Origin of the sequence: Ignatzschineria larvae DSM 13226 (genome assembly GCF_038500265.1) — a bacterium.
Classification (GTDB): Bacteria; Pseudomonadota; Gammaproteobacteria; order Cardiobacteriales; family Wohlfahrtiimonadaceae; genus Ignatzschineria; species Ignatzschineria larvae.
This window is the reverse complement of the sequence record NZ_CP150637.1, coordinates 1377918-1435588: the sequence shown is the minus strand read 5'-3', so window position 1 is coordinate 1435588 and position 57671 is coordinate 1377918. Positions and strand designations below refer to the sequence as shown.

Genomic DNA, 57671 nt, shown 5'->3' with positions numbered 1-57671 from the left:
AGCGGAGGGTGCTACAAAGCTTTTGATAAAATCATTGATCTCTTTTGAATCCCACGTTAAGCCATAGAGTTCAACATTATCCGGAATATCATTGTAGGCCTCTAACCAATCTTCAAAGATTTTGGTTTTATTATTTAAAAAACCATTAATAAGAATCACTTTCTGAGCAGGAGAATCATCATCTACTTTAGGGGCTTTTTCAAGCTTTAATAGATCGAAATGTTGATCTTTTGCAAAATAATCCCCTAAAAAGAGCTCCCCTAATTTTTTGCCAAAATGGTGGTTTTCGGGTTGCTTTTTGAGTTTCTCTACAATCTCTGTTATTTCAGCAGTAGTTAATGTGTCTTGTGGGTATTTCTTCATTACGCGTCCTTTTTAGGGGAGAATCTAGTGAAAGGTTCCTCTATCAATCAGCCTGTTTGGGATATTCAAGTATTTGAGTATTCAATGCAAATACTAAAGTGATTATTGGGGAAGATGTTTTTGTCGGTAACGATCTACCCAAAGCGCAGTGCCTGCACAGACGGAAGCCGGCATAATAAAGAGATTTAAGATCGGCACCATAGTAGCAAGATAGACTAAGCCACCAAAAGGTATATTCGTAATACGATCTTGCTTGAGGCTCGTTAACATTACCGGAAAAGAGATCTTATGATTATCAAAGGCATAATCACAATATTGTAAGGTTAACATCCAAGCACCAAAGATAAACCAGAGAAATGGCGCTACCACGTTGATCACCGGCACAAAAGAGATAATAAGGATGAGTAAGGCGCGGGGGATATAATATTTGATACGTGTCCATTCCCGCTGAAGTGTTCTTGGAATATCTTTAATCACATCAGACCAAGGCATTGATTCTGCCAGTATACCACGAAGTTCAGCTTCTACTTTTTCTGCTAAAAAGCTATTGAAGGGGGCTGCGATTATATTGGCAAGCGCACTAAAGAAATAACCAAATATTAGAAGAATAGAGGCTAATACCATAGGCCACATGAGATATTTAAGCCACTGCAACCATGAGGGAAGGTGGGTTAAAAGATATTCAATCCAGCCGTCCACTTGTAAGTAGAGCCAAGAAAATGCGCCCCCTAAAATAATAATATTCACTAATATTGGCATAAAGACAAAGCGCTTCATTCCGGGGCGTATCATTAAGCGAAAACCTTCGAGAAAATATTGTAAGCCATTTTGGTTACTGCGTTGAGATGCATTGGCACGCATGGTAAGAGATCCTCATATTTTAATGATGCTCAATCAGATTGAACTACACTAAGCTGAATTACGATTAAAGTTAAATCAGATTAAGCAACTAGATTAAGCAACTAGATTAAGCAATTAAATTACACAATAATATAAACAACATTATTGCCATTATATAGTGCTAAAGAATGGATATTTCAAGTAATCATAAGTTATTGCTTGAAATATTCAGCGCGAACAATATTAACGACCGCGCTATAGTACGCGATTCAAATAATCTATTTAGCCGGGAAATCCCAAATTTCAAAGGTATAATCATATTGATTTCTCTCATCTTTATGATGTGCTTCCTTAAAAATCTCAGTAGCGCCGGTAAAATCAAACGGTGGCATTTGAGTATCACCCTCAATGTCAGCGTGAACATGGGTGAGATAGAGGCGATTCATTAAGGGGAGTGCGCTTTGATAGAGTTTTGCCCCCCCCATAATCATGATCTCTTTTGCATCTAAAATCTCTTCAGCATACTCAATAGCTGTTTCTAATGAGGTAAAGGTATGACAACCGGCAATCTCAGTGACCGTTCTTGAAACTACTAAGTTCTCTCTACCCGGTAGTGGCTTTCCAATCGATTCGTAAGTTTTGCGACCCATAATAATGGGCTTTCCGAGCGTACTCTGTTTAAAAAACTGCAAATCTTTAGGGAGATGCCATGGAAGGCTATTGTTATTGCCAATAGTGCCGTTATCGGCCATAGCAAGGATGAGAGAGATAATAGGTTTTGACATATTTGAATTCAATTTAGATTGTAAAGAGCTGAAGATTATAAATTAATTGTTTACTTTGAGAATAGTTTATCATGAATACATAGCGGAATGTTCTATGTCGCGAGTGAGTTGATTGACTTTAAACTGAATCTATCAGCCTAGGACTCGTGATAATATTAGATGAAAGGTTGAGTGTAAAAAGGATATCAGATTATGGATCATTAAAACTTCTCCCTTAATAAAATAGGGGAGAGTGTTATAATGACCTCCTACTTTTATGAATATGATGGATAAACAATGAGTAATCAAAAAGATTCCAACAAACCGGTACAAAGAAAAAATAATGCGATTTATGCCTTACCGAATCTCATTACTACAGCGTCGATGCTCTGTGGATTTTCTGCGATCTTAATGGCATTAGATGCTTACTATGGTGCTTATGGTGGTGCGGATATGCCACAAAGCTTTACTAAAGCCGCTATTTTAGTCTTTATTGCCATGATCTTTGATGGTTTAGATGGTCGTGTTGCACGTATGACCAATAGTGCGAGCGCTTTTGGAGAGCAGTATGATTCACTCTCAGATCTTATCTCTTTTGGGATTGCACCGGCGCTGATTATCTATCTTTGGGCGCTTAAAGAGAGCCATTTTAATATGATTGGGGGCTTATCTTGGGTGGTGGCTTATATCTATTTAGCTTGTGCTGCGCTTCGATTAGCACGCTTTAATGTCCAAATTGGCAAAGTGGATAAACGTTTCTTTGTCGGTATGCCAAGCCCAACAGCCGCCGCGATTGTGGTGGGGTTCGTTTGGTTTGGTGAGAATATCGGCCTTGATTCACCTTGGAAAGATTATATTGCGCTAGTATTGACGCTCTATAGTGGTTTGATGATGGTAACGAATATTAAATTCTTCAGCTTTAAAGATATTCGTTTCCAAAATCCGGTGCCTTTCTTTTATTGGGTACTGCTTGTGATCCTATTAGGAATTTTAGCGGTGTGTATTGTGCGTTTCCCCGGCCAAGCAATCTTCTTAATTCTATTGGCGTACGGTCTTTCAGGGCCTATCTATGCTGTAATGCGTTTCCGTAAACGCCGAGAATTACAGAGTCGCGTTAAAGATCGAGCAACTAGAAGAGCTCATCGAACAGCAAAATCGGCTACAGCTACTGATAGTGCTGAGATTAAAGAAACCGCGGTGGAGTTGACCGCTACTGATGAGCGTTCAACTCAAGAAGAGATAGCCTCACACTCAGAGACAACTTCACAAGATAAATAAAGTAGCCTGAATCACTCAGACTCGGAAGATCGGTAATTCTGTTGATAAAATAGAATTACCGATTTGTTATTTTATCCCTTTAAATATAATATTGAGGCTCAGTAGTGAGATCAATGAAAGAGATCAATGAAAGGATATGGGAATGGATACAAGGCAGGCCACTTACCTAAAACTCTTAGGCATACAAGCTTGGTGTAAACAGGAGGATTTGCCTCGTATTCGAGAATATCAAAAAGCGCAAGCAGGGCAATCTGTTAGCGCATCTGTCAGTGTCACATCGGTTAGGGAACACTCGGCGATTGCGGATCAGAGTACGCCCATTCCACCGCAAGCTGATCATTCCTCCAATCATGTAATGAATAGTGCTGAAACCGCAACAAGTCAGCGGAAGCAAGGATTTTTTAGTGATCAGCTATCGTCCATTATTGATGGGGAAAAAGGCCAACCTCGCCGGCAAGTGATCAATGAAGTGGAAACTAACGATCAAGGCACCACGACAAGAATATTAGAATCAAACGTACACAATATTCCACAGAATCATCAATCGGCGAAAGCTTTTAAAGCCGAGCCATTCGAGGCCACGTCATTTCAGGGCAAGTCATCTGATACTAAGTCATTCGAAGCTAAACCATTTGAATCTAAGCCATTTAGTAGTAATAAAGCGACTTCAATCTTTACATCTGATTTTCTACAATCGATTCGACAATGTACCGCTTGTGAATTCTCGCAAAGCCGGCAAAAAGCCACGCTTCCAAGACAGAATCAAAATGCAAAAGTAATGGTCATTACCGATATCCCTCTCAAAGAGGAGATGTATCAAGGCGTTGTGCTTGATCGGCAAGATGAATCATTCTTCTTTAAGGCATTGTCGGCGGTGGGATTACCACCGGAATCGCTCTATATTACCCCTTTTATTAAATGTCGTCCGCCGGAGCTGCGAGATGTGACGGCACAAGAGTGGCAAGCCTGCGTACCGATTTTGCAACAGGAAATAATCGGTTTAAATCCTGATTTCCTCTTTATATTAGGGCGGACATCGGTGAAGTTTCTGTTAGGGCAAGAGTTGCCTTTTGATCAGCTTCGAGGAGAGATTCATCAGGTGAATATGGCCGGGCGACAGTTCCCGGCGATCATCTCTCATTCGCCGAAAGTCTATGCGCATAATGCAAGATTAAAAGCAAACTTTTGGAAAGATGTTAAATTGCTACGACGATCTTTATCGGATTGATCAATAGCAGTGGATATCGGAAATAGATAATAATAAGCGACGAGCAGATTAGGGATAAAGGGGCATAGAGTAGTATGGCAAAGATTGAGATTGTGCCGGCAACATTAGCGGATTTAGACGCCATTTTAGAGATTGAGGCGCGCGCATATCCGGTTCCTTGGAATCGAGCGCAGATGGAAGATGTCTTTCATCAAAAGGTGATTCGTCAAAAACTACTCTATGATGGTGTTTTAATCGGTTATACCTTTGTTTCGATCATTTTAGATGAGGGGCATCTACTGCATATTACCGTTGATCCTAAGTATCAAGGTAAAGGGCTTGGGCATGTGTTGCTCGATTCAGTGCTTGCATTGGGGGAAACACATCAATTAGCGACGATTTTTTTGGAAGTAAGAGCAGGGAATACGCCGGCAAGAGCGCTGTATGAAAAGCGAGGCTTCAATCAGATCGGTTTGCGTAAAGGATATTATCCTTGCCTAATTAATGGCCGGGAAGATGCTATTGTGATGGCCTATACCTTAGCAACTGCTTTTGATTTTAAGTAGATTTGACATAGGTTTCAGGAGACTCTGAAATCATCCCCGAAAATCGCTATAATAGACTACTTTTATAATACTGTATCAATGGCACATCAATAACAGATCAACAACGAATCGTAGAGATTGCCAAGCGTCATTTTTGGCGTGAAGGTAGATTTTTAACGGATTGATTCGCTTATCTTACTTCACGATGTGAGTCATATTAGGATTGAAATAATGATAGAACTAGATTTAAAAGGACTCAATTGTCCGATGCCGATTCTAAAAACGAAACAGGCAATGAAGAATATGGTCAAAGGGGATCAATTACGAGTATTGGCGACAGATCCTCATTCAGAAATCGATTTTAAAGCGTATTTGGCGCGTACCGGGGATCATTTACTCGAATGTTTCGAGGCTGATGGTGTCTTTACGTTTCTAATTGAGAAAGCTTAGATAGTACTGTTTATTCCTTTCTATCTCACTATTTTTATCGATGTAAAACTAATAATCTCTTGGCAATACAATAACTGATACTGCTTACAACCTATACTGTTTATTTTATGAAAATTATCCGTAGAACGGCGCATCACTCTTATCAACGTCCCGAGCATTCGACACTGCTACAGCGCGTGCTAGCGAATCGTGCGATTACAGAGGATTCAGAATTAGATCTTTCGCTGAAAGGGCTCTATCCTTATCATTCGCTAAGTAATATTGAACCAGCAACACAATTAGTGGTAGAGGCCATTTTAACGGAGAAAGATATCCTTATTGTGGGGGATTATGATGTCGATGGTGCCACAAGTATCGCCCTTGCAATGCGTATTTTACGGGATTTTGGTGTTTATAATATCCGGTATATCGTTCCGCATCGTATTCTCGATGGTTATGGACTTTCTCGCTCTCTAGTACAAAAGATCCTCATCAATCCCCCCGATCTACTCATTACAGTGGATAATGGAATCTCTAACATTGATGGTGTCGCCTTAGCTCGTGAAAATGGAATTGATGTTGTCGTCACAGATCATCATTTACCGCCAGAAACATTGCCGAATGCCAATGCGATTGTGAATCCGAATTTGCCGGGTGATCAGTTTCCAAGTAAAGCACTAGCCGGCGTTGGCGTTATCTTTTATCTACTGTTAAGTGTACGGGCCAAACTGATTGAGGTGGGGTACTTCAAAGGGCAAGCACAAGGAACCATTCCAAATCTTGGGCGCTATCTTGATATTGTGGCGCTTGGTACTGTTGCCGATTTGGTGCCATTAGATGGCAATAATCGCAGGATGGCGCAACAGGGTTTACTGCGAATGCGGCAAGGAATGATGATTCCCGGCATTGCGGCCTTAATTGAAGTGTCACAGCGTAATCGAGAGAAGCTTTCGACGAGCGACATTGGATTTAGTATTGCCCCCTTACTCAATGCCGCAGGTCGCTTAGATGATATGCAAGTGGGAATAGAGCTGCTATTGACCGATCAATATGAAGAAGCTTTTGCGATTGCACAGCAGCTCTATGCGCTCAATGAAGAGCGGAAAATGATCGAGCGGGGGATGCGCGCGGAAGCGAATGATGCCCTTGAAAAAGTGCAGTTAAAACGGGATGAAGTGCCGCTCGCAATCTGCCTTTATAACGAGTTATGGCATCAAGGGATTACTGGTATTGTCGCTTCTCGAATCAAAGAGCAATATTACCGCCCCACCTTTATCTTTGCTTATGATAATGAAGGGCTGCTCAAAGGCTCTGGTCGCTCGATTCAGGGCATTCATCTTCGGGATGTGATTAGTAATGTTGCACGTGATAATCCCGGTATTATCAATACCTTTGGTGGGCATGCAATGGCAGCCGGGCTCTCGATTTATGAGGAGTATCTGCCACAATTTACCGAAGCTATTAATGTTGAGATGGCGAAATCTTTAGAGGCTTTAGAATCCGCCGATGAGATCTTAAGTCAAAAGATCTATACAGATGGAGCACTTGCGCTAGAAGAGTATCGATTAGATCTGGTGGATGAGATGAAGCTTGCTTATCCTTGGGGGCAACAATTTCCTGAGCCACTATTTGATGATCGTTTTGAAGTGGTGGATTACCGTATTTTAAAAGATCTGCATCTGAAGTTTACCTTACGAAAACCCGGCACTCACACGCTCTTTGAGGCGCTTGCTTTCTTTCAAGCACATCAGATTGTTGATAATGTGACAGAAATTCACTGCGCCTTTAAGTTAGATATTAATGAATGGCGCGGAGAGCGTAAATTGCAGTTGTTAATCGATTATTTTGAAGCTGTATAATTGTTGCTGATTCTTTTTATGAATGTCATATATAGTAAATTGGGTTTAAGAAAACTGATTTTAAACAGCACTTGCAAGATGCCGGATAGAATAGCTTCCTTACTGATTACAGCCGATGCGCCGGCATTGAAATAAGCTTATTTTGAACCGTTGTTACTATAAATCTGAATAACAAATTTAATAGCAAAGCTGAATAGTCATAGAACTCGTTAGACATTTGATGTAAATCTTATCAAATAGATAAATATGGTTAATATTTGCGCATAATCGTACGTTATCTCATTTAAGATCGTGATAATCTGTCTGATATCTGTTTTTAAAGGAGAATGTAGCTCAAGTAATCGATATACAGAAAATGGATAAGAGATTACTTGAGTGAATGTTAGGGCAAATATGATGAATAAAATAACAACTGAAGATAAGGCCTTTTTTGGCCATCCGCGACCATTAAGTTCGCTCTTTTTCACCGAGATGTGGGAGCGCTTCTCATTCTATGGTATTCGACCGCTACTGATTCTCTTTATGGTGGCGACGGTGAATCAAAATGGTTTAGGCATTGATGCGGTTACCGCTTCTGCGATTGTCGGAATTTTTGGTGGTGCAATCTATCTTGCAGCGCTTCCCGGTGGCTGGGTTGCTGATAATTGGTTGGGGCAGGAGCGAAGCGTTTGGTATGGTTCCTTAATTATCGCACTCGGTCATCTCTCTATTGCACTATCCGCTTGGTTATCGGTGCACTTTTTTTATCTTGGTCTGATCTTTATCGTCATCGGCTCAGGACTCTTTAAAACCTGTATTTCCGTCATAGTCGGAATGCTCTATAAAGAGGGAGATCCACGTCGAGATAGTGGTTTCTCAATCTTCTATATGGGAATTAATTTAGGCGCTTTTATTTCGCCGATTATTGGCGGGATTTTGAATGAATCTTATGGCTGGCATGCCGGCTTTGCAGTGGGCGGTATTGGGATGTTAATTGCCTTACTGATCTTCCGCTTAAAGGCGATGCCAGATATGCGTCGCTTTGCGAAGATTGAGGGGATTGAACCCACGTGGCAAACACCGAGCACAATTTCGCCATTGACTAAACGAATTGGATTAGGCTCAATTGCGCTTATTGCAGTGCTCTTTATCTTGATTAGTGTCGGCGTTATTCCCTTCTCACCGGTTGCTGTAGTGAACTATACGACAATTATTATTGCGATTACGGTAGGGGCTTATTTCTTAGGACTCTTTTTCTTTGCGAAACTCAATAAGCAAGAGCGTTTTCAATTGATTATCTGTTTGATTCTCTTTGTGGCAGCCGCATTCTTCTGGTCAGCCTTTGAACAGCAACCCACCTCAATGAATCTCTTTGTAGATAGCTATACAGATCGTACCGTTTGGGGTTTTCAAATTCCAACGGCTTGGTTCCAATCGATTAACTCAATCTTTATTATTATCTTCGCACCGCTTTTTGCTGCACTTTGGATGGCGATGAGTAAACGTAATATTGAACCAAGTAGTATGACGAAGTTTGCATTTGGGCTCTTCTTTGCGGCGGTTGCTTTTATCTGCCTCTATCTTGCAAGTAATATCGTTGTAGGTGAGGGTTCTAGATTAGCATCCCCAATGTGGATGGTTGCTTGTATGCTCTTTTTAACCTTTGGTGAGCTCTGCTTAAGTCCTGTCGGACTCTCGATTATGACGAAAATTGCCCCCAAAATGATTCGTGGGCAGATTATGGGATTATGGTTCGCCTCTGTTTCCCTGGGAAATCTAGTAGCCTCAAAAGTCGGGGGGAATGTGCAAGCAGAAACTATTGGCGATTTACCTAACATCTTTATGACGATCATTATTGCGTTAGCCGTTGTTGGTGTTTTACTGCTCTTCATTAATTTAGTCGTTCGCCGTTATGTGAAAAATGTTTAGAATTGAATAGGCTATTATTATAGATTTTCAAAGATAATACCTTATTAAGCGCTCGATCTTTGGGTCGGGCGTTTTTTATGGTCAATTCCCACAAAGTTCCCTCTTGACCTAAGCTTTAGATAACTGAAGTTTAGAAGCGCATCATAGTCGTGAGAGGGGAAAGCGATGATCAGAGATAAAATTAAAAAATTTGAATTATTAGGGAACAGAGCACCACATTTTTCAGCAATAACTGTGGAATTTAGACGGTTATTAGTGGCGCTAATCTATAGCGTAATATTATCGATTATCGGCATATTGTCGGCATTTTCAGATACTTTAATGCCACTACAACACGGCGTTGCATTGAATGATGCTAAATGGTCGACACTACCGATAGAATCTTACTATGTCAGTGAAAAGCTCGATGGCGTTAGAGGTTATTGGACGGGGAAAGAGATGCTTTCAAGGCAAGGATATCCGATTACTGTACCTGAGTGGTTTACCCAGAATTTAGGAGACAAACCTTTAGATGGGGAAATTTGGCTTGGAAGAGAGACTTTTGAAACGCTGTCAGGATTAATTGCGCGTGAAGATGTGGCAGATCCTTTATGGCAGTCAGTCACTTATCAGATCTTTGATATGCCGGCGGAGAAAGGCACCTTTAAAGAGCGGGTATCAGTGATGAAAGCACATATTGCCTCCCTACAACCTCAAAATCCTCATCTGAAAATGATTCCACAAGAGAAATTCAGTTCAAAGGAAGCGCTTGAGACCCATCTACAGGCCATAGCAAAAACCGGTGGCGAAGGGTTAATGTTGCATCATCAAGATGCTTATTACCAACCGTATAATCGCACGAATGCATTGATTAAACTCAAAGTCATTGATGAAGGTTGTGCGTTGGTTCGGGGTTACTCTCCGGGGAAAGGGAAATATCAGGGAATGGTGGGTTCATTACGGGTAGAAACCATCATTGATGGCGAAAAGCGTTACTTTAAAGTAGGTTCAGGATTAACGGATCTGATGCGAAAAGATCCACCTGAAATAGGGCAGGCAATTATCTATCGCCATAATGATTTTACGAAAAATGGCATTCCCCGTTTCCCTCGTTTTAAAACGGTTCACGTAGAGGAGAATTGCGATGGTTATTGGGCAAAAGAGGGTATTGATGGATTAATGACTGAGAACAGCTAGGATCTATAGCCTGATTTAGCTTTCTATGATATAAATCTGCTTACTAATGAATGGATCAACCTACTGTTCATTAATGCATTGTGAGAGGGTTGTTGCTATAATAATCAGGATTTATTGTAACAATAATCTGATAAAAGGATTTCAATATGAAAAAATTAGCAGTGGTGAGCCTTGCGCTCTTGACATTAGCAGGTTGTACTAACTCAAGCCTCTATTCAGGCGATGTATATACCGGCAATCAAGCAAAAACGGTACAAGCAGTCTCGTATGGTACGGTAGTAGGAGTCCGTCCTGTAACGATCCAAGCAGATGATTCATCGCCATTAGGCACGATTTCGGGTGCTGTATTAGGTGGCGTTGTCGGTAATGCTTTTGGTGGCGGACGTGGACGTAATATTACAACAGCTGTAGGTGCGATTGCCGGTGGTCTTGCTGGTGATAAAATTGGTCAAGAAGCGAGTAAAGTCAATGGTGTACAGTTAGATATCAAAACAGACAGTGGTCAAACCATTGCTGTGGTTCAAAAACAAGATGCCAATGTGATTTTCTCTCCGGGTCAACGTGTTCGTATGACAGGCAGTGGTCGTAATATTAACGTATCACCGCTTTAATGCGCTCGAATCATTGATTCGATCATCATTGATTCTGGCATAGTCGCTCAATCATTTAAATGATTGGATGATCGTTCAAGATCGATTCTATCGATTATAAAAAGAGACCCTTTTAGTTGAACTAAAAGGGTTTTGTTACATTTCAATAATGCTTATTTTATATTGATCTTACTATTTGAAGAAGTTAAGTGTTCCAATTTGGAAGACTTCCACTAATAGATGAGAAACAATTGCGACCAAACCATAAATGATAATGATATAAGGCATTACTTTTCCACCAAAAGCTTGGAATTTTAGAGGCGTATTCGGATTGCGTTTACGATAGCTGATGACCATTGCGGCCGGGACAATCACAGACCAGATTGCCGCAAAAAGGCCGGCAAAACCGATGGCTAAGACAAAACCATTTGGGAAGATCATCCCCAAAATAGTTGGGGGAAGGAATGTGATTAAGGCGGTAATTAAGCGACCTTTCGGCGTATCATCGATTTTGAAAAGATCGGCAATATAGTCAAATAATCCTAATCCTGCACCTAAGAATGAGGTTACAACTGCGAAAAAGGCAAAGAAGCGAAGAGAGAGATCTGCAAATTCAGAGGCATTGACTTGATTCAATAGCCAAGCAACTTCATCACTGCCCACTGTTAAGAAACTAGCACGATCGATGCTTCCCATAATGGCCGTCATCCAACAGAGATAGAATACGAAGGTAATAATCATTCCCCAAAGAATCGCTTTGCGAATTTTGCTACCCTCAATTCCATAATATTTCACAAAGCTTGGAACACTTGCGTGAAAGCAGAATGAAGTAAGGAAGAAAGGAAGGCTTGCAAATGCATAGAGTGCAAATTTACTTTCGCCGGTAGGTTCTAACAGATAAGGGATCTCTATCTGCCCTAATAATCCTGTGACCGCCGCAAAAAGCGTGATAAACATCCCGATCATTAAGATAGTTGAAAGGCGATCCACCGCTTTGGTACTCCACCAAACAATCGCGGTAAAGAGTAGGGCAAAGATAAAGGATGATTGGTAGCGAGGAAGCGGAATATTGAAGTTATTCATTAGGGTATCGCTAATCACTGATCCAGAACCAACTACATAAGCATAAAGCAGAATATAGAGTACAAAGGCGACAGAAAAGCCATTAATTAAGCGCCAAACATTACCGAGATTATCTTTGACTAAGGTATCGAAGCTTGCGCCGGGATTATAGTTGAGATTGACTTCGAGGATCTGTTCGGCAGTCACATACATAAAAAAGACAGTCATAATCATAATGAGCACTGTCCAACCATACCACATACCTGCTGAGGCAATCGGTAAACTGAGCATACCTGCACCGATCATTGTGCCGGCGGCAATCATAGCACCACCAAGGACGGTGGGGGATTTATCTACTTTTATCATAATCTTTCTTCTACTGTTTATTGCGCTACTATTCAATAGCGAGGGTCTTTTTAATTACTGCTACTCTTTAATGAGAGATGTATCGGTCTATGCTGATCTATCGAGATCTATTGTATTTGAATTTGTCTTTCATTATCTAAAAGTCTTTTCTGATCTAAATAGGTCGATCATAGTTGATTTACTATAATAGATTCTCAAGAAAAATAAGATATTCGCATAAGAATCAATCAGTAAACAGAATGTTTTATGGGACTAATATTGCTTGCTTTTCCAATAAAGAAGCAAACTATCGTAAATAGTAGCACGTTCAAAATGGGCTGCAATCAATAAAACAGAAGACAGATCAATGAAAGTTCAACAAAGGATTTAAAAGTTTATACAGTACATTTACTATGATTCTTATCTACCTTCATTTAACTTAGCTTGGAAATCCTATAGGAAATGTTTATATTGAATAATTTACTCGAACCATAAAGAGAGAAATTACTATCGAATTATCTGTGTAAAACCATAAATGATGCACAAATGAACCCCATAAAATGGTTGTAGGATTATAGTAGCGAAGGGCCATATTGAGTTATTTGATGATGACGGGCTATTTTTATCTATGCCTTAAAAATCCTCTATTTTTAAATGGAATTAAATAAGGGGGAAGATGATATTACTTTTAGTTAATATTAAAAAGGAGAGAGTTACATAAGCGCTTTATTAAAAAAGGAAGTTATCAGTAATGAGATAAGATATTCATCAAACACGCTTTACAACTTATGGTTTATCTGCTGGGAGAATTGTTCCCGAGTTTTAACCATTATTTTTTGCTCTTTAAAAATTTGAATATAATTCAATAGGTTATAAAAAAAGGAAAAATCATTGGTATTTTAGGGTAAAATGATCCTTGAACTAGATTTTTCCTTTCTTTTTGGATTTTAATCTATTGTTCACTGCCGCATAGGCAGCTTAGAAAAACAATAATGAGCGATTGCCACCTTTGCAACAGTTCACTGCCGCATAGGCAGCTTAGAAATATTTGTGTTGTTCTAGGTAGATCTTTTAAAAGTTCACTGCCGCATAGGCAGCTTAGAAAAGTACAAGAATTACTACAGATATAGAAACTGAGTTCACTGCCGCATAGGCAGCTTAGAAACCCTTTCTTGTATCTCTTTAATATTGTCAAAAGTTCACTGCCGCATAGGCAGCTTAGAAATTCTCCAAACGCAAGTGGACTGACCAACATAAGTTCACTGCCGCATAGGCAGCTTAGAAACTTACTATGACGTAAACTAGATCATATTTTGAAGAATCAGAACAAAAAGATCTTGATCAAAAGACATGACAATAAATGGTTATGAGGCATCGTAAAACTCACGAATAAAAATGAGCTCTATTTAGATACGGTGTTCTTTACAAGAGATCGGGAAGTTCAAAAAGAACTAGAGAGATAGACTCATTTAAAAACGATAGACGATAAAAAACCTTAGAAGGTAGAGCTCCCACTCATCTACACATGGATCATGTCTTGTGACAAGGCCTACGGCAGGGAGATTCACCGTGTTTCTTCTAAGGTCCATCTTTATAATAACGAATATCTAAGAAGGTGACAATATGATTGATATTCAATTCATCATTGATTCTAAAGAGTTACAAAATCAGTGAGATCAATTAGCTGAGCGATGTACTCAGCGCCAACCACTGATGAGACAGATTGCCGGAATGATGGAAGCTGGTGTACAAGATAACTTTCGTGCCGGCAGTCGGCCAAAGTGGGCTCCGGTTCGCCGAGGTGGTTTGCCTCTTACATTAACTGAACATCTCGCCGGGAGTATCAGTTCAGCGTCTAATAGCGATAGCACCGTAGTTATTCGCAGTTTAGAAAAATCGTAATGACATCTAGGCAGAAGGCTTGCTTTATCTATACAGTTATGAATACCGATATATTCGGTATTAGTGGGGGTTAATGACATCAAGCAACAATGAAATATGTTGTCGACTCTGTTAGATCAAAGGGGATAGATTTAAAGGTATCCCCTTGTATCGTATTATTTTTAGGCAGATAAAGGCTATACATTTGTAGTTTTTGTGATAGACTTGCGAAACGTTTGCGGTGGGATAAAAGTCCTATTCTTCATATTAACTTACAGCACATTTTGAGTTTTCGGTATATTTTTTCTTCTTGCGTAAGTAGACCATTTCACCATTCATCACCGCCTTGGTTAGATTTCTCTTTAGGGATTTCTTGCAAGATTAACGTCACGGGCTATCTATTCACTTTTTCCTAACAAGTTGATTCCTATTAATTTTTTTAGTTGATGGATCCTTGAGCTTATTGAGCTTTTCATCATCTGCCTTAGGCTGAGCTTTTATTGAAGGGATGGATAGATAGAATTTTCTCCTCTTTTTTCGACTTTGTGAGGAAAATAATCATATGACTATTGAAGTATCCCCTGTTGAAGCTGTACCTACTAGAATGCCTACTTTAATCGAGGCATTAATTCCCATTGTTTTTATGATGTTTGCCTTAGTTATTGGCATATTCTTTTGGGGGGTAAGCCCTCATATTCCCCTATTACTGAGTGTTTGTGTGGCGATTTTAGTCGCGATGCGCCTAGGTTTTAAATGGAAAGCGATTGAAACCGGGATGTTAGATGCGGTGCGTTTAGCACTGCAAGCGATCGTCATTCTAATCGTGATCGGCACGATTATTGCTTCGTGGATTGCCGGCGGTATTGTACCAACCTTGATCTATTATGGACTCAATCTTTTAGCACCTGAATACTTCTTAGTGGCCGCTTGTGCGATCTGTTGTATTATTTCCATTGCTTCGGGTAATGCTTGGACCGCGGCGGGAACTATTGGGATTGCTATTATGGGAATCGGCTTCGGCCTTGGAATTCCTGCTGAAATGGTGGCGGGCGCTGTGATTTCTGGTGCATATTTTGGTGATAAAATCTCACCGCTCTCTGAATCAACGAACCTTGCGCCGGGGATTGTCGGCGTAGATCTCTTTGAGCATATTCGTTATATGCTCTATACCACGATTCCGGCATTGGTAATCTCTCTAATTCTTTTTACCATTTTAGGGTTTACGATCTCGGCGGATTTCAGTAACACTGCCGCAACGAACTTTACGTTACAGCAAGATCTTAAAGATATTTTTGTCATCAGTCCTTGGCTATTATTGGTACCGGCATCGATCATTATTGTAATGATCTTCCGTATTCCGGCATTCCCGGGCTTAATGATGGGCTCTATTCTCGGCGTTCTTTGTGCGATTTTTGTACAGGGTGCAGAGCCAAGTATGGTTTTAACAGCACTTTATGATGGTTACTCGATTCAAGTGGCGAATGAAACCTTGAATGAGCTTTTGAATAATGGCGGAATTGTCTCTGTCTTTGCCACTGTATCACTTGTGATTATTGCGATGTGTTTCGGCGGTATTTTAGAGTTTACCGGCATATTCCAAACAATTGTATTTAGTATTGTTAAATTAGCGAAAACAACGAGAAGTCTTATTATCACAACGGTGGTGACTTGTATTACCGGCAATATTGTTGGGTGTGATCAATATATGTCGATTATTATTCCGGGCAGAATGTATGCCGAAGAGTATCGCAAACGGGGTATTAAGGGCAAAGTGCTCTCTCGGACGTTAGAAGATGCCGGCACAATGACCTCGCCACTGATTCCTTGGAATACTTGTGGTGCCTTTATGGCAACAACGTTAGGGGTTGCGACCTTTAGTTATCTTCCTTATACCTTTTTATGTCTATTAAGCCCTGTGATTGCAATTATCTATGCGGTGAGTGGTTTTACCATTGAGTATTATGAAGATGGGGAAGCACCGAAAAAAGTTCGACGTTTTAGAATGGCGAAACGAATCTAAAATAATCTCTATTATTCAGATTAAGCAAATAGAGCACTTCATGCTGAGGTGCTTTTTGTTGTCTAAAAGTTAAAGACTTTGAGTTTTTTATTTGCGGGCGCGAGGTTTGTCTGGATTTGCAAGTATTCTTTCCCGCCGGGAATCAGATTGAATTTGCAATGACTAGAAGATTCATCTCATCGCCGGGAGGGAACGATCGTGCGATTGCCACAATCTTGCGCCGGCAAGTAGGGTGATTCCTTAATGCCAAAAGATAGAGATGATTGCCGAGAGATTAAGAATCGCTCATCTGCGGGCGCGAGGTTTATCTGGATTTACACGCATTCTCTCCCACCGAGAATCAGATTTGACTAGTAATGATTAAGAAGATTAATCTCATCGCCGGGAGGAATGATCGCGCTCTTGCCACAATCTTGCGCCGGCAAGTAGGGCATTTCTGAATGCCGAAAGATATTTTGATTTCAGTAAATTACTTGGATTATTCTGATAGAGATGATTGCCGAGAGATTAAGAATCGCTCATCTGCGGGCGCGTGATTTGTCTGGATTTGCAAGTATTCTTTCCCGCCGGGAATCAGATTGAATTTGCAATGACTAGAAGATTAATCTCATCGCCGGGGGAATGATCGCGCTCTTGCCACAATCTTGCGCCGGCAAGTAGGATACTTCTTAATGCTGAAAGATGTTGTGATAGTAATAATTTATGCTGGTAGATGTGACGGTTATCAATACTAAGGATTATTCACTATTATTTGTTTTTCACAAAAAAGCATCATCTCTGCACAAATTCTATTTAAAATCTTTAATTAGCCTATGCAAAAGTTAAATATAATGTAAAATAGCAATCATTATCATTCGTGTTAACGTTTCATTTGTAAAAGGAAAAGGCTTTTGTTCATGAGAATACATTTTTGGGTTCTCATTCTCATTGTATTATCTGTGATCTCTCTCTTTGTAGGAGTCATCAATATTTCTGTGAATGACCTCTTTCATCTGACAGATGCGCAAAAACAGACGATCTTAATTAGTCGCTTGCCGAGATTGATTGCGATTCTGATTGCCGGCGCTAGCCTCTCGATTAGTGGCCTCATTATGCAAAAGTTGAGTCAAAATCCTTTTGTCTCGCCGACAACGGCAGGAACAATGGAATCTGCACGATTGGGGATTTTAGTAGCTATCCTTTTTGTCCCTGGCGCTTCGCCACTTTTGAAAATGGCTCTGGCTTTTATCTTTGCATTGGGTGGAACCTATATATTTGTTCAAATTCTCAATCGTATTCGCTATAAAGATGCGATATTTATTCCGCTGATTGGCCTGATGTTTGGCGGTATTATCGGTTCTATTTCCACCTTTATTGCTTATAAATATGATCTCATTCAAAATCTAGCTTCTTGGCTCATCGGCGATTTTTCTATGGTAATGGCAGGGCGCTATGAGTTGATCTATATTGCCGTTCCCTTGATGGTGATTGCTTATCTCTACGCACATCAATTCTCTATTGCCGGTATGGGACAAGATTTTGCTAAAAACTTAGGGCTTAAATATCAACAAGTGGTCAATATCGGTCTTGCTATTGTGGCAATGGTGAGTGCTTCGGTGATTTTAACGGTTGGTATGATTCCATTTTTAGGGCTAATTGTGCCGAATATTGTGTCACTCTATCGGGGCGATAATATTCGGGCTACCTTGCCATTTACCGCTATTTTAGGCGCAATTATCGTTTTAATATGTGACATTGCTGGACGCTTAATTATCTATCCTTATGAAATTCCTATTAGTGTTATGATTGGTATTGTCGGGAGTATTGCTTTTATCTGGCTTCTCTTTAAGAAGGTAGGTTCGGCATGATTCAGACACAAAATGGCTTACAACGAGGCCTAAGTCATCGCACCAAATTGATTATTTTAGCGATTCTAGCGATGGCTTCCGTTGCGCTCTATCTCTTTTATCAGTTAGGGAGTAATTGGGATTACGTCTTACCGCGTAGAGGTTATAAAGTGGGCGCAATGGTGATTGCCGGCAGTGCTATTGCATTTTCGACGGTTATTTTCCAGACGGTGACACATAATCGCATTTTAACACCTAGTATTATGGGGCTCGATTCACTCTATCTGTTGGTGCAAACCATTTTAGTCTTTTTCTTAGGTGGCAAGAGCTTTGCGATGATGGGGAGCGTACCGCTCTTTTTCATCTCTGTTGGAGTATTAGTCTTCTTCTCATTAATCCTGTTTAGAGGCGTTTTAGGGAAAGAAGGTCGATCGGTTTACTTCTTGCTATTAGTCGGGATCATTTTTGGCGCACTCTTTCAGAGCCTTTCAACCTTTATGCAGGTATTGATTGATCCGAATGAGTTTCTGATTGTTCAAGATAAGATGTTTGCAAGTTTTAACAATGTGCAGGTGAAATTAATTTGGTGGGCTTTGGGGATTTTAGGCGTTGTATTTTTAGCCTATCTACCGATGATTAAATATCTTGATGTGTTAACACTTGGGCGAGATCAATCGCTCAATTTAGGTGTGCCTTACCAAAAAATAGTGATGGTTTCGCTAATTGTAGTGGCGATCTTCACTGCGGTGTCTACTGCACTCATTGGTCCCATTACCTTTTTGGGATTATTAGTGGCCAATCTAGGGTATGAAGTACTCAAGACCTATCGCCATACGATTTTGTTAATGGGTACGGTATTGATCAGTATTATTGCATTGGCATTTGGACAGTTATTAGTAGAACGTGTCTTTAGTTTTTCAACGACATTGAGTGTGATTATCAACTTTATTGGGGGAATCTACTTTATGTATCTATTGTTAAGAGGGAGTCGTTAAATGATTACAGTCGAACATATTTCTAAATCTTTTGGTCATAAAAAGGTCGTAGATGATGTCTCTTTAACAATTCCTGCGAATAAGATTACTTCTCTCATTGGTCCTAATGGTGCAGGCAAAAGTACATTACTTGGCATTATGAGCAGAATTTTAACTCCAGACAGTGGTCAGGTGGTGATTGATGATGTACCGATTACCGCCTGGAAAGAGGAAGATCTTGCGAAAAAGATCTCGATTCTAAAACAGGCAAATCATCTTAATTTGCGGATTACGGTACGGGAACTCGTCACTTTTGGGCGTTTCCCTTATTGCAAAGGTCGTCCCACAGCAGAAGATCAGCGCTATATTGATGAAGCCATCGAATATATGGGGCTTGTGGATCTACAACATAAATATATTGCCGAGCTTAGTGGCGGTCAGCGTCAATGTGCTTTCATTGCAATGGTGGTAGCCCAAAATACAGAGATTATTTTCCTAGATGAGCCCCTTAATAACCTTGATATGAAGCACTCAGTAGAGATTATGCAAGTACTTCGTAAGCTCGTTGATGAAAAGGGCAAAACAGTCGTGATCGTGATTCATGATATTAACTTCGCCTCTTGCTATTCCGATCATATTATCTCGCTCAAACAAGGTGCATTAGTGCATGAAGGGGATACCGCTTCGATGATCGATAGTAAAATTTTACGGGATATTTATGATATGGAGATTCCTATTCAGATGGTGGATAACCGCCGAATCTGTGTCTATTTTTCTTAAATAGCGCTTGTGAAAATAATTTTGTTAAAACAAGAGCAGAGAAGTGACTTTTAAAGCAACAATAGATCAACAATAATTCAAAATTATAAAGTCACACTATTGATTCCCAATAGAGATTCAAAATAGAGATTTAAGATATTCAAATTAAAAACTTTAGTACCAATTTTAGTTCATTTTAATGATTAATAACAAGGAGTAACACCCATGAAAAAATTGAATAAGGCGATTATCGCATCCACTTTAGCGCTACTATTAGTGGCTTGCGGTGATGATAAAGCACCACAAACAGAGAGTAATGCAACTGCTTCAACTACAGCGGCAGCGACAACAGCACCTGCGAAAACTGTAACCATCAAACACGCTTCAGGCGAAACTGTGGTTCCTCTTAATCCAGAGCGCGTTGTGGTCTTTGATTTTGGGACTTTAGATACGCTAGAAGCGCTCGATATTGATGTTATTGGTCTTCCTAGAGCGAATATGCCGGCGTATCTCTCAAGCTACGATAATGGTAAATATCTCGATTTTGGTACTTTAAAAGAGCCAAATTTTGAAGCCATTCATGGGGCAAAGCCTGATTTTATTGTGATTTCGCATCGTCAAGCGCCGCTTTATGAGCAGTTTTCTGAGATTGCACCTACAATTAATTTAGCGATTGATAATAAGCATTATCTTGATTCTGTAACTGGTAATATGAAAACGTTAGGTCAAATTTTCGGTAAAGAAGGGGAAGCAGAGAAAGAGATTAAGGCTATTGAGCAGAAAGTTGCAGATGTTCGTGCGCAAACTGCGAATATGGATGAAAACGCTCTTATTTTACTAGTAAATGATGGCAAAATTAGTGCTTATGGTCCTGGTTCCCGTTTTGGGTTAATCCATGATGTGTTAGGTATGAAACCTGCAGATCCCTCTATCAAGGCGGAATCAACTCATGGACAAACTGTTTCATTTGAATATGTGATGGACTTAAATCCGGATTATATCTTTGTCGTAGATCGTAGTGCTGTTGTAGGCAATAGCGATAGTTCGGCGAAACAAGTGGTGGAAAATGATCTTGTGAAAAACACCAATGCTTATAAAAATGGCAAAATTATCTACCTTGATCCAAACGTATGGTATCTCTCAGGTGGCGGATTTAAATCCACAGAAACAATGATTGATGATGTACAAAATGCCATCAAAAAATAAGTTATCGATTAGTAATCGTTAGCAATAATCGTTAGTAATCGAAACGATAGAAAATGCCTTTAATAACCTTTAAGATGCCTTGCGCGTATCAGAGGATTTAAAGGCATTTTGCATTTCATCTTTCAAATAAAAGTTCATTCTCGGCGGGAGGGAATGCTTGCAAGTCCAGATAAAGCAAGCGCCCGCAGATAAGTGATTCTTAATCTCTCGGTATTGAGAAATGCCACAATTGCCGGCGCGGGATTTAGGGAAGAACGGGATTATTCACTCAGGCGATAGGATAAACTGCCTTGGTGATTTCAAATAAAAGTTCATTCTCGGCGGGAGGGAATGCTTGCAAGTCCAGATAAAGTGAACGCCCGCAGATAAGCGATTTTAATCTCTCGATATTGAAAAAGTGCCACAATTGCCGGCGCGGGATTTAGGGAAGAACGGGATCATTCGCTCCGGCGATGGGAGAAATTGTCTGAGTCATTTCATATCTTTAAAAAGGCAATAATGCTAATACATCATACGCCGGAACTTCATAGGGATGGGCTTCTTTCATAGCTTTAATAGCTTCTTCAATCAGTGGCTTAGCAACGACTAATTCCACCCGCCATTCAGGGACAATTTTTAGTGTATCAATAGTACCAGAGTACGGATGACTGCCGGGAAGTGGTTTAAATTGTCCTTGACCTAATGTTTGCCAAGCGCAATGACTATAATGACCGATTTGACCGCCACCGGCAGCAAAAATTGCCTCTTTGACAGATTCAAGATGAGATTCCGGGACGAAAAAGATGAGTTTATACATAATCAGAAATACCTTCTGTCTGTGAAAGGTTATATAGTAAATTGGGTTTAAGAAAAATGTTTTTTAAACAGCTATTACGGGGTTTTAAAAGAGCATAAAAGCTGACTCACCAACACTTGCAAGATGCCAGATAGAACAAGCTTTCTTACCTCGATCAACCGATGCGCCGGCATTTAAATAATGCTTATTTTGAACCGATATCATCTACATTGATCTCTATTTTTTGGTAAGATGAGCCACAAATCATAGCCCGCTTTCATCAATATCACACTTTTTATAATAGAGATCAATATCAGATGCACCCATTCAGAAATAGCATACTACTGCTTGCCACATTGAGTCTACTTTCGGCTTGTAGTACAACATCAATGCCGGGGAAGAGGGTCGAGTTACGCATTGCTTCTCAAATGGTGGATTGTGTCGGCGTTGTGCCTCAAAAGTGTCTATTGGTTGAAACAATTTCCGAGGGGAATGGATCAAAAGAAAACAGCTTCGTTAATTCGAGTGGGGATCGGCCTGATTGGCACTATTTCTATCAAACAATAGAAGGTTTTGAATATCAGCCGGGTTATGAGTACCGGCTCTCAGTGCAGGTTGTGCCGGAATCTTTCGATCAAAATGATGTGGCAGATCGATCCTCTATTCGCTATCAGCTGATTAAAGTTATTTCGAAAGTCGCCGGAGAATCTCATCATTTACCGAAAACGCATCACTATAATGTTGCGCCTCGCCGGTCTTAATAGGGGCGGCTATGGAGTTTTACTATAATCCCCCGATTGAACCTTGGCTCGATATTCTCTATCAAGATGATGATATTATGGTGGTCAATAAGCCGGCAGAGTTTCTCTCGGTGCCGGGTAAAGGAGCCGAGTTACATGATAGTGTTATTTCCCGCGTGCAATGGCAATATCCCTATGCGGAAACGGTTCATAGATTAGATATGTCAACGAGTGGGATATTAGTGATTGCGCTCACAAAAGAAGCCGAGCGGGAATTAAAACGGCAATTTCGAGAGCGAGAAACGGAGAAAGCCTATATTGCCGATGTTTGGGGCATTATAGAAGAAGATGGAGGTTTGATTGATCTGCCACTCATTTGTAATTGGCCGGAAAGACCGAAACAGATGGTCTGCTTTGAGCGAGGGAAATCAGCAAAAACGCTTTATCAGGTGATTCATCGAGATATTGCGCATAACTATACGCGCGTCTCTCTTGTTCCCATTACCGGGCGCTCTCATCAATTGCGAGTTCATCTGTTAAGTATTGGTCATGTGATTTTAGGGGATCGCTTTTATGCCACCGGTGAAGCTTACTATTGCCGGGATCGATTAGCACTTCATGCTTATCAGTTACAATTTTCACACCCCATAACAAAAGAAAGGCTCACGTTTAGTTGTGAGCCTCCCTTTTAGTCTCTTAGAATCTATGGATTACTCAAGTGGTTGACCGGCAGTCTCTTTGACTAAGAGTAGCGCAATCAAGCTCACAAGCCCGGTTACAATGACATAAAATGCTGGTGAAAGCGGATTATCTGTCCAGCCGATCAGAAGCGTAACAAAGAATTGGGCAAAGCCACCAAAGATCATGACGGTGAAGCTATAAGAGATCGAAAGCCCTGTTGCGCGAATACGGCTAGGGAAGATCTCAGCACAGAGCACGATACTGGCAATACCATTACCGATCAGGAAGAAAGCAAGAATTGCTACAACGATAAAGAGCATATAAGGCTCGGGATACTTGTTGATTAAGACAAAGGCAGGGTAGATGAAGAGCACAATCCCCATACGTGTCCAGAAGATCATCTGTTTACGACCAATTTTATCGGTCAAAATCCCCATAAATGGTGAGAGCACAACTTGGACTAAACCTGAAACCGTGACTGCCCAAACAGTATATTTAAAGTCCATTTTAAGCTGTGTTGCTGCGTAGTTCGCCATATAGTAAGCGATGATATAGGTGGATGCAGTAATTCCAAGAATGATCAATACGCCAGCAAGAAGCGTTTTCCAATAATCTTGAAATAACTCTTTTAAAATAGCTTTCTCTTGGGAAGGATCTTTATCCTCTTCTTTTGTTTCCGGTAAGTTGCGACGGATATAGAGTGCAATCGGAATAATGATTAATCCTACCGCAAATGCCGCACGCCAGCCCCAAAGTGTGAGTGCTTCTTCTGAGAGAATTAATCCTAAGATACCACCAATGAGCGAAGCTAAGAGTTTATTGAGGTTTTGGCTAAACATCTGCCAGCTGCCATAAAAGGCGCGATTATTGTTGTCCGCATATTCCATTAACATAGCGGTAGATGAGCCTAATTCTCCACCTAATGAGAAGCCTTGTAGTAAGCGAGCCGAGATAATCAGAATCGGTGCTGCAATCCCTATCGTTTCATAGGTGGGTGTTAGGACGAATATTAACGTTCCTAATCCCATTAAAAAGAGAGTCAATAATAGTGCCGGTTTTCGGCCATATTTATCGGCATAAAGACCGATACAGACAGCCCCTAAAGGGCGGGTTACAAAGCCAACGCCAATCGTTGCAAAGGTGAGTAGTAATTTGGCAAATTCATTATCTGCTGGGAAGTAAAGTTTACCAATTAAGACGGCAAATACCGTATAGATGCCAAAATCATAGAACTCGATAGCATTCCCCATAGTAATGCCGGCAACATTCTTGATTCTAGCCCCGCGGCTGTCATTTTTTGAAACAGTAATCACGTTAAATCTCCTCATAGCCCTAGTGGGCTGATGAAATGGTGAGTAAAGGAGCCTGATTTTAACAAGTCACATTCATAGGCATATTGCGTAAATTATAACTATGTCATTTACTTATTTCAGGCTCGACAAAAGACCACATAATGTAGCCATGTAAATATCAATTAGATTGATTGTAGAAAGATTGTATAAAAGGGTTAAGTAGAGGCGATCAAGCAGAGTGAAGTTGCAAGATCGCTCTTATAGAGAATCATTTATCATTATTGCTCTTTATAAGAGCTCAAGATAACACAGCCTTAATTAATGCTACTGTTTAGGGCAAAAAGCGTAGACTAAATTGACCCAATAATGAGCGACAATAGGAATCAGTGCATCATTAAAATCATATTTGGGATTGTGTACAGAGCAGCTGTAAGTTCCTGTATCGCCATTACCCACAAAGAGATAGCACGCAGGCACTTCATTTGCAAAAAATGCAAAGTCTTCACTTGCTGTCATTGCCGGAAAATCTTCGATGATCTTTTCATCGCCTAAAACCTGACGAGCCACATTCTGCGCAAATTCTGTTTCTGCGGCATGATTATAAAGAATAGGGTACGAACGAATATAATCAATCGTTGCCGAAGCACCAAAACTGGCGGCTTGTCCATTAATAATCTCTTTAACCCGTGCTTCTACTTGATCTTGTGTTGAAGGATCGAGATTACGAATAGAGAGCTGCATCGTGGCAGTTTCGGGAATGACATTAAAGGTCTGTCCTGCATGAATAGAGCCCACTGAAATAACTGTCATTTTCAGAGGATCAACATTTCGGGATACGACTGTTTGCAAGCTCATGACGATAGAAGAGGCCACAACAATCGGATCAATAGAGAACTGCGGCATTGCGCCATGTCCACCCTTACCGGTAATAGTGACAGTAACTCGATCAGAAGAAGCCATCGCGGAGCCTGCTTTAAAGCCAAAGTGCCCGGCAGGGAATCCCGGCATATTATGAAAACCAAACATTGCATCACATGGAAATTGCTGTAGCGCACCATCAGCAATCATCGCTTTAGCACCGCCAAGCCCCTCTTCAGCAGGTTGGATATAGAGATTTACCGTACCTTGAAAATGGGGATTCTCTGCAAGATATTGTGCCGCAGCCAATAAGGTTGAAGTATGTCCATCATGACCACAAGCATGCATTTTGCCAGGATTTTGACTTTTATGAGCAAAGTTATTCTCTTCGGTAATCGGGAGCGCATCCATATCCGCACGTAAACCAATAGTCGGACCATCGCCTGTTGAGAGCTGAGCAACCATCCCTGTTTTACCGAATCCTCTAGTCACTTTATAGCCCCAAGCAGTTAACTTCTCGGCTACAAGGTTACTTGTTTCGACTTCTTCAAATCCTAGTTCTGGATGTTGATGCAGATAATGACGAATTTTGGTCATCTCTTCAGCAATCGTCTGCATTCCCGGCAATAACGACATGATCATTCACTCCTTTGGTTTTTTATTGTTATGATTTATCTGTGTGACTTTTTAGTAATAGCAAAAAAAATGTAAATGAGTGTATAGCATATCTTGTTTTTTTATTGAAAATAGTTGTGATAATTTTTTGTACTGCTAAAGACACGATTATTATCACTAGATCCATGTGCTATATATGGTCATATATAGCATCTAATTAGGGGTTGCTTATGATTATGTCATTGATTAGGAGGAGATAGAGAGATGGGGAAAGATAAATCAGTCATCACATCAAGTCAGAATTCTTTAAAAGAGAAGGGAAGTTTTGCTCAAGATATAAGGATTTACTTAACGAAGAAAGGTATCTCCCTCTCGCCTCGAATCTACTTTATTCAAGCATTGAGCTATATGGCACTTGGCTTATTCTCATCGTTATTGATCGGCTTGATCTTAAAAACGATCGGCGACAAGCTCGGTATCACGACTTTGAGCGATATTGGTCAATTTGCGATGGATAGTAAAATTGTCGGTGGTGCGATTGGGGTTGCGATTGCTAGTAGTTTGCAAGCACCGCCACTGATTCTCTTCTCGGCACTATTTGTCGGGGCGATTGGTAATCAATTAGGGGGTCCTGCCGGCGCGTATGTCGCGGTACTTTTAAGCGTAGAGATCAGTAAATTATGCTATCAAGTGACCAAGCTCGATATTATTTTAATACCCTTGATCATGCTGCTTGTAGGTTATGGTTTAGCGCATTTAGTGGGGATTCCGGTCAGCCATCTCATGCAGCGTTTAGGGCAGTTGATTAATTGGGCAACCACCCAAGAGCCTTTCAGTATGAGTATTATTGTAGCGCTTCTGATGGGGCTAGCTTTGACTGCGCCGATCTCAAGTGCGGCACTTGCTTTTATGCTCGGCTTAGAGGGCTATGCTGCCGGCGCTGCGGTGATTGGTTGTAGTGCGCAGATGATTGGATTTGCCACGATAAGTTATCGTGATAATAGTTTTGGGGCTGTTATTGCCCAAGCGATTGGCACTTCAATGCTCCAGATCGCAAATATCATCAAAAATCCTTGGATCTTACTGCCTCCTACATTGGCCGGTATGATTGTCGCTCCTATCGGTATTCTGCTTTTTGAGATGAAAAATAATCCCGCAGGCGCTGGAATGGGAACGAGTGGTTTTGTGGGGCAATTTATGGCATTTGAGACGATGGGTTTTTCTTGGTCTGTTGGTTTTGCGGTACTGCTTTGCCATATTGTATTGCCTGCATTATTCGCTTGGTGTATCGCTTATTTGTTGAGAAAAATGAGGCGGATTCAAGATGGTGATTTAGCGCTTAATTATCAGTAATTATTCTGTTTACTTTCCCCAATTAAGTGCCGATGTAGGATCAGCCTGATGCAATAATGATCAAGATAGCAGAATAGGATGAAGAAGATCAGACTTGTACATTCAAGCGGTGTTATCATAGCTAAAGGGAGTGCTCAAGGAAGTGCATTATCCGCCTTCCATTTTCACAATTTTATTTTGTAATTTCCATCATTTATTAAGGAGCTTCAATATGTCAAATAGAACAGGTATTACAATGGGTGGCAATCCTATTACATTATTAGGAACAGAAGCGGTTGTAGGGGAGAAAGCACCGCAATTTACCGTAGTGGATAATGGTTTAAACCCCGTTACATTGGCTAATTTTGCCGGTAAAGTGAAATTGATCTCTGTTGTTCCCTCTATCGACACGGGTGTTTGCTCAATCCAAACAAAGCGCTTTGAAGAAGAAGTGGCGAAGTTAGAGAATGTGGCGATGATCACAATTTCAGTAGATCTTCCTTTTGCGCAAAAACGCTTTGCGACAGAAAATAATCTTACACACAATCAACTTCTCTCAGACTACCAAACCCACGATTTTGGAATCGAGTATGGCTTTGAGATTGAGAATCTCGCACTCTTAGCGCGTGGTGTTGTGGTGATCGATCAAGATGACGTAATCCGCTATGTGGAATATGTCAAAGAAGTGACGACTGAGCCTGATTATGAGGCGGCGTTAAGTGTGGTAAAGGTACTCTAGCTACAAATATCAATTAAAGATAAAATCAAACGACAACATAGAGCCTAGGAAATATTCCTAGGTTTTTTATTGTTGTATATTTGTTCAAATATCGAGTGAATCTATCAAAATATCAAAAAAGTCATATCTATTTACATTCCTTTCCTTTTTTTACTTTTAGGCTTCAAATAAACAAACTATTTCTGGTATTTTTTGTTTATATTTTTTATTTTTGTTTCGAAAAAACTCTATTAAATTAATTGAAAGTATTGATAGAGCAGTAAGTTGAAGTTTTCCTCCTAAAACATCTCTATTTTTTTTGTAAAAAAAAGAATAAATAAGTAAAATAATATTCTTTAAAATGAATGTATTGGTGAAAAAGACGTTATGAATAGAATATATAGTGTTGTATGGAGTTATCTTAAAAAGGATTATGTTGTTACATCTGAGTTGGTGGCTCAAAAACGAGCGACATCGAGTGTTGGCAATGCAACTATTGTGGCATTTACATTAATTTCTCTCTTTGGGGGGCCTGCACTTGCTCAAGAAACTTCTCTGGAAGCTGATAATATCAGCGATAAGGGGATAGCATTAGACTCTATCGTGATGCTTCCACAAAACTCTATCAATGAAATTGTGCATAAAAGTACTGAAGAAGAGTATGCTTTAGAAGAGGAAGATGAAAAACAAATTAAGAAAATTAGATTAGCTAATTCTCAGCCTAGCATTTTATTGAAAAGTGGGAGATTAATTGATGATACTAATTCCCAAAATATTGGATCGTTATTGCCTAAAAATAATGCTTTCACTATAGGAGAGGGGGCTACAATAGACTTTTCAAGTATAACTAATAGTTCTGATACAGAGCTTTATCCTAATACAATCGTTGGGGCTATGGCAATAGGGTATAATGCAATATCTCAGCATGGCAGAGCTATAGCGATTGGGCAGGAGGCTAAGGCTACAACAGCTGATGGTCTTGCACTAGGGTATAAAGCTCAATCAGGAATAACTTCCGATAATGTTACGTATGGAAGAGCATCGATTGCTATAGGCAAAGGTGCCCAAGCCTATTTTGACAGTTCAATTGCTATTGGTGACGGAGCGAAAGTAAGTTCAAATAAAGGGCTTGGTAAAGAAACCCATCATTTAAAGAGTATAGCAATTGGAGCCTCTGCAACAGCAAATCATAAGTTTGCTATAGCATTAGGGTCATCCGCATCTGTTAATGGAGAGTCTGCGGTAGCAATAGGGAATGGCGCCACTACAGCAGCAGATCGAGGTATTGCCCTAGGCTATCAAGCAAGATCGGGAGAGGACACTCCAGGTATGCTATATGGCCCAAATGCAATTGCTATAGGAGCTGAGTCTTTTGCTAGAAGTAATGGGAGTATTGCGATTGGAATAAAATCTAACACAAAAGCTGTAAATTCTGTAGCAATAGGGGTAGAAGCTACAGTAAAAGACGGCGCTACTTGGGGTATTGCAATAGGTCATAAGGCGACCTCTCAATTGACTGATGCAATTGCAATAGGTGCTTCATCTATAGCTGGTAAAGGGGCTATATCGATAGGGGAAAGATCTGAATCTAAAGCAGAAGGATCTGTAGCAATTGGGGCTAAATCTAAAGCAACATTAGAAAATACCGTATCATTTGGTAATGATACGCTCCAACGTAAATTAGTGAATGTCGCAGATGGTTCGGTCAAAAAGGATTCTAAAGAAGCAGTCACAGGTGGTCAATTATATGTGCTTGGTACAGGTGTTGCTACAGTTTTAGGTGGCGGTGCTCAGTTTGATAATGGAGTTTGGACTGCTCCTGATTTCTCAGGTGCTTTAGGTGCTAAAGAAGGTACTATTAAAGATGTTAATGCTGGCTTTGCGCATGTTAAAGGCGAATTTGATAAGACAAATAAAAATGTGACAGATGTTACAACTGCTTTAGGTATAGATGATGGTAAATGGTCGGTGAAGCTAAATGGATCAGATAGTGAGACTACGACAGTGAAATCAGCTATTGAGAATATAGATGGTCGAGTAATGAGTAACAAAGTTGCATCTGATGCTAATAAAAAGTCAGCGGAGGATTTAACGCAAGCTTTAGGTGGCGGTGCTTCTGTAGGTGCAAATGGTGTAGTTACTGCCCCGAGTTATGAGTTTAAAGATAAGAGTAAGCATGTAACAGTAGGTTCAGCTTTAACCAATTTAGATGGTCGAGTAGTTTCAAATAGTGAAAGTATCGAGAGTATCGAGAATAAAGTATCTGCGGGCACTTTAGGTTTAGTGCAATTATCAACAGATAAGAAATCCTTAGTAATTGCCCCAGAAGCGAATAGTGCTGAAACTTTCAATATTGCTAAAAAAGATGAAAATCGTAGCTTAACTGGTGTTGCTCGAGGTAAAGCAGATAATGATGCGGTCAATTTTTCCCAGATTAAGGATGTTACAACTGCCTTAGGTGGCGGTGCTCAGTTTGATAATGGAGTTTGGACTGCTCCTGATTTCTCAGGTGCTTTAGGTGCTAAAGAAGGTACTATTAAAGATGTTAATGCTGGCTTTGCGCATGTTAAAGGCGAATTTGATAAGACAAATAAAAATGTGACAGATGTTACAACTGCTTTAGGTATAGATGATGGTAAATGGTCGGTGAAGCTAAATGGATCAGATAGTGAGACTACGACAGTGAAATCAGCTATTGAGAATATAGATGGTCGAGTAATGAGTAACAAAGTTGCATCTGATGCTAATAAAAAGTCAGCGGAGGATTTAACGCAAGCTTTAGGTGGCGGTGCTTCTGTAGGTGCAAATGGTGTAGTTACTGCCCCGAGTTATGAGTTTAAAGATAAGAGTAAGCATGTAACAGTAGGTTCAGCTTTAACCAATTTAGATGGTCGAGTAGTTTCAAATAGTGAAAGTATCGAGAGTATCGAGAATAAAGTATCTGCGGGCACTTTAGGTTTAGTGCAATTATCAACAGATCAACAATCTTTAGTAATATCGTCACAGGCGGATAGTGCTAAGACTTTCAATATTGCTAAATCAGATGAATCTAGCCGTACTTTAACTGGTGTTTCTCGAGGTAAAGCAGATAATGATGCGGTCAATTTTTCCCAGATTAAGGATGTTACAACTGCCTTAGGTGGCGGTGCTCAGTTTGATAATGGAGTTTGGACTGCTCCTGATTTCTCAGGTGCTTTAGGTGCTAAAGAAGGTACTATTAAAGATGTTAATGCTGGCTTTGCGCATGTTAAAGGCGAATTTGATAAGACAAATAAAAATGTGACAGATGTTACAAACGCCTTGGGCGGTTTAGAAACCAATGGAACTTGGGAGTTAAAGCTTGGTAAAGAAGGAAGTAAAGCAACAGTCACTGATGTTAAAGCAGCTTTTGAAAATATAGATGGTCGAGTGGTTTCAAATAGTGAAAGTATCGAGAATATCGAGAATAAAGTATCTGCGGGCACTTTAGGTTTAGTGCAATTATCAACAGATAAGCAATCCTTAGTGATTGCCCCAGAAGCGAATGGTGCTGAAACTTTTAATATTGCTAATGCAGATCAAGGTCGCACACTTACAGGTTTAGCAGATGGGGCTATTACTGATATTTCTAAAGATGCAATTAATGGCTCACAGCTTTACAGTGCAAATCGAAATGTAGCTACCGCCTTAGGTGGCGATGCTAAGCTTGATGGAAATGGTCAGTTAACTGGCGTTGATTTCTCAGGTGCTTTCGGTAAGGGGAAAGGCTCTATTACAACGGTCTATGCAGGATTTGAAAACTTAGATGGCCGTATCAAGGCATTAGATGGGCAGATGAGTAATGTGGTGAATCGTGTTGATGATTTAGAAACTGGTAAATCAGGTATTATTCAAGTAGAAGATAACAATAAACCTTTAGGAAAAAATGATCAAAATCATACCTTAGTGGATAGCAATTTCCCAGCTAGTTCTGAAAAGAATACAGGGAATAAAGATGGCCAAATTATTATTAATAATGGACTTGCAGGAAATGGTGATTTTAACATTGCGCAAGATAACGGCAACGGAGATGGTCGTAAATTGACGGGGTTAGCAAATGGTTCTATTGCCGAAAACTCTAAAGATGCGGTGACAGGAGGTCAATTAAATCAGACGCAGGATGCTATTGGTAAGCTACTCGGTGGAGGAGCGAAGATAGATAGTAATGGTAATGTTTATTACGATGAAAATGGTGCAGCATTAACCGTGAATGGACAGGGATATAAAACTGTGGCTGAAGCGATTGAAGCGATTGATCAAGGCTCGCTCTTTAGGGTGCAAGGTGAGGAGATTGTTGTTAATGGCGCAACAGGTGCAACCTCTGTGAATTTCAGTAATGGTGATAGTAACAGAGTGATTAAAGGTGTTGCTGATGGTAATATTGCTGAGAATTCCAAAGAGGTTGTGAATGGAGGTCAGTTATGGGCGCTTGATCAAAAAGTGGATCGTGAAGTTACTAGCATTAATAATACTTTAAGTCACTATAATACTCGTCTTAATAATATTGAAAAAACAGTTCATCAAAACCGTAAGATTGCGAGTGCTGGTGTTGCTGGCGCAATGGCAATGAGTTCTATGCCTTATGTTGAAACAGCAAAATATTCTTTTGGTATGGGGACTGCAGTATATGATGGTGAAGCGGCTATTTCTGCGGGATTCACTTTCAAAATTGGAGATAGAAGCTTGTTACGTATTAATGCCTCATACGACACTCAAAATAAAGCAGGTGTTGGTATTGGCGTTGCGTTTGGTTGGGATTAATTAATAATTTTGCAAGTTTATTTAAAAGTATAAATATTATTAATGCTAATAAGGTGGTTTTGATGAATATCATAGCCACCTTTTTTATGTTCTAAAACTTCTCTTATCGTAATGTTGTCACTTATTGATAGCATTAAAAAACATCATTCTTGCTAAAAATAAATTTAGGGGCTGTTGAACATTGCAGTTCAAAATAAAAAAAGCGAGCGGTAGAATATTATCGTCAAAAAAAACCTACCTCTCGCTATGTCTCGAACCATGCTTACAGATAAACTATGGCTGAAACTGAAGCCTATTCTCCTAGATTTGAATATCTATGACAAACCAAATTTAAGAAATATCGTTGAGGGTATTCTATTTAGAATGAGAACAGGTGTTCCTTGGAGGGATATTCCTGAGCAATTTGGGCGACCTAATACTATTTTTAAAACTTTTAGTCGTTGGTCTAAAAATAACAAGCTCTTGAAATTATTTAAAAAACTATCACAAGATGTTGACTATGAATGGCTGTTTATAGATGCAACTCACATTAGAGCTCACCAGCATAGCACAGGAGCAACCGCAGATAATCCTCAAGCAATATCTAAAAGTGTTGGTGGAAATAGTTCAAAAATTCATATGATCGTAGATGCTTGCGGTAATCCCTGTGAATTTATCGTAACAGATGGAACGACCCACGATATCAAGGTCGCTCCAGAGCTACTTAGCAGGGTTCATTTAAATACGACAGATTACGTTAGTGCAGATAAAGGTTATGATTCTGAGAGTTTTAGAGAAGATATTATAAATCAAGGAGCTAAAGCTATTATTCCTAAAAAGAGGAATACTCTTACGAATAATAATCATATGGACTGGCATATTTATAAAACTCGGCATTTAGTGGAGAATGCATTTGCAAGGCTGAAACATTTTAGAAGTATAGCAACAAGATATGACAAGCTAAAACAACATTATGAAAACAACGTTGCTTTAGCTTGTGCCTATATTTGGCTGAAGTTATGAATGTTCAACAGCCCCTAGTATATTTACATATATATATTATAATACACTACGTTTACAACGATTTATTTTTGTTTTTGTATTAGCGTTAGTTATTATCTGAGATTAGATTAAGGAGTACATAAATGAATAGAATTTTTAAGGTCATTTGGAATCATAAATTACAACGTAAAGTGGTTACAAGTGAATTAGGTCAGAGTGATACAGGTAATAGTTCAGTTGCAAAATCTACAAGTAGAACTATAGAAAGCACTCGTTACCCCCATAATAGAGTTTGGCTATCACTAATAATGGCTGGTTGTCTAATAACAACCTCATATGCGCAAGAAAGTGAAGAATTTTCTAATGAAAGCGCTTATGACTTATCTGCTCCTGAAGTTCTTCCTACTATAGAAGATGAGGATGATGATAAACAATCTATGCGATCAGTGGTTGTACCTAAATCTATTGTAGCAATTGCACCTTTTGCAGATCTTACAGGCAATAATGTTACAAGTGGATCTCTTACCATTACTAGTGATAATGATATTTGGACAGGGAACAATAATGACACATTGAATGTGACATTTAATCCAGGTGCCAAGATGTTTAAAACAAGTGCAAATTCTGTACTGAAGAACGTGAATATAATAGTGCCTGCAAATGCTGCCTTAGCATTGATGGGGAAGATTACCGGTACTATAACTGTCGATGCTTGGCAGAAGACAAATAATCAGCCTATAAATATTTACAACTACAATTCCATTGAAGAGCTAAAAGTCAGTACAACAGGTAGTGCAATTGATATACATAATTGGACTTGGGAAGGTGCAGATCACCCTGGACAGGCATATATTAAAAAGACAACGATTGATTTTTATGGACGTTCCGCAAAGGCTACTATTGAATTTGATAATCGTTCTAATAATAAAGCGCCTAAAACATCGAAAGCCGGTAGTATTAAATTCGATAAAGTTGTAGATGCCAGTAAGATTAGTATATTGAATAATACAGGGGTAATGTATGAGGAGGAAAATGCTCGTTGGAAAGATGGATTACAATTTGTTAGTGCGGATCGATGGAATGTATCATATAGCGGGTCTAATTCAGATGGTAAAGTCGTAACGATTGACAATAGAGCACGACCAGGAGCCAACGGATATATATATTGTACAGGCTCGTTGTATCTCGCGGATACTCAAAATCTAGACGCTAATTTTGTAGTGATGGGAGGACAAGTTGTATTTGGGATGAATGTTAATCGTAATGAGAAATCTCCAGCCCCTCAGTTTAAGGTTCGAGAATTAGATTCATTAGTTGTACTGTATGATTCAAAGATTGACTTTCGTCAAATGGGCAATATTGATACTAAAAAATTGATTATTGATACGAATCAACATCAGCAATCTAAAGGTAACACTACTAAAGTTATTTTGAATGCGACTGGTGGTCAATATAGGGCTCCTGTCAATCTTATAGATAGACAAATTGAGGTTGTCGGTAATGGTGGTCCTGTTATTATTGAAGCAGATGTGACTAAAACAGGTTCAACAGCTTTAGGTAGTAATTCACCCTTACAGATGATGTATTTTAATCAAACTATCAAAGACAGTAATCATCAAGCGACATTGCATTTTGATAACCGTAATAATGTACAAGATTATAAAACTATATCATTCACTAATAACTTTTTAAATACTTTTGAGTCTAAAAAAATTAGTGGTGATGGTGTTGGGTTTTATTTCGATAATCCAGAGCAATACAATCGATTATATGAGCGTAACCCTGATTTCCAAGGATTTGATATAACAGGATCCCATTTTGTTCTTTTAGGGGATCATACAAGCAAACCTATTGAATTAACATCTCTTCACAGCTATATCCATCTCGAACATCAAAATGCCCCAGGGCAAGTATTTGGTCGTTGGGATATGAAAGAAGGGTCATCAGGAGTTACTGATCCCAATAGACTGTATGTTGATTCAGACTGGTTACCATCACAAGATATACTGGCTGGCTCTACAAATTATACACATCTGGATGAAAACGGCACCTCTGATACTCTGATTACGGTGTTGAATCCTAGTGAAAATTTTAAAAATAATCCTAATATGTTAAAGGTTTATTCTGTCAAAGATCCCGATAAAAAGGCAGGGAATGTAGGGTGGAATGGGGGAGAAAAGAATGGGGTTGTTGTAAATAATGATTCTAATTCACAAATAATTGATGATGATGTAGCTAAGATTTATGTAGGAACAGGGCTTGCCTGGGGAGGTAAGAATGATCAAGACCTGTATCTTCGCTCAGGAGCCTATCGGTATGATATTAAATCAGGGAAAACCCTAAATCTCACAATTGGTAAAGAGACCGCAGAAACTGTATCTAAAGCAGTTATTAATGGTGATAATAGTGCTAATTTAGCAATAGATTCCAAACGCGGTATTATCACATTAGATGGAGTATACAACTATAAGGGATCGACGACGGTAACTGGTGCGGGTACCGTTGTTTTGAATAAAAATATTAGTCAAAATAACTTAATTGTTGAAGGTGGAACACTACGGTTAGCGATTAATAATCAAGAGTTTGCTGGCCTTAAGAATAAGGGAGAGATCCAATTACGTGGTAATTCTCTACTTGTTAAGGGAAATGATAATGTTCTTGGGACAATTGTCTTAGGAAACGGGCAATTAACGTTAGCTGGTAATAATACAATAACCAATGCATCACAATTAAAAGGTGGTGCAGATTCTACTATTGTACTAAATAAAGGTACGACCACGACGATTACGAGTGTGCAAAGTGATCTTGCTGCCAATATTAATGTTAATGGTACGTTATTATTTAATGATATTTTAAGTTTTGGTCAAGGGCGTTTAAATATTGGCTCAGATGGTCGTATTAAGATTCAAAATCAATCTGAATTTAACCAAGCTTTATCAGGTCAAGGGCAAGTAGATATTGTTGGTAAAGATGCACAGAATCACTTTGTATTTGGTTCAAATGTCGGTAATCAATATGCAGGAACCTATAATTTTACAACAGCGACTCTTTCTGCTAAAGAAGGAAGCAATCAGCAAACAATTAGTGGGAAAAGTAATCTTGTTTTAAACGAGGGTGCTACGCTGGTAATGGATGGCAATCTTACCGCTAAAAATGCAACCTTTAATAAAGATTCTAGCTTGAATTTCAATGGAAGTTTAGCTGGAACGCCAAAAGTAGATGGGAAATTGACTGTTAATCAACTCAATCTCAATGGGGGTACAGTTAATATCACTATTGAAGATGGATATGGTCAAGGAGCGGAAAGCAATGGTAGTCCAATTAAGGATGGAGCCGAACTGACTGCTGAGCAAGTATTTGCTTCAGGTGTTGGTAAAAAACATAATTTGACGCTTGTTGATTCTGGAAATCAGTCTGTTATTTTAAATGATAGTACCAAGGTATCTGTTAATGGTGAAGAAGTTAAAGTGCAGGATGAAGAGAGTTTTATCGAACTAGAGCGTACTCTTCGCCAAAACAATGCAATTGTTGGTTTTGCAAAATATGGTGAAGGTGTTACCACAACAAATGGAGATCGTAATGGTCTATTTGTTACTTCAGGACTCCATTCTGTTCAAATCATTCAAGGAAGAGAATTAGATATTAAAGCAACTGACAGTGACAAAGACAAAAGTTTTGCTTTACTTTTGACTGGAGCTGGGGGAGTTGTACTTGATGCAAACCAAGTGGGTATGCAATATGGTAATGCAAGTAATAGCTACACTGGTGGCACAACTGTCAAAAATGGTACAGTTAATCTTACTAAAAAAGATGGCTTTGGTTTAGGCGCTTTAGTCATTACTGATAATGGTATTGTTAATCTTCATGATCAATCACAATCTGTCACAAATCTGAAAAATGAAGGTGCGTTAAAGATAGCTCAAGATGGTACTCTTACTGTAAGTGGGAAAGGTACCAGTACAAAATCAGACGGTTTACAAGGTCAAGGAACTTTAGTAGTTTCTGGTATTGATGCCGGCCTTACTTTATCTGCTGATAATAATAATTGGGGTGGGAAATTTGATGTTCAAAATGGCGTTTTGACGGTTCAAAGTGATCAAGCTTTAGGATCAAGTAATGTTGTACTAGCAGAGAATGGGGTATTAGATATTGCCTTGAAACAAGGTGATACTTATACATTTAACACCTCAGTAAGCGGTAGTGGTAAAGTCGATATTAATGCAAGTGATAGAGAGCTTGTATTTGGTGATAAAATTAATCCAGAATTTACAGGTACTTATTCTCTTAAAAATGTCAAAAATACAGATTTATCAGGTGATAAATTTGCTCAGAGTAGTATTATAATCGGTGAGAATTCTACAGCAACAATCAAGGGTGAATCATCCTTTAATAATTTCACTATGGATGGTTCAGATAGTCAGCTTAATTTCAACTTTGGTATAGGAAGTCAGGATAGCCTTTTAGTTGCTAATAATCTTTATATTAAAAGCGGTATTATTAATGTAAATATTGCAACTGATGAGAAAGGACGAGCAACTAGATCAGATGCACCACAAAGCGTCAATGATATTTTTGGTTCAAGTGACACTCATCAATTAGCTAAAGTTTCAGGGAATGGCAGTTTAGAGGTTGGGGATAGTGTTGTTTATAAAATAAATGGCAAAACAATTAATGAGGGAGATACTGTAGAGCAAACTTTTACTCTTGCTGATAATAAAACCAAAGTGAAGGTAACTTATGGGTATATCTTTGGCACAGGAGATATGCTGATCGCAGATAACGCAGATAAAGGGCTATACCTCAAGTATGAAGCCAAAAATGTGACGATTATTGAAGGCGATTATAATAATACCAATAATAGTAATGGTGCTAATACAGGTGGCTCAGATGTTACTGTTGAAAATGGTGGTAGTATCAATAATGATGGTGGAAAATTAGAAACTGAAGGTGGCGACTTATCTACCAATTGTACTAATACTGACCCGAAAAAATGTGGGGATATTAATAATCAAAATAAGGGTGAGATTAATACCGCTAATCCAGTAAAACCAGGGGAAGGTGGTGATCTTAACTCTGGTGGTAATATTAATAACGGCGATGGTACGATTATTACAGATGGTGGTAATGTTAATGCCGGTGGGAATATTGATAATAAAAATGGTGATATTACGACAGGAGGAGGTAATGTCTCAGGTAATGGTATTAATAATGATGGTGGAAATATTGATACTTCAAAACCAGAAGGAGAAGAAGGGAAAGGTGGTAATGTTAATGCCGGAAATGGTGGCATTAGCAATAATCCCGATCAAGATAATCAAGGTGGAAATATCATTACTGATGGTGGTAATGTTACGACTAAGGATAATGGGAACCTTGAAAATAGTGGTAATGTAAATACTGCAAAACCGGGTGATACAGGTGGTAATGTCATTATTGATGGCACTTTGGATAATAAATCTGGAGGTAATATTGTAACTGGTGGCGGTAATGTTTCTGGCGGTGCCGGTATCAATAATGAAGGTAAGATAGACTCCTCAAATCCGAATGGTGAAGGTGGAAATATCACATCTGGTGGCGACCTCACCAATAAAAAACCATCAGAAAATGCAAAATCTGGTGATGGTGATGTCATAACTGGCGGTGGAGATATTATTGTCGGTGGTGAGATTGATCCTGAAACTGGTAAGCCTGTAGTCGATGAAAATGGTAAGCCAAAACCAGGCAATGGTGGAAATCTCACCAATAATGGTGGTGTGATTGATACCTCGAAAGAAGATGATAAAGGTGGAAACATTATTGTTTACCCAACACCAGAGTGTGATGAGTCAAGTGAAACTGAATGTAAAGGTGATTTCACCAATAACGGCGGTGAAACGAAAACCGGCGGTGGAAATATTGAAGTAGGTAAAGATCTTACTAACCAAAATGGTGGTAAGATCGATACCTCTCGCCCAGGAGAAATAGGCGGAGATATCTCAGCTAAAGGGGATATTACCAACGAAGGAGCAGAAAGTGAAATCAAGACTGGTGGTGGCAACATCACAGCTAATGGTAATTTAACCAACCAAGGTGGTCAGATCACAACTGAGGGCGGTAATGTTTCAATCGATAATAATGTCACTAACAGCGGCAAGATTGATCTTGGCGGTGGTGAGATGAATGTTGGTGGAATGCTTGATAATAAGAAAGAAGCTGGCGAAATCATTATTGGTAACAAAGATGGTAAACCTGGCAAAGTCGATGTGACCGGAGAGCTCAAAAATGATGGGGTTATCGATTTAGATGGCGGTAATCTCAATATCAATGGCGGTGGTTCATCAACCAAAGATGGCGGTCTCAAAGGGGATAGCGGTAGTATCAATGTCCCTGGTAGCAAAACAAATGGGGATAATACCTTTACTGTGAGCGGTAACAATAGCGGCTTAGGTTCTGGCGTGAATGTCAATATTGGCAAAGGTGAAGGGAATAACGGTAACGGCCATATTGTTATTGATCAAGGTGGAAGCCTTGGTGAAGCGGGTATCAAAAATGATGGTACTTTAACGCTTGTGGGTGAAAAGACCGGTAATGATGCTGTGAAAAACAACATTAGCGGTCAAGGGCATATTAATATTAAGCCAGGTACTGAAGGTGAGAATCCTGGGGATGTTGAACTTGCCGGTGATAATAGCGGTTTTGGTGGCACCATTAAGGTTGATGAAAATGGAAACCTCATCATTAACGATGATCTTAAACATTTAGGTGGAGAAGGTGCGACAGTTAATTTAGAAACTGACAATTCTCACTTGACTTTCAATAATATTCCTAAAGAGAGTGATTCAAATAACACTTTAGAGCAAACCATTAAAGGTCAAGGGGATGTTACGCTTAATGATAGCGAGATTGTAGTTAAGGGCGATAATTCAAATTTCAATGGTAGCTGGACGTTAGGATCAAAACCAGGGACAGAAAATGGCGGCAGTTCGCTCACTGTTTCGAAAAATGACAATCTTGGTGGTGAGGGCAATACTGTCAATATCGGCGCTAGTAGTACCTTGGTACTCGATCACTTCAATAAGTCACCAGAGGGAGGTTCGTTAGATCTTAACCACTTAAATAGTACTCTTAAAGGCGATGGAACAGTCAGTCTTGTGAATACTGATCTTGATTATCAAAAAGATAAAGCAAATGACTTTGGTGGAAACTTTGATGTAGACCAAAATTCTAATTTAAAAGTAAAAGATAATGGGTTTAATCATGGCCTAACTGGTAATGGTCAATTAACTATTGATGCGAATCAAGGAGAGTTTAACTTCGGGGGTAATGTTGGTTCAGATTTCGCTGGAACGGTGAATATTAATAATGGCCAATTGACTCTAAATGACAACAATAGTAATGCAGTCAGTAAAGGTACGCTTAATATTGGAAGTGATTCTAATGTGAGTTTTGAGAAAGATGCTCAAGGTAATCAAGAACTCAATAATGTGAGCTTTGGTGGCGGTCAATTAACCTTTAATAATGGTATCTCTCAAGAGTGGGCTCAAATGAGTTCTACGAACGTATTAAATACGAATACTCTTGATTTCTCAAATGGTGGTACAGTGCGTGTTGAGGGAATGCCGGAAGCATTAGATCCATCTACTCAAGGTTTGAGTTTAATTGATTTAAACGTTGCAGATAATGCCTATCTCCAATTAGCAAGTACAAAAGAGGTTAAGGGAGACATTAGCGAGCTGAATTTAGAATTAACTGATCAACAAGGTCAGTCAGTAAAGGATAAGGCTGTAAATATTACTAATAAATCGACTGCACCAAATGATTCAGAAGTAGTAGCAGAAGGAATATTTGCTTATGATTTGAGGTCAGAGGATAAGTCCAAAGATAAAGGTCTTTTCGTAAATTACCAGCTCACCGGACTTGCTATTCTTGATGGGAAAACCGTAATTCTTGAGGGCAGTAAAGATAAAGCAAATGCGTTTACAGCGTTAATTTCTGATAAATCAGGCAATGGAAATCTTGAGATTCGTAATATCGAGGGTAGTGCTGTTATCTTAAATAATAGCAAGAATAGCTATTCAGGAACGACAACGGTCGTGTCAGGTAGTTTGATTGCTGGTATTACTGGCGCCTTAGGTACGACTTCTATGCTGATAGTCTCTGAAAAAGCAACTTTTGATCTTAATGGTACTGAACAAACCGTTGGAGGATTGACTGTACGTAAAGATGGACGCTTTGAAGGAACTGGTGTTCTAGAGCATAAGGAAGGAAATAGTGGGATCTTTTACAATGCCGGTACTATCCAAGTAGGGATGTCCGATGCGCAGAAGATAAGTAATGAAGATACAATTAATCATTTAAAGTTTAATTCTGCACTTCGCAATGAGGGAGCATTGGATCTTCGTGGGCCAAAGATTGGTAATACATTAACTATTACAGGTAATTATGAAGGTGCTGGTGATGATGCAGCGCTCCATATGAATGCCCATATTATGGGAAACCATTCAGCTACAGGCGATCAACTAATTATTGAAGGAAAAGCTTCGGGTCAAACAAATGTCTTTATTACAACAACTGGTGTAGCTGGTCAATTAGTTGTTGGTGATTTAGCAATGATCAAAACAGGTGGGTCAACTGAAAATGCGTTCAAATATAATGATGTCAAAAAAGGTTCATACGAGCAGTTCTTAGTATTATCTAATGACAACTGGTATTTGACGACTGATTTTGAACCAACAGAACAACCAGGTACTGGTGGCGAAAACGGCAACGGTGGCGAGAACGGCGGTGAAAGTGGTGGCGATAAACCAGGCACTGGCGGCGAAAACGGCGGTGAAAGTGGTGGCGACAAACCAGGTACTGGCGGTGAAAACGGCGGTGAAAGTGGTGGCGACAAACCAGGTACTGGCGGCGAGAGCGGCGGTGAAAGTGGTGGCGACAAACCAGGTACTGGCGGCGAGAACGGCGGTGAAAGTGGTGGCGACAAACCAGGTACTGGCGGCGAGAACGGCGGTGAAAGTGGTGGCGACAAACCAGGTACTGGCGGCGAAAACGGCGGTGAAAGTGGTGGCGACAAACCAGGTACTGGCGGCGAAAACGGCGGTGAAAGTGGTGGCGACAAACCAGGTACTGGCGGTGAAAACGGCGGTGAAAGTGGTGGCGACAAACCAGGTACTGGCGGCGAGAACGGCGGTGAAAGTGGTGGCGACAAACCAGGTACTGGCGGCGAGAACGGCGGTGAAAGTGGTGGCGACAAACCAGGTACTGGCGGCGAAAACGGCGGTGAAAGTGGTGGCGACAAACCAGGTACTGGCGGCGAAAACGGCGGTGAAAGTGGTGGCGACAAACCAGGTACTGGCGGTGAAAACGGCGGTGAAAGTGGTGGTGATAAGCCAGGCTCTAATGGATCAGGATCGGACTATGATAATTCCGGTAAAGATACTAATACTGAAGGTGGTGATGTCAATGCACCTGGTGGTGATGTCAATAATAAAGATGGAAACCTTGAAACCGGTGGCGGTAATGTCAATGGCGATAATGGCATCAATAATGAAGGTGGAAATATCGATACATCAAAACCTGGTAAACCAGGTGAAGGTGGAGATGTAACAACCAAAGATGGTGACATCAACAATAAAGATGGGGAAATCAATACTGACGGTGGTAATGTCAATACCGGCGGTAATGGTTCTATCAATAACGGTGGTGATGCCAATGGTGAAAATGGTGGGTCGATCAATACCGGCGGTGGTAATGTTGAATCAGGTAAAGATATCAACAATAACAATGGCGGTAAGATAGATACCTCTAAGCCTAATAAACCCGGTGAAGGTGGAGACGTCACCGCGAAGAATGATGTCAATAACAAAGGCGGAGAGATCAACACTGATGGTGGTGATGTGAATGCTGGCGGTAAAGTCGATAATGGCATTGGCGACAATGGTAAAGGTGGTGAAATCACAACCGGTGGCGGTAATGTTAATGGCGATAATGGCATCAATAATGAAGGTGGAAATATCGACACATCAAAACCTGGCAAACCAGGTGAAGGTGGAGATGTAACAACCAAAGATGGTGACATCAACAATAAAGATGGGGAAATCAATACTGACGGCGGTAATGTCAATACCGGCGGTAATGGTTCTATCAATAACGGTGGTGATGCCAATGGTAAAAATGGTGGGTCGATCAATACCGGCGGTGGTAATGTTGAATCAGGTAAAGATATCAACAATAACAATGGCGGTAAGATAGATACCTCTAAGCCTAATAAACCCGGTGAAGGTGGAGACGTCACCGCGAAGAATGATGTCAATAACAAAGGCGGAGAGATCAACACTGATGGTGGTGATGTGAATGCTGGCGGTAAAGTCGATAATGGCATTGGCGACAATGGTAAAGGTGGTGAAATCACAACCGGTGGCGGTAATGTCAATGGCGATAATGGCATCAATAATGAAGGTGGAAATATCGATACATCAAAACCTGGTAAACCAGGTGAAGGTGGAGATGTAACAACCAAAGATGGTGACATCAACAATAAAGATGGGGAAATCAATACTGACGGTGGTAATGTCAATACCGGCGGTAATGGTTCTATCAATAACGGTGGTGATGCCAATGGTGAAAATGGTGGGTCGATCAATACCGGCGGTGGTAATGTTGAATCAGGTAAAGATATCAACAATAACAATGGCGGTAAGATAGATACCTCTAAGCCTAATAAACCCGGTGAAGGTGGAGACGTCACCGCGAAGAATGATGTCAATAACAAAGGCGGAGAGATCAACACTGATGGTGGTGATGTGAATGCTGGCGGTAAAGTCGATAATGGCATTGGCGACAATGGTAAAGGTGGTGAAATCACAACCGGTGGCGGTAATGTCAATGGCGATAATGGCATCAATAATGAAGGTGGAAATATCGATACATCAAAACCTGGTAAACCAGGTGAAGGTGGAGATGTAACAACCAAAGATGGTGACATCAACAATAAAGATGGGGAAATCAATACTGACGGTGGTAATGTCAATACCGGCGGTAATGGTTCTATCAATAACGGTGGTGATGCCAATGGTGAAAATGGTGGGTCGATCAATACCGGCGGTGGTAATGTTGAATCAGGTAAAGATATCAACAATAACAATGGCGGTAAGATAGATACCTCTAAGCCTAATAAACCCGGTGAAGGTGGAGACGTCACCGCGAAGAATGATGTCAATAACAAAGGCGGAGAGATCAACACTGATGGTGGTGATGTGAATGCTGGCGGTAAAGTCGATAATGGCATTGGCGACAATGGTAAAGGTGGTGAAATCACAACCGGTGGCGGTAATGTTAATGGCGATAATGGCATCAATAATGAAGGTGGAAATATCGACACATCAAAACCTGGCAAACCAGGTGAAGGTGGAGATGTAACAACCAAAGATGGTGACATCAACAATAAAGATGGGGAAATCAATACTGACGGCGGTAATGTCAATACCGGCGGTAATGGTTCTATCAATAACGGTGGTGATGCCAATGGTAAAAATGGTGGGTCGATCAATACCGGCGGTGGTAATGTTGAATCAGGTAAAGATATCAACAATAACAATGGCGGTAAGATAGATACCTCTAAGCCTAATAAACCCGGTGAAGGTGGAGACGTCACCGCGAAGAATGATGTCAATAACAAAGGCGGAGAGATCAACACTGATGGTGGTGATGTGAATGCTGGCGGTAAAGTCGATAATGGCATTGGCGACAATGGTAAAGGTGGTGAAATCACAACCGGTGGCGGTAATGTCAATGGCGATAATGGCATCAATAATGAAGGTGGAAATATCGATACATCAAAACCTGGTAAACCAGGTGAAGGTGGAGATGTAACAACCAAAGATGGTGACATCAACAATAAAGATGGGGAAATCAATACTGACGGTGGTAATGTCAATACCGGCGGTAATGGTTCTATCAATAACGGTGGTGATGCCAATGGTGAAAATGGTGGGTCGATCAATACCGGCGGTGGTAATGTTGAATCAGGTAAAGATATCAACAATAACAATGGCGGTAAGATAGATACCTCTAAGCCTAATAAACCCGGTGAAGGTGGAGACGTCACCGCGAAGAATGATGTCAATAACAAAGGCGGAGAGATCAACACTGATGGTGGTGATGTGAATGCTGGCGGTAAAGTCGATAATGGCATTGGCGACAATGGTAAAGGTGGTGAAATCACAACCGGTGGCGGTAATGTCAATGGCGATAATGGCATCAATAATGAAGGTGGAAATATCGATACATCAAAACCTGGTAAACCAGGTGAAGGTGGAGATGTAACAACCAAAGATGGTGACATCAACAATAAAGATGGGGAAATCAATACTGACGGCGGTAATGTCAATACCGGCGGTAATGGTTCTATCAATAACGGTGGTGATGCCAATGGTAAAAATGGTGGGTCGATCAATACCGGCGGTGGTAATGTTGAATCAGGTAAAGATATCAACAATAACAATGGCGGTAAGATAGATACCTCTAAGCCTAATAAACCCGGTGAAGGTGGAGACGTCACCGCGAAGAATGATGTCAATAACAAAGGCGGAGAGATCAACACTGATGGTGGTGATGTGAATGCTGGCGGTAAAGTCGATAATGGCATTGGCGACAATGGTAAAGGTGGTGAAATCACAACCGGTGGCGGTAATGTTAATGGCGATAATGGCATCAATAATGAAGGTGGAAATATCAACACATCAAAACCTGGTAAACCAGGCGAAGGTGGGGATGTAACAACCAAAGATGGTGATATTATTAATAAACCTGATAATAACGGTAATGGCGGTTCTATCATCACCGGAGGTGGTAATATCAATGGTGGCGGAAAACTTGAAAATGATGGCACTATTAAAACTGATGGTGGTGATATCTACATTAAAGGAGATGTTAACAATAATAACAAGATTGAGCTCGATGGCGGTGAGATGAAAGTTGGGGGTAACCTTAATAATAATTTATCCGGTGATATCTCTATCGGTACCAAAGGCAATGGAAATAAACCAGGAAAAGTTGAAGTAGATGGCAGTCTCAATAATCAGGGAGTTATTGACCTTGATGGTGGGAACTTAGTCATTAATGGCGGTGGTTCATCGACAAAAAATGGTGGTTTGAAAGGTGATACCGGTAATATCATTGTTAATGGGGATAAAGACTTTAGTGTAACTGGCAAAAATGACGGTCTTGGTAAGGATGTAACTGTTGAGATTGGTCCAAATGATAAGGATAAGAGCAATGTAACCATCAACCAAACTGAGAGCTTAGGTTCTGCCGGAGTTAATATCGGTGCTGGTGGCTCTCTCATCCTTGATCGTTATAACAAAGATCAAAATGGTATCTCACCAGACCCTAACTATCTCAATAACACAATTAGTGGTAATGGTACGTTAGGTCTTAAAGATACAGATCTTGACTATAACGAGAAGACTGCAGATTTTGATGGCACATTCAACGTTGATGCTGACTCAAATTTAAGAGTGAAAGACAATACCTTTGATAAGAAACTCATGGGTAATGGAACCTTGACCTTAAATGCAGAAGGTAAAGAGGGAGATATCACGCTTGGTAATAATGTCAAAGACTTTGGAGGAACCTTCAATCTTCAAAATGGGCAGTTTATCTTAGATGAGAAGTATGAAGTTCGTGGTAGTGAAACGAATACTTTATCGAATGCGACCTTGAAAGTCGGTGCAGGCTCAAATGTGAAGTATCAAGAGGGCTTTGACGGCGATAGTAATATCGGTGGTGTTGCTTTTGGTGGCGGAACGCTAATCTTCACTAATGGTGTTTACCAAGAAGGTGCACAGCTCAAATCGCAAAATGTGATGCATGTGGATACGTTAGATTTAAGAGATACCACAGGTGGCACAGTACGAGTTGAGAAGATGCCAGATACTTTGGATGATACTGTGAAGGATGGTTTAAGTCTGATTGAGCTTAATATCGGTGATCCACAATTGCAGTTAGTAGATGCGAAAGCAATAGAAGGCAACTTAACTAGTAATCTCAAATTAGAGATGACAGGTGAAGATGGTAAACCGCTTACTAATAAGGCAACTATTCAGAAGTTGACGAATAGCGGAATCTCTACTGATGGCAGTGGCAAAGCAGTAGCAGAGGGAACATTCGATTATGGTTTAACAACAAGCCAGAAAGATGATGGTCTCTATGTGAGCTATCAATTGCAGAAACTTGCGATCCTTGATGGTAGTACTGTGGTATTAGAAGGTATTGCGGGTAACAATAATACTTTCAAAGCTGATATTTCTGAGAAAGGAGGTCATGCAGCAGGTAGTATTGAGATTCGTAACAATACCAAAGAGGGCGTTGTTACATTGTCAGGTAATAACAGCTATCACGGAGCAACAACGGTTACTTCCGGTGGCTTAAAAGTTGCCGGTGACAAAGCGCTTGGTAATACCTCTTATCTCACTGTTAAAAATGGTGCGAACTTCAACTTGAATGGCACAACACAAACTGTGGGTGGCATGATGGTTGAGAAAGGAGGATTATTCTTCGGTACCGGTCATTTGAATGGTACAAAAGGTGCTATCTTCAATAATGCTGGCACTATTCAAGTAGGTCTGAATGATACTTCAGGTCAAGCGCGCGGCATGCAAGCAACAGGCACTGAAGATCTCTATCTAGGCGCAACCTTACACAATAGTGGCGATATTCGTCTTGCGGGTAATATTGCGGGTAATATTGTTGGGAATACCTTAACAATTGATGGTGATTACACAGGAAGTGGTAATGCTATGCTCTATATGAATGCCAATATCAATGGCGTGGGTAAATCCATTGCCGATAAATTGGTCATTAAAGGTAAAGCAGATGGTACCACTAAGGTCAATGTCAATACATCGGGTGCAGGAGGTAAACTTGGTGAGAAAGATCTGATGTTGATCGAGACGATTGAATCTTCTGATGATGCATTTAAAGCTGCCAATACCATTACTTTAGGTAGTTATGAATACTTCTTAACGAAAGGAAAAGAAGATCATAATTGGTATCTATCGGGTGATCTTGCAACAGAAGATCCAAACAAACCAGTAGATCCAAACAAACCAGTAGATCCAGATAAACCAGATAATCCAAATACCCAACCTGCGAAAGGTATATACTTCCGCTCAGATATTGGGGTGAATATTGCGAACACTAAAGCCGCTGTTCATACTCAAATTCCTGGATTAGGCGGTGTTGGTCTTGGAGGTAATGAAGTGAGTGCAAGCGGTATCCGTTCACTCGGTTTGAATACCTCTACGATCAATGGTGAATTTATGCCTGATAGTAGTATTTGGAATATTACCCGTGGCGGTAAGAACAAAGGTCGTACAGGTGAAGGTCAAGTCGATTATGACAATGATTACTTCAGCACGACGATCGGGGGAGATCATCTCTTTGATCTAGGTATGGATGGAACTGCTCGGTTAGGTTTAATGATCACGACGATGAAGGCAAAAACTCATGCGAATAACCAATTCCTTGAGATTATGTCTAACGGTAAAGAGAAACGTGAATCTAAAGGTCGTGTAACGGGTCAGGCATTTGGAATCTATGGTACTTGGTACTTAGAGAACGATAATCCATTAACACCTTATATTGATGGATTGATCTCTTACGGTACTTATCGTAATAAAGTGGAAAGTCATGGTAACCCAACATCATCGTATCGTTCACATCTCTGGAACATTACGTTACAAGGTGGATATCCAATCGACTTAGGTAATAATGTTGTGATTGAACCACAAGCACAATTGACCTATCTAAACTTCAGTGCGAAGCGTTATCGGGATGAGAGTTCCGGCGTTTGGGTGAAAAACTCAATCTCTGGTAATACTGCTGGCCGTGTAGGACTCTTTGTCTATCCAAAAGAGGGTGATATCAAGCCTTATGCCGGTATTAACCTCTGGTACGATGGTACTAAAGCCGTAACGCAGTTTGATGGAGATAAATTCGATGGCTTACGCGACGGATTCTCTGTTGAGTTGAAAGCTGGGGTGACGGGTGTGATCGCGGAGGATCTCACAATGACGCTCGATACTTTCTATCGTAAAGGTAAACATAAATCGAAGGATTATGGTGCGGGCATGACGCTTAAGTATCGTATTCCACAAAAAGCGATTGATTAACCATTGATTTAAAATACACTATTCTGTTTTACAGTGATTAATATAGAGCCATCAAGTAGAAATATTTGATGGCTTTTTTTATCTGCAGTTTTAGTAACCCTAAGTCATAGTAAGATCGGTTCAAAATAAGCATTATTTAAATGCCGGCGTATCAGTTGATCGAGGCAAGGAAGCTGTTCTATCTGACATTTTGTAAGAACTGTTTAAGTAGGTTCTAAATTAGTGATTGAACATATTTGCAAGAGTGGGGAATCTTAAACCGGTATGACTATCAATATAGAAATATTTCTTAATTGTTACAGAATTGTCACAATCGATTTATATACTGTCTTCAGTCGCGGGAATGAAGACACAAAATCTACCCGTCTCCTTAAATCATAAACTTTTATTTTGTACACTTAGGAGCGTTTCTATATGAAAACTTTCAAGAACAACATCGCAAAATTAACGGCTGCAGTCGCTTTTGGTGTTGCAGTAAGTGCAACAGGCGCAATGGCGCAAAACCCTGTAACAGTTACCGGCGCGGGTGCTTCTTTCCCCGCACCAGTGTATGCCAAATGGGCTGCTGAATATGCCAAAGAGACTGGTAATCGTATTAACTACCAATCAATCGGTTCATCTGCAGGTGTTAAACAGATCGAAGCGGGGACAGTAGATTTTGGTGCATCAGATGCGCCACTTTCTGAAGCGCAGCTTAAAGAGAAAGGTTTAATCCAATTCCCAACCGTAATCGGTGGTGTGGTATTAGCGATTAACGTGGATGGTATCAAAACAAATGAATTAGTATTAGATGGCGAAACTTTAGGTGACATCTATCTTGGTAAAATCAAGAAATGGAATGACCCCGCAATCGCTAAATTAAATCCTTCATTAACCCTTCCTAATCAAGATATCTCTGTTGTTCGTCGTGCAGATGGTTCAGGTACTTCATTCATCTTCACAGGCTACCTTGCAAAAGTGAATAACGAGTGGAAAGAGAAAGTCGGTAGCGGTTCAACTGTGAACTGGCCTGTGGGTATCGGTGGTAAAGGGAATGACGGTGTGACAGCATTCGTTCAACGTATCGAAGGTTCAATCGGTTATGTTGAGTATGTATATGCAAAACAAAATAACTTAAGTTACACAAAATTAGTCTCTAAAGATGGCGAAATCGTAAGCCCTGGAATCGATTCATTTAGTGCAGCGGCTAAAGAAGTTAAATGGAATGAGTCTTTTGTACAAGATATGACGGACAAACCAGGTAAAAATGCGTGGCCTTTAGCTTCTACAACTTTTGTGTTGCTTCACAAAGAGCAAAAAAATTCTGTAGTAATTAATGAGATCGTAAATTTCTTTAACTGGGGATTTGGAAAGCAAGGTCAAGAGATTGTGACTGCGCTTGATTATGCACCACTTCCAGAGAATGTCGTTGAGATCATTCAAACAACACTCAAAAATGATATTGAAATCAAATAAAAAGATAATTGATAACGGTTTAATACTCGATGATTAGAATGATTCAATATCAATCCTGGTCAGAGTCGTAGTTAAACAAAGAAAACCCAATCATAGAATGAATTATTATGATTGGGTTTTCGTCTTCAAGATCAATTTATCATTTATCTTGTTGTAAATTGGTTTATGATATTGAATTTTTAGAAGTGCATAAATGTAGAGCTAGAAATATAGTAAATCTAGTTTAAGAAAAGTGGTTTTTAAACAGTTATTGCAGGATTTTAAAAGAACATAAACCGTACTCAATAACACTTGCAAGATGCCGGATAGAATAGCTACCTCTCTTTTTACAACCGATGCGCCGGCATTTTAATAAGCTTATTTTGAACCGATATTACTATAAAACTACAAAACAATGTTTGAATGAATATTTGAATTAGTTATCTATTTATCACTTGATCTACTGCATAGCGATTTCTTCTCAGAGGAATAAGATAGAGCCGTAGAGCAAGGTAGTAAAGTTACTCAAAATGTTACTCAAAACGATCAGTCAACGATCAACCTTAAAGAATCTAAAGAAGAGACTCGATGAAAACGATAAAGAATCCTCAGTCGCCTATTCCTGATAAAATTTTTGCCATTAGTGTAAAATCCTCAGCGATATTTGTTTTAATCCTCTTAACCGGCATTATGTTGTCCCTTATTATTGCTTCAATGCCGAGTATCAAAGAATTTGGTTTGAGCTTCCTCTGGAATAAAGAGTGGGATGCGCCAATGGATCAGTTTGGTGCTTTAGTACCAATCTACGGAACGATTATTACCTCTGTGATTGCGCTTGTGATCGCTGTTCCTGTGAGTTTTGGGATTGCGATCTTCTTGACAGAGCTTTCCCCACTTTGGCTACGTCGACCCATTGGTGTTGCGATTGAATTATTAGCGGCGATCCCTAGTATTGTTTACGGTATGTGGGGGCTTTTTGTCTTTGCACCGCTTTTCGCGAAATATTTCCAACGCCCATTAGAATCGTTCAGCAAAGATATTCCATTTCTGAAAGAGCTCTTTGCAGGGCCTGTTTTCGGGATCGGTATCTTAACTGCCGGGATTATTTTAGCGATTATGATTATCCCTTACATTGCCTCTGTCATGCGTGATGTATTTGAGAGAACGCCGAGAATTATGAAAGAATCGGCTTACGGTTTAGGGGCGACTACTTGGGAAGTGATCTGGAAAGTGATCCTACCTTATACCAAAAAAGGGGTATTCGGTGGGGTGATGCTTGGACTTGGGCGCGCACTAGGTGAAACGATGGCGGTCACATTTGTGATCGGGAATACCTATCAATTTGATAGCTTCTCACTCTTTGCACCAGGCAATAGTATTACGTCATCCCTTGCGAATGAATTTGCCGAGGCTTCAAGTGAATTGCATACAGCAGCCTTGATGGAGTTAGGTCTACTGCTCTTTATTATTACTTTTATCGTCTTAGCCATCTCTAAACTCTTTATGAAACAGGAGCGTGCATAATGAGCTCTTCTAATAACATTCGACAAGCAACGATGACGCAAGCAGAACGCACTGCTGTGATTGAAGCACGCAAGAAAAAGCAGCAACGCCGGAAATATATCAATAAATTCGCCATTACCTTATCGCTCATTGCAATGGCTTTTGGTCTCTTCTGGTTAATCTGGATTTTATGGACGACAGCGACAAAAGGAATGGGGGGCATCTCTCTGCAATTCTTCACCGAAATGACACCACCCCCGAATAGTGAGGGGGGCGGTTTACTCAATGCGATTGTGGGCAGTGGAATTTTAATCCTTTGGGCAACTGTTATCGGGACACCTTTAGGTATTTTGGCCGGGATCTATCTGGCAGAATATAATGCCGAAGGGAAGCTCTCAGCGGTTATTCGTTTTATCAACGATATCCTCTTATCAGCACCCTCTATCGTGATTGGTCTCTTTGTCTATACTGTTGTGGTCGTTCGAATGGGGCACTATTCAGCACTTGCCGGGATTATTGCTTTGGCTCTGATTCAGATCCCTATTGTGATTCGTACTACAGAGAATATGTTACTGCTCGTACCGAATACACTTCGGGAAGCCGCGTATGCCCTTGGAACACCTAAATGGAAGATTATTCTACGGATTACCTTGAAATCATCTCTATCAGGAATTGTTACAGGGATTCTATTAGCGATTGCTCGAATTTCAGGGGAAACCGCACCGTTACTCTTCACGACGCTCTCTAATCAATTCTGGAGTACGAATGTGATGGAGCCAATGGCAAGTTTGCCGGTTACAATCTACAACTTTGCAATGACGCCAGATAGTAACTTGCAAGCACTTGCGTGGTCAGGGGTATTCTTTATCACAATGGCGATCTTGTTACTCAATATTATCGTTCGGGTCTTCTTTAAGTCCAATACGAAAAACGATTAATAGCTCAGGAAAAACAGATATAAAGCAATCAAGATGGCAGAAGAGAAGAGTTTTGATAGAGATAAGATGCTTGTTTTGTCATCATTCTGTCATATTGATTGTTTACACTAAAACCGCTTATTCCCTCGAATGTCGCGAGAGGATACTCAAACTCTAGTAGGAATAGTAGAATGAATTTAGATAATAAAACCAATGCCGATCACATTGATAATGCTGCGCACGATCCATTTATAGCGGCAAGCAATAAAGCGACGGTAGAGAAGAAAGAACATGCTGCCAAGATCAGTGTGCGTAATTTGAATTTCTATTACCAAAAATTTCACGCGTTACATAATATTACGCTAGATATTCCAGAGAACCAAGTAACCGCATTTATTGGTCCTTCAGGTTGTGGTAAATCAACCCTTCTTCGCACATTTAACAAAATGTTTGAACTCTATCCAGAGCAACGTGCCGAAGGGGAGATTCTGATTAATGATGAAAATATCTTAACAAGTAAGCAAGATGTGGCGCTATTAAGAGCGAATGTTGGGATGGTTTTTCAGAAGCCTACGCCATTTCCGATGACCATTTATGACAATATTGCCTTTGGTGTCAAACTCTTTGAAAATCTTTCTCGGGCAGATATGGATGCGCGGGTAGAGTGGGCATTGACGAAAGCGGCGCTTTGGAGTGAAACCAAAGATAAATTACACGATCAAGGAACGAATCTTTCCGGCGGTCAGCAGCAGCGTTTGAGTATTGCACGTGCAATTGCGATTCGTCCTGAAATTTTGCTAATGGATGAGCCTTGTTCGGCACTTGACCCGATTTCAACGGGGAAAATTGAAGAGTTAATCTTTGAATTAAAAGAAGATTATACCATTGTGATGGTAACCCATAATATGCAACAAGCGGCTCGTTGTTCAGATAAAACCGCCTTTATGTATCTTGGTGACCTGATTGAGTTTGATGATACTGATACTATTTTCACGAAACCGAATCATAAGCAGACAGAAGATTATATTACAGGTCGTTATGGTTAAGGTATTTTTAAGGCATTATTAAGAAATACTTGAGAAGCGACTAGATCGGGATACAACCGATCGTAATAAAGGCACACAATGATTGAAGATCGCCAAAATGAGGATGCTCAATTAAATAGGATCGATTTTGGTGATTTTCCCAATTTTATGGGTTCGTAGGTAACGAAATGAAAAAATTAGATTTTAATAGCCATATCTCTGCACAATTTAATGCAGAGCTTGAGCGCTCAATGAGCAAAGTATTAGAGATGGGCGGATTGACTGAGCGTCAAATCCAAGATTCTATTAAAGCGATGATTACGCAAGATGAAGTACTTGCGAAAGAGATTATTGCCCGGGATGAAGTGATTAATGAATTAGAAGTAGAGATTAATGAGCTCTGCATTATGATCATTGCTAAACGCCAGCCCACCGCAAGTGATCTTCGCCTTTTGATTGTGATTATCAAAACAATTGCCGAACTTGAGCGTATCGCCGATAGTGCGCGTAATATCGCCAAAATGGCATTTACACCGCTACCTGAAAATCATGCTTCGATCCTAGTGTCGCTTGAATCTTTGGCTAATCGCAGTTTACGTTTCTTTGAGAAAGTACTCGATGCCTTTGCGCGTATGGACTTTGAAGCGGTATTAGATATCTATCCTGAAGATGATCGCATTGATGGGGAATATGATAATGTTATTCGTCAATTAATGACCTATATGATGGAAGATGGTCGCACGATTCCCTCGGTACTAAGTGCAATGCAGTGTGCCCGTTCTTTAGAGCGCATTGGGGATCGTTGCCAAAATATTTGTGAATTTATTATCTACTTCGTCAAAGGTGTTGATATTCGCGTTCAGAAGAATGCACGTTTAGAAGCATTACTGGAAAATCGAGATAAGAAAGCGTTGTAAAAATTTCAGTGGATAAATTTAAACCTCAGTTTTTTAGCTGAGGTTTTTTTATGGCTTATTGTCTATTTTTGATAACTCTTTGATGAATTCAATGGATAAGAGAAATAGTAAAGTTAAGTGTGTTGTTTATTAGGGAATTACTACAGTATTTGTTATGATCAAAATATAATTATGAACCAAATCTTAAAAGTTTTTATCCTGTATCGATAGAGAGAAATCTAAAATATGCGTATTCCATTAATGATGAAATCCATTGTATTGGCAACAGCTCTCACAGGCTTAACATTATTGAGTATGCCGGCAATGGCGCAAACTCAGCAGAGCAAAGAGTCTCAAGATTTTGCCATTTGCTTAATCAAGAAAACTTCTTCAATAGATCGTTTAGAACTTGTACAATGGATTTACGGTGCAATGTCCTTACATCCTGCGCTCAATGAACTTGCCGCGATTCCTCCCTATAAACGAGATATTATGGACCAGCGTTTAGCGAGATTAGTCACACGACTTTTAACCCAAGATTGCCGGCAGCCATTTCAAAAATTAATACAAACAGATGATGCAGAATCTGGTATTGAACTTGGTTTTACAGTATTAGGGGAAATTGCAATGGAGGGATTGTTAGAAGATCCGAAGGTTTCATCAGGACTCATTGATTATGTTCGATATTTAGATGAGGATCTTTTTTTAGATCTACTTGAAGAGTAAAAGATGTTGTTCTTAAGCGTATAGGTATCTCATTGATATTGGCTTAGATTAAGTAGATACTGTGGATATCAATATAGAGGAAAGCAGTTACAAAAATGGCATATTGTAGTATTTAATCGTAATTCACAATATGCCATCTATTTTGGGGGTAAAGCCATCAGTTATCGATGATCAATCAGTCATTGAGTCTAATCTGCTGAATGACGCAATATTGAATGAATCGCATTATATCGAGGGTTTGTAACGACCTCTTCTCCTAACTGATGGGCTGCAATCCAACCCCAACGTGGATTGAGTAACATTCCTCGGCCAATGGCAACAAGATCTGCTCTCTTCTCGGCAATCACTGATTCTGCTTCTTGTGCTGTAGTAATTAAACCAACGGCAATTGTGGTAAGGTCAGTTTTTTGTTTAATCGCTTCAGCAAAAGGTACTTGATAGAGTGGTTTGACGGGGATTTGTTGTTCTAATGAGAGAGCACCGGTGGAGACATGGATAAAATCAGCCCCTTTTGCTTTTAATTGTCGAGTTAATTCAATCGATTCTTCTAAATTCCAACCGCCATCGACCCAATCGGTTGCAGAGATACGCACACCGACAGCGACTTTAGGGGATACTTTCTCCCGTATAGCAGTAAAGACTTCCATAAGAAAACGAATACGGTTTTCAAAACTGCCGCCATAACGATCTGTACGTTGATTGGAAAGCGGAGAGAGGAATTCATGTAATAGATAACCATGTGCAGCATGAAGTTCTAATAATTCAAATCCAGCACGTTCCGAGCGAAGAGCTGCTTCAACAAAACCTTCAACGCGGTCAGCAATTTCAGCCTCTGTTAATGCCTTTGGAGTCGCATCATCGATATTAAAGGGTAGAGCAGAAGGTGCGACAGTTTGCCAGCCACCTTCGGCAATCGATAATTGTCGATCTGTTTTCCAAGGAATATCGGTCGAGGCTTTTCGGTCTGCATGGGCTAACTGGATTCCCATTTTAATAGGAGAATACTCTTTGATTTCTGATAGCAACGATTTAAATCCAGCTTCCTGTTCATCATTCCAAATCCCTAAATCAGCAGAAGAGATTCTACCTTCGGGTAATACCGCAGTCGCTTCCACAATTAAGAGAGAAGCCCCTGATTGTGCTAAAGAGCCATAGTGCATTGAATGCCAAGCAGAAGGAATACCTTCTATCGCTGCATATTGACACATTGGTGGAA

The 57671-nt window shown here is 40.1% G+C and carries 35 protein-coding genes and 1 CRISPR repeat array (2 of these 36 cut by a window edge); of the genes, 27 read left to right on the top strand and 8 right to left on the bottom strand.

The window, feature by feature from the left end:
• The 3 genes from WMO13_RS05905 to folA form a co-directional block, all read right to left on the bottom strand.
• A protein-coding gene (locus WMO13_RS05905; protein ID WP_051396155.1) for a DUF726 domain-containing protein crosses the window boundary here: on the bottom strand, nucleotides 1-363 show its 5' end (the start). 519 nt of this gene lie to the left of the window's left edge; 363 of the gene's 882 nt are visible here — the first part of the coding sequence; it begins with the start codon at nucleotides 361-363; the stop codon falls past the left edge of the window.
• 102 nt (nucleotides 364-465) lie between these two features.
• Nucleotides 466-1224 (bottom strand): sulfate transporter CysZ, encoded by a 759-nt coding sequence (gene cysZ / locus WMO13_RS05900; protein ID WP_026878633.1) that lies wholly within the window; start codon nucleotides 1222-1224, stop codon nucleotides 466-468.
• A 257-nt stretch (nucleotides 1225-1481) separates the two neighbouring features.
• Entirely contained in the window at nucleotides 1482-1988 is a 507-nt protein-coding gene (gene folA / locus WMO13_RS05895; protein ID WP_026878632.1) for a type 3 dihydrofolate reductase, read from the bottom strand.
• Nucleotides 1989-2264: 276 nt separating this feature from the next.
• Here folA and pssA point away from each other — a divergent pair, with 276 nt between their 5' ends.
• The 8 genes from pssA to WMO13_RS05855 all read left to right on the top strand — a co-directional run bounded on the left by pssA (nucleotide 2265) and on the right by WMO13_RS05855 (nucleotide 10980).
• Nucleotides 2265-3245 (top strand): CDP-diacylglycerol--serine O-phosphatidyltransferase, encoded by a 981-nt coding sequence (gene pssA / locus WMO13_RS05890; RefSeq protein WP_051396154.1) that lies wholly within the window; start codon nucleotides 2265-2267, stop codon nucleotides 3243-3245.
• Nucleotides 3246-3387: 142 nt separating this feature from the next.
• Nucleotides 3388-4473, top strand: a complete 1086-nt coding sequence (locus WMO13_RS05885; protein WP_026878631.1) for a uracil-DNA glycosylase — start codon at nucleotides 3388-3390, stop codon at nucleotides 4471-4473.
• Nucleotides 4474-4547: 74 nt separating this feature from the next.
• Nucleotides 4548-5018, top strand: coding sequence for a ribosomal protein S18-alanine N-acetyltransferase (gene rimI / locus WMO13_RS05880; RefSeq protein ID WP_026878630.1), 471 nt, complete (start codon nucleotides 4548-4550; stop codon nucleotides 5016-5018).
• Between the two features lie 201 nt (nucleotides 5019-5219).
• On the top strand, nucleotides 5220-5447 hold the full coding sequence (locus WMO13_RS05875) for a sulfurtransferase TusA family protein (protein WP_026878629.1): 228 nt from the start codon (nucleotides 5220-5222) through the stop codon (nucleotides 5445-5447).
• 107 nt (nucleotides 5448-5554) lie between these two features.
• Nucleotides 5555-7285 carry a single-stranded-DNA-specific exonuclease RecJ gene (gene recJ, locus WMO13_RS05870; RefSeq protein ID WP_034855476.1) on the top strand — a complete coding sequence of 577 codons (1731 nt, stop codon included), beginning with the start codon at nucleotides 5555-5557 and terminating at the stop codon, nucleotides 7283-7285.
• Between the two features lie 396 nt (nucleotides 7286-7681).
• Nucleotides 7682-9193 carry a peptide MFS transporter gene (locus WMO13_RS05865; RefSeq protein ID WP_034855495.1) on the top strand — a complete coding sequence of 504 codons (1512 nt, stop codon included), beginning with the start codon at nucleotides 7682-7684 and terminating at the stop codon, nucleotides 9191-9193.
• A gap of 165 nt (nucleotides 9194-9358) precedes the next feature.
• Nucleotides 9359-10369, top strand: a complete 1011-nt coding sequence (locus tag WMO13_RS05860; RefSeq protein WP_051396153.1) for a DNA ligase — start codon at nucleotides 9359-9361, stop codon at nucleotides 10367-10369.
• Between the two features lie 146 nt (nucleotides 10370-10515).
• Nucleotides 10516-10980 (top strand): glycine zipper 2TM domain-containing protein, encoded by a 465-nt coding sequence (locus WMO13_RS05855; protein WP_026878627.1) that lies wholly within the window; start codon nucleotides 10516-10518, stop codon nucleotides 10978-10980.
• A gap of 171 nt (nucleotides 10981-11151) precedes the next feature.
• On the opposite strand, the gene WMO13_RS05850 is transcribed toward WMO13_RS05855, so the two are convergent.
• Nucleotides 11152-12387 carry an amino acid permease gene (locus tag WMO13_RS05850; protein ID WP_026878626.1) on the bottom strand — a complete coding sequence of 412 codons (1236 nt, stop codon included), beginning with the start codon at nucleotides 12385-12387 and terminating at the stop codon, nucleotides 11152-11154.
• 935 nt (nucleotides 12388-13322) lie between these two features.
• A CRISPR array of direct repeats spans nucleotides 13323-13651; the repeat unit is 29 nt; unit sequence AGTTCACTGCCGCATAGGCAGCTTAGAAA.
• 428 nt (nucleotides 13652-14079) lie between these two features.
• Between WMO13_RS05850 and WMO13_RS05845 the strand changes: the two genes are divergently transcribed.
• The 6 genes from WMO13_RS05845 to WMO13_RS05820 all read left to right on the top strand — a co-directional run bounded on the left by WMO13_RS05845 (nucleotide 14080) and on the right by WMO13_RS05820 (nucleotide 21032).
• Nucleotides 14080-14268, top strand: coding sequence for a hypothetical protein (locus WMO13_RS05845; RefSeq protein WP_156923255.1), 189 nt, complete (start codon nucleotides 14080-14082; stop codon nucleotides 14266-14268).
• Nucleotides 14269-14809: 541 nt separating this feature from the next.
• A complete protein-coding gene (nhaC, locus tag WMO13_RS05840) occupies nucleotides 14810-16267 on the top strand; it encodes a Na+/H+ antiporter NhaC (RefSeq protein ID WP_051396152.1) in 1458 nt (485 codons plus the stop codon).
• An 896-nt stretch (nucleotides 16268-17163) separates the two neighbouring features.
• Complete coding sequence (locus WMO13_RS05835) at nucleotides 17164-18114, top strand: ABC transporter permease (RefSeq protein ID WP_026878624.1); 951 nt, start codon at nucleotides 17164-17166, stop codon at nucleotides 18112-18114.
• Nucleotides 18111-19088, top strand: coding sequence for an iron chelate uptake ABC transporter family permease subunit (locus WMO13_RS05830; RefSeq protein ID WP_034855473.1), 978 nt, complete (start codon nucleotides 18111-18113; stop codon nucleotides 19086-19088). Before WMO13_RS05835 ends, WMO13_RS05830 begins: the two co-directional genes overlap by 4 nt.
• Nucleotides 19089-19847 carry an ABC transporter ATP-binding protein gene (locus WMO13_RS05825; protein WP_026878622.1) on the top strand — a complete coding sequence of 253 codons (759 nt, stop codon included), beginning with the start codon at nucleotides 19089-19091 and terminating at the stop codon, nucleotides 19845-19847. It abuts the gene before it with no gap.
• 204 nt (nucleotides 19848-20051) lie between these two features.
• Nucleotides 20052-21032, top strand: coding sequence for a siderophore ABC transporter substrate-binding protein (locus tag WMO13_RS05820; protein WP_026878621.1), 981 nt, complete (start codon nucleotides 20052-20054; stop codon nucleotides 21030-21032).
• A gap of 484 nt (nucleotides 21033-21516) precedes the next feature.
• On the opposite strand, the gene WMO13_RS05815 is transcribed toward WMO13_RS05820, so the two are convergent.
• The gene (locus WMO13_RS05815) at nucleotides 21517-21828 is read right to left on the bottom strand and encodes a YqfO family protein (protein ID WP_026878620.1); all 312 of its coding nucleotides are present in this window, start codon (nucleotides 21826-21828) and stop codon (nucleotides 21517-21519) included.
• A 296-nt stretch (nucleotides 21829-22124) separates the two neighbouring features.
• On the opposite strand from WMO13_RS05815, the gene WMO13_RS05810 reads away from it, so the two are divergent.
• Together WMO13_RS05810 and rluA are read left to right on the top strand one after the other, a co-directional pair.
• Nucleotides 22125-22568, top strand: coding sequence for a DUF4377 domain-containing protein (locus WMO13_RS05810; RefSeq protein WP_084331448.1), 444 nt, complete (start codon nucleotides 22125-22127; stop codon nucleotides 22566-22568).
• An 11-nt stretch (nucleotides 22569-22579) separates the two neighbouring features.
• A complete protein-coding gene (gene rluA / locus WMO13_RS05805; protein WP_026878619.1) occupies nucleotides 22580-23239 on the top strand; it encodes a bifunctional tRNA pseudouridine(32) synthase/23S rRNA pseudouridine(746) synthase RluA in 660 nt (219 codons plus the stop codon).
• Nucleotides 23240-23257: 18 nt separating this feature from the next.
• On the opposite strand, the gene WMO13_RS05800 is transcribed toward rluA, so the two are convergent.
• Nucleotides 23258-24541, bottom strand: a complete 1284-nt coding sequence (locus WMO13_RS05800; RefSeq protein ID WP_026878618.1) for an MFS transporter — start codon at nucleotides 24539-24541, stop codon at nucleotides 23258-23260.
• Nucleotides 24542-24844: 303 nt separating this feature from the next.
• The gene (locus WMO13_RS05795; RefSeq protein WP_026878617.1) at nucleotides 24845-26020 is read right to left on the bottom strand and encodes a M20 aminoacylase family protein; all 1176 of its coding nucleotides are present in this window, start codon (nucleotides 26018-26020) and stop codon (nucleotides 24845-24847) included.
• A gap of 237 nt (nucleotides 26021-26257) precedes the next feature.
• Between WMO13_RS05795 and WMO13_RS05790 the strand changes: the two genes are divergently transcribed.
• The 11 genes from WMO13_RS05790 to WMO13_RS05740 all read left to right on the top strand — a co-directional run bounded on the left by WMO13_RS05790 (nucleotide 26258) and on the right by WMO13_RS05740 (nucleotide 56455).
• Complete coding sequence (locus WMO13_RS05790; protein WP_084331447.1) at nucleotides 26258-27346, top strand: PTS transporter subunit IIC; 1089 nt, start codon at nucleotides 26258-26260, stop codon at nucleotides 27344-27346.
• A 211-nt stretch (nucleotides 27347-27557) separates the two neighbouring features.
• Nucleotides 27558-28064, top strand: coding sequence for a thiol peroxidase (gene tpx, locus WMO13_RS05785; protein ID WP_026878615.1), 507 nt, complete (start codon nucleotides 27558-27560; stop codon nucleotides 28062-28064).
• Nucleotides 28065-28430: 366 nt separating this feature from the next.
• The gene (locus tag WMO13_RS05780; protein ID WP_342386817.1) at nucleotides 28431-32822 is read left to right on the top strand and encodes an ESPR-type extended signal peptide-containing protein; all 4392 of its coding nucleotides are present in this window, start codon (nucleotides 28431-28433) and stop codon (nucleotides 32820-32822) included.
• A gap of 246 nt (nucleotides 32823-33068) precedes the next feature.
• On the top strand, nucleotides 33069-33824 hold the full coding sequence (locus tag WMO13_RS05775; RefSeq protein ID WP_342386815.1) for an IS5 family transposase: 756 nt from the start codon (nucleotides 33069-33071) through the stop codon (nucleotides 33822-33824).
• A 122-nt stretch (nucleotides 33825-33946) separates the two neighbouring features.
• Complete coding sequence (locus WMO13_RS05770; protein ID WP_342386816.1) at nucleotides 33947-49954, top strand: pertactin-like passenger domain-containing protein; 16008 nt, start codon at nucleotides 33947-33949, stop codon at nucleotides 49952-49954.
• 414 nt (nucleotides 49955-50368) lie between these two features.
• Nucleotides 50369-51409, top strand: coding sequence for a phosphate ABC transporter substrate-binding protein PstS (gene pstS, locus WMO13_RS05765; protein WP_026878970.1), 1041 nt, complete (start codon nucleotides 50369-50371; stop codon nucleotides 51407-51409).
• 567 nt (nucleotides 51410-51976) lie between these two features.
• A complete protein-coding gene (gene pstC / locus WMO13_RS05760) occupies nucleotides 51977-52912 on the top strand; it encodes a phosphate ABC transporter permease PstC (protein ID WP_034855747.1) in 936 nt (311 codons plus the stop codon).
• Nucleotides 52912-53829, top strand: a complete 918-nt coding sequence (gene pstA, locus WMO13_RS05755; protein ID WP_051396232.1) for a phosphate ABC transporter permease PstA — start codon at nucleotides 52912-52914, stop codon at nucleotides 53827-53829. Before pstC ends, pstA begins: the two co-directional genes overlap by 1 nt.
• A gap of 170 nt (nucleotides 53830-53999) precedes the next feature.
• Nucleotides 54000-54854 carry a phosphate ABC transporter ATP-binding protein PstB gene (gene pstB, locus WMO13_RS05750; protein ID WP_084331483.1) on the top strand — a complete coding sequence of 285 codons (855 nt, stop codon included), beginning with the start codon at nucleotides 54000-54002 and terminating at the stop codon, nucleotides 54852-54854.
• A gap of 167 nt (nucleotides 54855-55021) precedes the next feature.
• A complete protein-coding gene (gene phoU, locus WMO13_RS05745; RefSeq protein WP_026878974.1) occupies nucleotides 55022-55750 on the top strand; it encodes a phosphate signaling complex protein PhoU in 729 nt (242 codons plus the stop codon).
• A gap of 225 nt (nucleotides 55751-55975) precedes the next feature.
• Complete coding sequence (locus tag WMO13_RS05740; protein WP_026878975.1) at nucleotides 55976-56455, top strand: hypothetical protein; 480 nt, start codon at nucleotides 55976-55978, stop codon at nucleotides 56453-56455.
• A 188-nt stretch (nucleotides 56456-56643) separates the two neighbouring features.
• Here the strand turns inward: WMO13_RS05740 and WMO13_RS05735 are convergent, their stop codons facing one another.
• Nucleotides 56644-57671 carry the 3' portion of an NADH:flavin oxidoreductase/NADH oxidase gene (locus WMO13_RS05735; RefSeq protein ID WP_026878976.1) on the bottom strand. It continues 61 nt past the right edge of the window, so 1028 of the gene's 1089 nt are visible here — the last part of the coding sequence; its start codon lies off the right edge, out of view; the stop codon is at nucleotides 56644-56646.

Bases quoted from the DNA above. Each gene is read 5' to 3' on its own strand.
- cysZ (WP_026878633.1), bottom strand. From the start codon at position 1,224: ATGCGTGCCAATGCATCTCAACGCAGTAACCAAAATGGCTTACAATAT.
- folA (WP_026878632.1), bottom strand. From the start codon at position 1,988: ATGTCAAAACCTATTATCTCTCTCATCCTTGCTATGGCCGATAACGGC.
- pssA (WP_051396154.1), top strand. From the start codon at position 2,265: ATGAGTAATCAAAAAGATTCCAACAAACCGGTACAAAGAAAAAATAAT.
- WMO13_RS05885 (WP_026878631.1), top strand. From the start codon at position 3,388: ATGGATACAAGGCAGGCCACTTACCTAAAACTCTTAGGCATACAAGCT.
- rimI (WP_026878630.1), top strand. From the start codon at position 4,548: ATGGCAAAGATTGAGATTGTGCCGGCAACATTAGCGGATTTAGACGCC.
- recJ (WP_034855476.1), top strand. From the start codon at position 5,555: ATGAAAATTATCCGTAGAACGGCGCATCACTCTTATCAACGTCCCGAG.
- WMO13_RS05865 (WP_034855495.1), top strand. From the start codon at position 7,682: ATGAATAAAATAACAACTGAAGATAAGGCCTTTTTTGGCCATCCGCGA.
- WMO13_RS05860 (WP_051396153.1), top strand. From the start codon at position 9,359: ATGATCAGAGATAAAATTAAAAAATTTGAATTATTAGGGAACAGAGCA.
- WMO13_RS05855 (WP_026878627.1), top strand. From the start codon at position 10,516: ATGAAAAAATTAGCAGTGGTGAGCCTTGCGCTCTTGACATTAGCAGGT.
- WMO13_RS05850 (WP_026878626.1), bottom strand. From the start codon at position 12,387: ATGATAAAAGTAGATAAATCCCCCACCGTCCTTGGTGGTGCTATGATT.
- WMO13_RS05845 (WP_156923255.1), top strand. From the start codon at position 14,080: ATGAGACAGATTGCCGGAATGATGGAAGCTGGTGTACAAGATAACTTT.
- nhaC (WP_051396152.1), top strand. From the start codon at position 14,810: ATGACTATTGAAGTATCCCCTGTTGAAGCTGTACCTACTAGAATGCCT.
- WMO13_RS05835 (WP_026878624.1), top strand. From the start codon at position 17,164: ATGAGAATACATTTTTGGGTTCTCATTCTCATTGTATTATCTGTGATC.
- WMO13_RS05830 (WP_034855473.1), top strand. From the start codon at position 18,111: ATGATTCAGACACAAAATGGCTTACAACGAGGCCTAAGTCATCGCACC.
- WMO13_RS05825 (WP_026878622.1), top strand. From the start codon at position 19,089: ATGATTACAGTCGAACATATTTCTAAATCTTTTGGTCATAAAAAGGTC.
- WMO13_RS05820 (WP_026878621.1), top strand. From the start codon at position 20,052: ATGAAAAAATTGAATAAGGCGATTATCGCATCCACTTTAGCGCTACTA.
- WMO13_RS05815 (WP_026878620.1), bottom strand. From the start codon at position 21,828: ATGTATAAACTCATCTTTTTCGTCCCGGAATCTCATCTTGAATCTGTC.
- WMO13_RS05810 (WP_084331448.1), top strand. From the start codon at position 22,125: ATGCACCCATTCAGAAATAGCATACTACTGCTTGCCACATTGAGTCTA.
- rluA (WP_026878619.1), top strand. From the start codon at position 22,580: ATGGAGTTTTACTATAATCCCCCGATTGAACCTTGGCTCGATATTCTC.
- WMO13_RS05795 (WP_026878617.1), bottom strand. From the start codon at position 26,020: ATGATCATGTCGTTATTGCCGGGAATGCAGACGATTGCTGAAGAGATG.
- WMO13_RS05790 (WP_084331447.1), top strand. From the start codon at position 26,258: ATGGGGAAAGATAAATCAGTCATCACATCAAGTCAGAATTCTTTAAAA.
- tpx (WP_026878615.1), top strand. From the start codon at position 27,558: ATGTCAAATAGAACAGGTATTACAATGGGTGGCAATCCTATTACATTA.
- WMO13_RS05780 (WP_342386817.1), top strand. From the start codon at position 28,431: ATGAATAGAATATATAGTGTTGTATGGAGTTATCTTAAAAAGGATTAT.
- WMO13_RS05775 (WP_342386815.1), top strand. From the start codon at position 33,069: ATGTCTCGAACCATGCTTACAGATAAACTATGGCTGAAACTGAAGCCT.
- WMO13_RS05770 (WP_342386816.1), top strand. From the start codon at position 33,947: ATGAATAGAATTTTTAAGGTCATTTGGAATCATAAATTACAACGTAAA.
- pstS (WP_026878970.1), top strand. From the start codon at position 50,369: ATGAAAACTTTCAAGAACAACATCGCAAAATTAACGGCTGCAGTCGCT.
- pstC (WP_034855747.1), top strand. From the start codon at position 51,977: ATGAAAACGATAAAGAATCCTCAGTCGCCTATTCCTGATAAAATTTTT.
- pstA (WP_051396232.1), top strand. From the start codon at position 52,912: ATGAGCTCTTCTAATAACATTCGACAAGCAACGATGACGCAAGCAGAA.
- pstB (WP_084331483.1), top strand. From the start codon at position 54,000: ATGAATTTAGATAATAAAACCAATGCCGATCACATTGATAATGCTGCG.
- phoU (WP_026878974.1), top strand. From the start codon at position 55,022: ATGAAAAAATTAGATTTTAATAGCCATATCTCTGCACAATTTAATGCA.
- WMO13_RS05740 (WP_026878975.1), top strand. From the start codon at position 55,976: ATGCGTATTCCATTAATGATGAAATCCATTGTATTGGCAACAGCTCTC.